At 34.6% G+C, this 45,867-nt stretch carries 40 protein-coding genes; 24 read left to right on the forward strand and 16 right to left on the reverse strand.

What is annotated here, in order from left to right; translation table 11 throughout:
* Positions 1-189: 189 nt before the first annotated feature.
* The 5 genes from FA045_RS18070 to FA045_RS18090 all read left to right on the forward strand — a co-directional run bounded on the left by FA045_RS18070 (position 190) and on the right by FA045_RS18090 (position 4,247).
* Positions 190-1,146: a transketolase family protein gene (locus tag FA045_RS18070; protein ID WP_136878488.1), complete on the forward strand. Its 957-nt coding sequence runs from the start codon at positions 190-192 to the stop codon at positions 1,144-1,146.
* 87 nt (positions 1,147-1,233) lie between these two features.
* On the forward strand, positions 1,234-1,785 hold the full coding sequence (locus FA045_RS18075; RefSeq protein ID WP_136878489.1) for an RNA polymerase sigma factor: 552 nt from the start codon (positions 1,234-1,236) through the stop codon (positions 1,783-1,785).
* Between the two features lie 40 nt (positions 1,786-1,825).
* Positions 1,826-2,452 carry a hypothetical protein gene (locus tag FA045_RS18080; RefSeq protein ID WP_136878490.1) on the forward strand — a complete coding sequence of 209 codons (627 nt, stop codon included), beginning with the start codon at positions 1,826-1,828 and terminating at the stop codon, positions 2,450-2,452.
* Between the two features lie 52 nt (positions 2,453-2,504).
* On the forward strand, positions 2,505-2,954 hold the full coding sequence (locus tag FA045_RS18085) for a hypothetical protein (RefSeq protein WP_136878491.1): 450 nt from the start codon (positions 2,505-2,507) through the stop codon (positions 2,952-2,954).
* A gap of 99 nt (positions 2,955-3,053) precedes the next feature.
* On the forward strand, positions 3,054-4,247 hold the full coding sequence (locus tag FA045_RS18090) for an aspartate aminotransferase family protein (RefSeq protein ID WP_136878492.1): 1,194 nt from the start codon (positions 3,054-3,056) through the stop codon (positions 4,245-4,247).
* Between the two features lie 202 nt (positions 4,248-4,449).
* Here FA045_RS18090 and FA045_RS18095 read toward each other — a convergent pair whose 3' ends face one another.
* The gene (locus FA045_RS18095; RefSeq protein WP_136878493.1) at positions 4,450-5,370 is read right to left on the reverse strand and encodes a DUF58 domain-containing protein; all 921 of its coding nucleotides are present in this window, start codon (positions 5,368-5,370) and stop codon (positions 4,450-4,452) included.
* A 452-nt stretch (positions 5,371-5,822) separates the two neighbouring features.
* Between FA045_RS18095 and FA045_RS18100 the strand changes: the two genes are divergently transcribed.
* From FA045_RS18100 to FA045_RS18145, 10 genes are all read left to right on the forward strand, one after another.
* Entirely contained in the window at positions 5,823-6,203 is a 381-nt protein-coding gene (locus FA045_RS18100) for a DoxX family protein (protein ID WP_136878494.1), read from the forward strand.
* A 147-nt stretch (positions 6,204-6,350) separates the two neighbouring features.
* The gene (locus FA045_RS18105; protein WP_136878495.1) at positions 6,351-8,444 is read left to right on the forward strand and encodes a tetratricopeptide repeat-containing sensor histidine kinase; all 2,094 of its coding nucleotides are present in this window, start codon (positions 6,351-6,353) and stop codon (positions 8,442-8,444) included.
* Positions 8,445-8,505: 61 nt separating this feature from the next.
* Positions 8,506-9,225 (forward strand): SDR family NAD(P)-dependent oxidoreductase, encoded by a 720-nt coding sequence (locus tag FA045_RS18110; RefSeq protein WP_136878496.1) that lies wholly within the window; start codon positions 8,506-8,508, stop codon positions 9,223-9,225.
* Positions 9,222-9,791, forward strand: coding sequence for a DUF1572 domain-containing protein (locus FA045_RS18115; protein ID WP_225871382.1), 570 nt, complete (start codon positions 9,222-9,224; stop codon positions 9,789-9,791). Before FA045_RS18110 ends, FA045_RS18115 begins: the two co-directional genes overlap by 4 nt.
* A gap of 77 nt (positions 9,792-9,868) precedes the next feature.
* Positions 9,869-11,770, forward strand: a complete 1,902-nt coding sequence (locus FA045_RS18120) for a 7TM diverse intracellular signaling domain-containing protein (RefSeq protein ID WP_136878497.1) — start codon at positions 9,869-9,871, stop codon at positions 11,768-11,770.
* Positions 11,771-12,067: 297 nt separating this feature from the next.
* Entirely contained in the window at positions 12,068-14,980 is a 2,913-nt protein-coding gene (locus FA045_RS18125; RefSeq protein WP_136878498.1) for a SusC/RagA family TonB-linked outer membrane protein, read from the forward strand.
* An 11-nt stretch (positions 14,981-14,991) separates the two neighbouring features.
* Entirely contained in the window at positions 14,992-16,416 is a 1,425-nt protein-coding gene (locus FA045_RS18130) for a RagB/SusD family nutrient uptake outer membrane protein (protein WP_136878499.1), read from the forward strand.
* Between the two features lie 290 nt (positions 16,417-16,706).
* The gene (locus tag FA045_RS18135) at positions 16,707-19,019 is read left to right on the forward strand and encodes a glycoside hydrolase family 3 N-terminal domain-containing protein (RefSeq protein ID WP_136878500.1); all 2,313 of its coding nucleotides are present in this window, start codon (positions 16,707-16,709) and stop codon (positions 19,017-19,019) included.
* Positions 19,020-19,027: 8 nt separating this feature from the next.
* Positions 19,028-20,482 carry a glycoside hydrolase family 30 protein gene (locus tag FA045_RS18140; protein ID WP_136878501.1) on the forward strand — a complete coding sequence of 485 codons (1,455 nt, stop codon included), beginning with the start codon at positions 19,028-19,030 and terminating at the stop codon, positions 20,480-20,482.
* Positions 20,483-20,630: 148 nt separating this feature from the next.
* Entirely contained in the window at positions 20,631-21,092 is a 462-nt protein-coding gene (locus FA045_RS18145; protein WP_136878502.1) for a hypothetical protein, read from the forward strand.
* On the opposite strand, the gene FA045_RS18150 is transcribed toward FA045_RS18145, so the two are convergent.
* Both FA045_RS18150 and panB read right to left on the reverse strand, forming a co-directional pair.
* A complete protein-coding gene (locus tag FA045_RS18150) occupies positions 21,093-21,791 on the reverse strand; it encodes an RluA family pseudouridine synthase (protein WP_136878503.1) in 699 nt (232 codons plus the stop codon).
* Between the two features lie 212 nt (positions 21,792-22,003).
* Positions 22,004-22,819 carry a 3-methyl-2-oxobutanoate hydroxymethyltransferase gene (gene panB / locus FA045_RS18155; RefSeq protein WP_136878504.1) on the reverse strand — a complete coding sequence of 272 codons (816 nt, stop codon included), beginning with the start codon at positions 22,817-22,819 and terminating at the stop codon, positions 22,004-22,006.
* A 343-nt stretch (positions 22,820-23,162) separates the two neighbouring features.
* Between panB and carA the strand changes: the two genes are divergently transcribed.
* The 8 genes from carA to FA045_RS18195 all read left to right on the forward strand — a co-directional run bounded on the left by carA (position 23,163) and on the right by FA045_RS18195 (position 30,900).
* Entirely contained in the window at positions 23,163-24,275 is a 1,113-nt protein-coding gene (gene carA / locus FA045_RS18160) for a glutamine-hydrolyzing carbamoyl-phosphate synthase small subunit (protein WP_136878505.1), read from the forward strand.
* Positions 24,276-24,579: 304 nt separating this feature from the next.
* Complete coding sequence (locus FA045_RS18165; protein ID WP_136878506.1) at positions 24,580-25,344, forward strand: ABC transporter ATP-binding protein; 765 nt, start codon at positions 24,580-24,582, stop codon at positions 25,342-25,344.
* Between the two features lie 63 nt (positions 25,345-25,407).
* Positions 25,408-26,547 carry an ABC transporter permease gene (locus FA045_RS18170; RefSeq protein ID WP_136878507.1) on the forward strand — a complete coding sequence of 380 codons (1,140 nt, stop codon included), beginning with the start codon at positions 25,408-25,410 and terminating at the stop codon, positions 26,545-26,547.
* A 437-nt stretch (positions 26,548-26,984) separates the two neighbouring features.
* Positions 26,985-27,542: an NADPH-dependent FMN reductase gene (locus FA045_RS18175; RefSeq protein WP_136878508.1), complete on the forward strand. Its 558-nt coding sequence runs from the start codon at positions 26,985-26,987 to the stop codon at positions 27,540-27,542.
* Between the two features lie 70 nt (positions 27,543-27,612).
* Positions 27,613-28,296, forward strand: a complete 684-nt coding sequence (aqpZ, locus tag FA045_RS18180) for an aquaporin Z (RefSeq protein WP_136878509.1) — start codon at positions 27,613-27,615, stop codon at positions 28,294-28,296.
* Positions 28,297-28,503: 207 nt separating this feature from the next.
* Complete coding sequence (gene eno / locus FA045_RS18185) at positions 28,504-29,799, forward strand: phosphopyruvate hydratase (RefSeq protein WP_136878510.1); 1,296 nt, start codon at positions 28,504-28,506, stop codon at positions 29,797-29,799.
* A gap of 239 nt (positions 29,800-30,038) precedes the next feature.
* Positions 30,039-30,338, forward strand: coding sequence for an FtsB family cell division protein (locus FA045_RS18190; protein ID WP_136878511.1), 300 nt, complete (start codon positions 30,039-30,041; stop codon positions 30,336-30,338).
* 58 nt (positions 30,339-30,396) lie between these two features.
* Positions 30,397-30,900 carry a hypothetical protein gene (locus FA045_RS18195; protein WP_136878512.1) on the forward strand — a complete coding sequence of 168 codons (504 nt, stop codon included), beginning with the start codon at positions 30,397-30,399 and terminating at the stop codon, positions 30,898-30,900.
* Here FA045_RS18195 and FA045_RS18200 read toward each other — a convergent pair whose 3' ends face one another.
* A complete protein-coding gene (locus FA045_RS18200; RefSeq protein ID WP_136878513.1) occupies positions 30,901-31,512 on the reverse strand; it encodes a trimeric intracellular cation channel family protein in 612 nt (203 codons plus the stop codon).
* The gene (locus FA045_RS18205) at positions 31,512-33,599 is read right to left on the reverse strand and encodes a hypothetical protein (protein WP_136878514.1); all 2,088 of its coding nucleotides are present in this window, start codon (positions 33,597-33,599) and stop codon (positions 31,512-31,514) included. Before FA045_RS18205 ends, FA045_RS18200 begins: the two co-directional genes overlap by 1 nt.
* Before the next feature lie 75 nt (positions 33,600-33,674).
* On the opposite strand from FA045_RS18205, the gene FA045_RS18210 reads away from it, so the two are divergent.
* The gene (locus tag FA045_RS18210) at positions 33,675-34,409 is read left to right on the forward strand and encodes a L,D-transpeptidase family protein (protein ID WP_136878515.1); all 735 of its coding nucleotides are present in this window, start codon (positions 33,675-33,677) and stop codon (positions 34,407-34,409) included.
* A gap of 71 nt (positions 34,410-34,480) precedes the next feature.
* On the opposite strand, the gene fabG is transcribed toward FA045_RS18210, so the two are convergent.
* From fabG to FA045_RS18265, 11 genes are all read right to left on the reverse strand, one after another.
* On the reverse strand, positions 34,481-35,224 hold the full coding sequence (gene fabG, locus FA045_RS18215; RefSeq protein ID WP_136878516.1) for a 3-oxoacyl-[acyl-carrier-protein] reductase: 744 nt from the start codon (positions 35,222-35,224) through the stop codon (positions 34,481-34,483).
* A 117-nt stretch (positions 35,225-35,341) separates the two neighbouring features.
* The gene (locus FA045_RS18220; RefSeq protein WP_225871383.1) at positions 35,342-35,641 is read right to left on the reverse strand and encodes a GIY-YIG nuclease family protein; all 300 of its coding nucleotides are present in this window, start codon (positions 35,639-35,641) and stop codon (positions 35,342-35,344) included.
* 183 nt (positions 35,642-35,824) lie between these two features.
* A complete protein-coding gene (locus FA045_RS18225; RefSeq protein WP_136878517.1) occupies positions 35,825-36,898 on the reverse strand; it encodes an agmatine deiminase family protein in 1,074 nt (357 codons plus the stop codon).
* Positions 36,899-36,999: 101 nt separating this feature from the next.
* Complete coding sequence (locus FA045_RS18230; protein ID WP_136878518.1) at positions 37,000-37,875, reverse strand: carbon-nitrogen hydrolase; 876 nt, start codon at positions 37,873-37,875, stop codon at positions 37,000-37,002.
* Between the two features lie 580 nt (positions 37,876-38,455).
* Positions 38,456-38,674, reverse strand: a complete 219-nt coding sequence (locus tag FA045_RS18235) for a cysteine-rich CWC family protein (RefSeq protein WP_136878519.1) — start codon at positions 38,672-38,674, stop codon at positions 38,456-38,458.
* 209 nt (positions 38,675-38,883) lie between these two features.
* Entirely contained in the window at positions 38,884-41,268 is a 2,385-nt protein-coding gene (locus FA045_RS18240; RefSeq protein ID WP_136878520.1) for a ribonucleoside-diphosphate reductase subunit alpha, read from the reverse strand.
* 297 nt (positions 41,269-41,565) lie between these two features.
* A complete protein-coding gene (locus tag FA045_RS18245) occupies positions 41,566-42,537 on the reverse strand; it encodes a ribonucleoside-diphosphate reductase small subunit (protein ID WP_136878521.1) in 972 nt (323 codons plus the stop codon).
* A gap of 410 nt (positions 42,538-42,947) precedes the next feature.
* Positions 42,948-43,334, reverse strand: a complete 387-nt coding sequence (locus tag FA045_RS18250; protein ID WP_136878522.1) for a septal ring lytic transglycosylase RlpA family protein — start codon at positions 43,332-43,334, stop codon at positions 42,948-42,950.
* A gap of 396 nt (positions 43,335-43,730) precedes the next feature.
* Positions 43,731-44,216, reverse strand: coding sequence for a methionine-R-sulfoxide reductase (locus tag FA045_RS18255; protein ID WP_136878523.1), 486 nt, complete (start codon positions 44,214-44,216; stop codon positions 43,731-43,733).
* A gap of 264 nt (positions 44,217-44,480) precedes the next feature.
* Entirely contained in the window at positions 44,481-45,353 is an 873-nt protein-coding gene (gene sucD / locus FA045_RS18260) for a succinate--CoA ligase subunit alpha (protein ID WP_136878524.1), read from the reverse strand.
* 245 nt (positions 45,354-45,598) lie between these two features.
* A partial coding sequence (locus tag FA045_RS18265) for a transposase (RefSeq protein WP_136877602.1) occupies positions 45,599-45,867 on the reverse strand: 269 nt, incomplete at its 5' end.

Consider the following 45,867-nt stretch of genomic DNA (forward strand, 5'->3'; position numbering starts at 1 on the left):
GACATGAGATTTGAGACTTCTGAAACTCCAATTTCATTATAATATTGTTAAAAAGAGATTTGACATATAGATATGAAGGAGGGAAAATTTCTAACCCCATCTCACATCTCATATCTCACATCTCATATCTCACAAAAATGAAAACCTGCGAAGCAAGCTTGAACGCAGATAATTTAAAATATACACATCGTGAAAAAATACACATATACAGAAAAAAAAGATACACGTTCGGGTTTTGGAGCAGGATTGCATGAAGCAGGTAAACGCAATGAAAACGTTGTTGCCCTTTGTGCCGATTTAGTAGGCTCGTTAAAAATGGATGCTTTCATCAAAGATTTCCCTGAACGATTTGTGCAGGTTGGTATTGCCGAAGCTAACATGATGGGCATTGCCGCTGGTTTAACCATTAGCGGAAAAATTCCATTTACAGGTACTTTTGCCAACTTTTCTACCGGTCGTGTTTACGATCAAATTCGCCAGTCGATTGCTTACTCTAACAAAAACGTTAAAATCTGTGCATCTCATGCTGGTTTAACACTAGGCGAAGATGGTGCAACACACCAGATTTTAGAAGATATTGGTCTGATGAAAATGTTACCGGGCATGGTAGTGATCAATCCTTGTGATTATAACCAGACCAAAGCGGCAACATTGGCCATTATGGATTACGAAGGCCCGGTTTATTTGCGTTTCGGCAGACCAGTAATTCCAGTATTTACACCTGAAGACCAGAAGTTTGAGATTGGAAAAGCTTGGATGGTAAACGAAGGAACTGATGTAACCATTATTGCAACCGGCCACATGGTTTGGAGAGCAATTGAAGCTGGTGAGCAATTGGCAGAATTAGGTATTGATGCAGAAATTATAAATATCCACACCATTAAACCTTTGGATGAAGAAGCTATTCTAAAATCTGTTAAGAAAACTGGTTGTGTGGTAACTTGCGAGGAGCATAACAAATTTGGCGGATTAGGCGAGAGTGTTGCCCGTTTACTAACTACCGAATATTTAGCGCCTCAGGAATTTGTGGCGGTTAACGACAGTTTCGGCGAAAGCGCAACGCCAGATCAGTTGATGACAAAATATAAACTTGATCCAGCTGATATTGTTGCAGCAGCTCAAAAAGTGATGAAAAGAAAAGTTTAAAATAGATTTGAGACGTTAGATATGAGATTTGAGACTTTATAGGTTCAATCTCATATCTCACATCTCAACACTCCTATCTAAAAATAAATGAAACAAGTTGAAGACGCAGAAATATTGCAAAAATTTAGTGTAGAAAAAACACGAAATGAAGCCTTCAATTTGCTTTTAAATAAATATCAACAAAAAATTTACTGGCACATCCGTAGAATAGTTATCGACCATGATGACACGGATGATCTAGTACAAGAAACCTTCGTTAAGGTTTGGAAAAATTTGGCCAATTTTCGTAGCGATTCGCAATTGTACACTTGGCTTTATCGCATTGCGACAAATGAATCAATCACTTTCTTAAACAAGAAAAAGCTCAAAAACAACATCTCATTAGATGATGTAGGTAGTGAACTTGCTGAAACTTTAGCTTCATCTTCTTATTTTGATGGAGATAAAATACAGCGCAAATTACAAGAAGCCATACTAACCTTGCCAGAAAAACAACGCATCATTTTTAACATGAAGTATTTTGATGATATGAAATACGATGAAATTTCTGAAGTTTTAGGCACAAGTGTTGGTGCTTTAAAAGCTTCATTTCATATCGCAGTAAAAAAAATTGAAAGTATTTTAATAAATCAAGATTAGCTATTAAACCTTTTGCTATAAAAAGCATCAATAATACGTGATGAATATAAAAGATGAACATATGGATTGGGAAAAGGAAGCATCGCACTTAGCGAGTTTGTCTCGTTCTACGCCATATAGCGTGCCAGATTATTATTTTGATGATTTGCAAGCTCGTATCAACCAGTCTGTTTTTGTAGCTGGCTTGATGCAAAAAGAAAAGCAAGGTTTTGCAGTACCACAAAACTATTTCGAGAATTTGAGCGAGCAAATTGAAAGCAAAATTGCAGTAGAAAATATTAAATTGTTAGTTAAAGAAGAAGGTTTTAAAACACCAGTAAACTATTTCGAAAAGTTAAACACTGCAATTTTAGATCAAACGATAAATGCTTCTTCAAAAACTAAAACTATTAGTTTATGGCGGTCTGATTTAGCAAAATATGCAGCAGCTGCATGTTTTGTAATTGCAACTGCAACAGGATTATATTTTAATCAAAAAAGTTCGGTTTTGCCTGCACTTACTGCAGATATGGCTAGCGAGCAAATGTTATATGATATTGACGAAAGTGTAATTATAGAACATTTGCAAGAAAATGAAAACCTGAATACTTCTTTGGCTTCTGACACTGAAATTGAAAATTATATTTTAGAAAATTACTCAGCGAGAGACTTATCTAATAATTTGTAATTGAATAAACTGTATTACAAATATTTATCATAAAAATACAAATCTAACAAGAATGAAAAACTTAATTTTAGCCTTATTTATTTTATTTCCAGCAATGGTATTTGCTCAGGGTTCACGCCCAGGCGATGATAAAATTGAAGCTGCAAAAATTGCTTTTTTTACTCAAAAACTCGATTTAACTACCAATGAAGCAAAGATTTTTTGGCCAATTTATAACGATTACCAAAAAGAATTATGGGCTTTAAGAAGAGATAGACACAAAAGTATGATCAGTTTTAGAAAAGTAACTGAAATTGATGATTTATCTGATAGCCAAGTACAAAACCTAATTGCTGGCGATTTCGATTTCAGACAAAAAGACCTCAATATTGAGAAAAAATATTATGCCAAATTTAAAGCCAGTGGTTTATCGATTAAACAAATTGGCAAATTTTATAGAGCCCAAGAAGCATTTAAAAAAGAATTGTTAAGCCGCTTTAGAGGTGGCCAGAATAAACAATAATTTAAATAAATTGATTAATTTTTGAAATCCCGTAGTTTATGAAGCTTACGGGATTTTTTGTAGGCATAAAACATCTTCAAAAATCCCTATTTTTGTACCATGTTAACACAACGCCAATTATTCCTTAAGCACAACGCCCAAACCTCTACTACCCCGCTACTTTTAGAATTTGTAAAAGCAAAAGGCATTTATATGTATGATGTTGAAGGCAAAAAATACATGGATTTAATTGCAGGTATTGGCGTTAGTAATGTTGGGCATTGTCATCCCACAGTTGTGGCGGCAGTACAAAAACAAGCCGAAACCTACATGCACTTAATGGTTTATGGCGAGTTTGTGCAAAGTCCACAGGTAGATTTTGCCAAAGCCTTAGCATCGGTTTTACCAGCAAATTTAAGTTGTACGTATTTGGTAAACTCGGGCAGCGAGGCTATTGAAGGCGCCATGAAATTGGCAAAGCGATATACCGGCAGAACGAAATTAATTGCTTGCAAAAACAGTTACCACGGCAGCACACAAGGCGCTTTAAGTTTAATGGGCAACGAAGAATTTAAGCAAGCCTATCGCCCATTATTGCCAGATGTACAATTTATAGAATTTAATTTACTTGCTGATTTAGCTAAAATAACTACAAAAACCGCAGCTGTTTTTATAGAAACCATACAAGGCGAAGCTGGCATCAGAATTCCAGATGAAAGTTATTTAAAAGCTTTACGAGCTAAATGTAACGAAACAGGAACTTTATTGGTTTTAGACGAAATACAATGTGGTTTCGGCAGAACTGGTAAAATGTTCGGTTTTGAGCATTTTGGTATTGTGCCCGATATTTTATTATTAGCAAAAGGCATTGGCGGTGGTATGCCAATTGGCGCATTCATCAGTTCAGAAGAAATCATGTCGGTATTTTCAGAAAACCCAATTTTAGGCCACATTACCACATTTGGCGGGCATCCGGTAAGTTGTGCAGCTGGTTTAGCTACCTTAAAAACCATAGTAGATGAAGATTTGGTAAAAGATGTAGCAGCCAAAGGTAAACTTTTTAAAAGTTTATTAAAACACCCAGCAATTAGAGAAGTAAGAGGCAAAGGATTAATGTTAGCTGCAGAATTTGAAAGTTACCCTATTTTAAAGCAAATTATTGACGGTTGTATTGAAGATGGAATTATAACCGACTGGTTTTTACACTGCAGCAACTCGATGCGTATTGCACCGCCGCTGATTATTACTGAAGATGAAATTAGAGCAGCTTGTGAAATTATATTAAAAAATATAAATGATGTGGCTGCTCATTAAAGTGTTAAAAAAAGATGTCATCCTGAGCGTAGTCGAAGGAAATCTTTTTGATAATGCTCGAAAAATTTAAATGGTCTTCGACTACGCTCAGACTGACAAAACAAACTAATCTTCTAGTGTTGAGCGATTTCTTCTTGATTTTATTTTTAAATGCAGTCATTAAGCATTACGATTGCCAGTCAAGCTGGCAATGACGAAAAAATCAACCCATTTTTTGCCTTTTAATTAAATAAGCCTGCAAAACATTATCAAAGCCTTCATTTATATCAGCATCAACCATATCTATTTTATATTGGGCACATTTTAGCGTTAGCAGTTTGCGGTATGCATTCATTTGCCCAATATAAGCAGTTGCAACTTTATTGGTATGGGCTTTTAAAACTACTCCTGTTTCCATATCAACAAATTCATAAGGTCGATTTTCAAATTTAAAATCTACCTCTTTGCTTTTATCGGTAACATTAAAAATAACCACTTCATGTTTATTAAACTTTAAATGTTGTAAAGCAGCAAACAAGGGAGCTAACTGATCATCATCATGTACAGTTTGCAGCATATCGCTAAATACAATAACTAACGATCTTTTGTGTATCAGCTCTGCTATTTGGTGCAAAGCCAAAGCCAAATTGGTTTTTACATTATTTTTTGATGCTTGCAAAACCTGATCTAACTGTGCAAATAAATATTTTTGGTGCGTATTGGTAGATTTTGCCGGTGTATTTAAAGTAACCTGATCAGTAAACAAACTTAACCCGAAAGCATCTCGTTGTTTTTTAAGCAAATACATTAAACAAGCCGAACTTTGTACTGCAAAAGTTAATTTATTGTATTTTTCATCCGGAAAATACATAGAAGATGAAGTATCAATTACAAATTGGCAACGTAAATTGGTTTCCTCCTCATAACGCTTGCTAAACAATTTATCGGTTTTGGCGAATAATTTCCAATCAATATTTTTAACACTATCGCCAGTATTGTACAATCTGTGTTCGGCAAATTCTACCGAAAAGCCATGGAACGGGCTTTTGTGTAAACCAGTAATAAAACCCTCTACTACCTGACGAGCCAAAATCTCTAAATTGGTACTTAACTGTAAATTTTCATACTGATTGCCATTTGCCATAACGTAAAGCTAACAAATTATTGGGTTTGCCTAAACTGAATTATATTTATTAGAAAAACAATACCAATGCTACTCGGCAATTTCAGCCCCGCCAAACACTGCAATCTTTTACCTTTAAAGCCATGCCAAGGCAAGGCTTTGGCAAAAGTATTTACGCTTTTGTCGGGTTTATTTTACTCAGGTTTGTGCAACTATTAGAGTATAGCAAAGCGCAAAAAAACAAAATCATCAATGTTTAAGCGTTTATAAGGGTATCAAATCCTACTCAAAACTTATTTCAAACTCCTTTATAAGGCTGCTTAAAAGGTGTTTAAACTCTAGCAAATTTTAATTCTGTTTTATTGTTAAGCCAAATTAAACTCAAATGCCCTTTCAATTTGTCTCTTTTAACCCTATAATCCATCAATTTTTAGTTAACTTTATTTTAAAATAATAAACTAAAAACAACTAAAATGAAAACCAAAATCACCTTCGTTTTAAGTCTAATATTTGGACTTTTCTTTATCAACGCTGGCTTAAACAAGTTTTTTAACTATATGCCAATGCCCGAAAATATGCCAGAAAGCTTGGTTAAAGCAATGACAGCAATGATGGAAATTAGTTGGCTTATGCCGTTAGTTGCAATTGCAGAAATTTTAGGTGGATTGTTAATTATCTTTCCAAAAACAAGAGCTTTGGGTGCATTAATTGTTTTTCCGGTAATGATTGGAATAATTTTAACCAACACGGTAACCAATATAAGTGGATTTCCAATTGCTGCTGTCTGTGCATTAATTTTATTTTGGATTATGTATGAGAATAGAGCCAAGTATTATCCTTTATTAAAAGAATAATTTTTAAATCAAATTTCGTAATTCGGCAAGCGGCTTAAACAAGCAAACAAACACTCCTAAAAGGAATATTTTTTGTTTGTTTGAACAAATATAATGCTAACTTTAGGTTATTGTACGCTATACTCATCCCTAAAGTAACGCTCGCACATGCCAAAAGCAATTACTAAAATAAAAGTACATTTATTCTTCTTTACTTTACTCTTAGGTAATTTTTCAGCAATTGGCCAAACAACCAAAGTAGATGAATTACTTGGGCAATTAAACAAAAACAATACGGACAGCGTACAAATCTCTATCATGAGAAAGCTTTCTATAGCCTATTCTGCGGTAGATCCGATAAAGAAATTTTATTACTCAAATCAATATAGATTATTAGCCGAAAAAAATGGGATAGATTCTGTTGTTGCTAGTGCCTTTTTAGATATGGGCATTTCGCATGGCATAAGAAGTAATTTAGACAGTGCATTACACTATTTTAATTTAGGTTTAAAAAAATCTCAAGAAACTAATTACACCAATGGCATTGCCAGAAGTTATGCAAATATTGGTTATGCTTTTGATCGTTTAGAAAGAAAAAAAGAAGCGGTAAAAAGTTATGAAGCTTCATTAAAACTCTATCGAAACCTAAATCATAAAAAAGGGATTAGTCAAAATATCATCAACTTAGGTTCAATTTATTTTGACCTTGGAGAGTACAAAACTGCACATAATTATTTTAAGCAAGTTTTAGAAACCGTTAAAGAAAACCCAAAAGATGAAATCGGATTAGGAAATGCTCTATTTTCTTTAGGCAACTCTAATCTTAAATTAGGCAATATCAAACCATCACTAACATTTTATCAAAAGAGCTTAGCTTTAAGAGAAAAAATTGGTGATTTAAGCGGCATCGCACTGAGCAATTGGGGTATTGGCCAAATCTTTTTAAAAAAAGAAGAATATCAAAAAGCAATAAAACAGCTTAATGTTGCGCTAAAAGCTAATCAAACTTTAAAAAATCCTTATCAAGAGTGCGTAATTTTAATGACGCTCTCTGAAACTTATTTGGCACTTAAAGATTACAAAAAAGCAGAAAGCATTGGCGAATTGGCTTTAACAAGAGCAAATGATAGTAACGCTAAAGGTTTAACCTCTAAAGCATTAAAATTGTTAGTAGAAATTTCTACCGCACAAAATAAATTTGAAGAGGCTTTAAAACTTCAGTCAGATTATATTAAAGTTAAGGATAGTTTAGACCATAACCATACCAAAGAGAGTGTAATTATTAATGATTTAAATCGTGTTAACTCAGACAATAAAAATTTAGTACGTGACAATAAAAATATCGTCGAAAAAAATGCCGACTATGTAATTGCTATTTCCATTATTACTGCTTTATTAATTATTGTAGCAGTTTTATTGATACTTTATTATGAGCGAAATGAAGAGAAAAAAACAAATAACATTTTATTAAAAAAGCAAAAACAAGAAATTGCAGAGGTAAATGAAGAGTTAAGTGCTTTAAATGAAGAGTTAATTACTCAAATGAACATCGTTTCTTCTCAAAACATAGAATTAGAGAAGCTAAATACCGTGAAAAATAAGTTCTTTTCTATCGTATCTCACGATTTGAGAAGCCCATTGTATAATCTTAAATCACTTTTTGAACTTTATCGTCAAGGAGAGTTAAATGCACAAGAATTAAATGATTTATTGCTGAAGTTAGAAGAGACCATTTACAATACTTCAGGATTTTTAGACAACTTATTAGAATGGTCTAAAAATCAATTAGATGGAATAAATATCAAACCGAGCAATTTTTCACTTCATCAGCTAGTAACTGAGAATTTAAATTTAGCCGAATCTCAATTTAAATCTAAATCTTTAATTATAGAAAACAACATTAATAATCATATCGTTCTTTTTGCAGATCCAAACATGATCAATATTGTGATTAGAAATTTGCTTGCCAATGCCATTAAATTTTGCAATGTAGGAGATAAAATTACCTTTAACGCGGAGGTTAATGAGCCAAATGTTGTATTCACCATTACCGATACAGGCACTGGAATTGCTAAAGAAAGAATAGATAAACTTTTTAAACTATCTCATCAAACAAGTACAGGAACATCTGGCGAAAGAGGTTACCAATTAGGTTTAGTTTTGTGTAAAGACATGATTTCGCAAAATAGTGGTAAAATATGGCTAGAAAGTGAATTGGGTGTAGGCACTAAATTTTACCTTAGCCTACCTAAAGCAAAGTAATTCACCTTACCTTCATTTAACATTATTGCTTTTTAAATCTGCTAAAACATTAAATTTGAAGATGGGTAAAATATTAATCGTTACTGGTGGAAGTAAAGGTATTGGAAAGGGAATTATTGAGGCATATTTGGCAGAAGATTACCAAATATTTTCTATTTCTAGAAGTGAAAATCATAACCTACTAAACGTTAATCAATTTAAATATGATTTGAGTAAAACTGATGGAATTAAAAATCTATTAATAGAATTATTTAAAAATATCAAATCCAACGAAGTTGAAAAAATAACATTGATAAACAATGCTGGAACGGTAGGGCAAATTGCCAAAATAGAAGACATTAATGAAATAGAAAATACCCTTAAACTAAATACCATTGCCCCACTTATTATAAATTCAACATTTTTAGCCTTAACCCAAAATTGGAAAGCCAAAAAGCACATCATCAATATTTCATCTGGTGCAGCCTATAAGCCTTATAGCGGATGGACAGTTTATTGCGCATCTAAAGCTGCTATAGATATGATGACCAAAACTATTGCTTTAGAACAAGATGAAGTTGAAAATGGAGCAAAAATTATTGCCATTTATCCTGGTGTTGTTGATACCGAAATGCAGGCAGAAATTCGCAAAAGCGATAAAGCCAACTTTACCTCAATAGATCGGTTTTTAGATTTAAAAACAAATAATGCTTTAGCTAATGCAACAACTGTTGGAAAACAAATATTTGATTTAGACCAAAGTAACATTGCCAACGGATCATTAGTTAGAGTTAAAGAATGATGGAAAAAGATTATTTAGCAAGCATTAAAAAACAGTTTGAATATTATAAAATGCTTGGCGATCAAACTTTTGCTCAATTAAATGATGAGCAATTGTTTAATCAAATTAACGAAGAAAGTAACAGTGTTGCCACTATTGTAAAACACATGTGGGGCAATATGTTATCAAGGTGGACAGGTTTTTTAACCACAGATGGAGAAAAAAATTGGCGCCAGAGAGATGCAGAATTTGAAAACGATATAACTTCAAGACAAGAACTATTAACCAAATGGAATGAGGGTTGGCAATGCTTATTCGAGGCAATTGATAGTTTAAAAAATGAAGATTTAACAAAAGAAATTTACATCAGAAATCAAGGTCATACGGTTATCGAAGCCATTAATAGGCAATTGGCACATTATCCATACCATGTTGGCCAAATTGTTTTTTTGGGTAAAATTTTTTGTAGCACACAGTGGAAATCACTATCTATCCCAAAGGGGAATTCGAAGAGTTTTAATGATGATAAATTTGCTCAAGCTAAACACAAGCAGCATTTTACCGATGAGTTTTTAAAGCCAGATTAAGTAAAAATGAGACGCTAAATTTTTTCTCATAACTGTGTCTAATCAGTTTCTGCTATATTTGTAGCTCATCTCAAAGAATGGTTAGGCTAAAATCTGTTTTAAATAAAGTAATTCTCATTGCTATTTTTTTGCTCTCTTTCTCAAATTCATGGGCTCAAAAATTTGTTCATATTAACGATAGCATTAGTCAGCATATTTTTAATTTTGCCGAGGTAGAAATTTTAAAAGATGAGCAAAACAAGCTAACTTTTAACCAAATTAAAAGTAAAGCTTTCGAAGAAAAGTTTAGTCCGAGCAATAAAAGCACCCCGCAAACTATTTCACTAAACACAAATTATTGGGCTAAAATTAAAATCAAACACAATAATAAATCTAGCAACCGGTTTTTACTAGAATTTTTTGATCAGACAATTGATCATATAACAGTTTACATGCCACAAAGTGATGGCACTTATGTGGTTAAAGAACTAGGCGATCAACTTAACTTCGCGGAGCGAACCCTAACTCACAAAAATTTTGAAGTTTACATTCCAAATGACAACAATTTAACACAGACATACTATTTCAAAATTCGTTCGTCGCAAATATCAGATGTAATTATCGTTTTAAGATCGGTAAATTGGTTCATTTCTTATGCCTTAGATGAATATTTCTATTTCGGTATTTTTTACGGAATGATATTAGTTTTTAGCTTTTACAACCTGATAATGTTTGTGGCCATGCGCCAAAAACAATACCTTTTTTATGTATTGTATAATTTAAGTGTAGGCCTTTTCGAAATGAGTAGCGATGGCATTGCCTATCAATATTTGTGGCCTAATGCGCCAATATGGAATCAGATTGCTTATGCCTTTTTTCTTTATGGAACTAGCATATTCGCCTTATTATTTACTAAAGAATTGTTATTTGTAAAAGCAAAGGCTCCAAAACTTAATCAATTAATTATTGGCTTAATTATAGTTAGAACCCTATTTTTCATTTATTGCTTAATTTTTGATCAAAATTTATTCAATTATAAGTTCTTAGAGTTTATTCCTTTATCGGTAGCATTTTTTACTGGGATCTATATTTTTAAACAAGGTTACCAACCAGCTCGTTTTTTTGTAGTAGGCTATAGCTTTTTATTTTTTGGCTTTGTTTTAAAGCTACTAATTATGCTAGGCATAAGCTGGTTAAATTTTGGTGCACTTTCTTACTATAGCTTAAGTATTTGTTTTGTATTAGAAATGGTATTTCTCTCTTTTGCCATTGGAGATAAAGTAAGCATACTTAAAAAAAAGAAAGAAAAAGCACAGCGGCAAATGATACAGCAAATGGCCGTTAATGGCAAACTTAAAGATAACCTTAATCAAGAATTAGAACGTCAGGTTAATGAGCGAACAAAGGAAGTTTTTCATAAATCGATAATTATTGAAGCTAAAAACGAAGAGTTGCTATTTGCTAATGAACAACTGCAACAACAGGCAGAAGAAATTTCGAGAATGAATGTGTTGTTGGCACAAGATAATCAAGAATTACAAATTAACGTTGAAAAAGTAACCAGAGACAGGGTAATGTCTGCTGATGTTGATTTTGAAGAATTTAGCAAAATATATCCTGATAAGGAAAGCTGTAATGAATTTTTAGCAGAGCTAAAATGGAAAAACGGTTATGTGTGTAAAAAATGCAAAAATACCCATTTTTACAATGGACATGTTGCTTACAGTAGACGCTGTAGCAAATGCGCCTATGAAGAATCTGTTACAAGCTATACTGTTTTTCATAATACGCGTATTCCAATAAATAAAGCATTTTACATGGTTTTTCTAATCTATTCTACCAAAGGAAAAATCTCATCTCATAAACTTGCTGAAATATTAAATATCAGACAAAGCACGTGCTGGACCTACGGTAGCCGGATCAAAACAATTATGGAAGAACGAAAATCGGTGTTAAAAAAAGCTAATAAAAATGGTTGGAGCTTACTTGTTTTAGATTAATTAGTATTTCACTCTGTCATTTCTTTGTTATTTATCTTTTAATATGCAAATTCATTTCAAGGGTATTTAAGCGTATCAGGTTATACACATACAAAGCTTAAATAAAATGGTTACGTACTGTAAATCAGTACTAAAACACTTCTATAAATTAGGGTATCAAACCGTATCGAAATGATAATAACATCCTTATTATCAGTAAGTTATGGTGAATTTTTTATTCTAATTGTTTGCATTTAACCTTAAAATGACCTTAACTTTAACACCAACTAATTATAAATAGTAACTAACCAAAAGATTATGACAAAAAAATTTACACTATTTATTGTACTTATTTTTTGTAGCATAGGTTATACCCTAGCACAAGAAATTACAATAACTGGTCAGGTAAAAGATCAGAAAGGCTTACCAATTCCTGGTGCATCAGTAAAAGTTAAGGGCACCCAAAATGGGGCATCAACAGAAAATAACGGAACTTACCAATTAAAAGCACAAGCAAACGCAGTATTAATATTCTCGTTTATTGGCTTTAAAACCATTGAAGAAAATGTAAACTCAAGAACATCGGCCAATGTAATTTTATCAGAAGATAACAATCAACTAAATGAAGTTATTGTAATTGGCTATGGTACAACAACTAAGAAAGATTTAACTACCTCGGTTGTATCAGTTTCTTCAAAAGATTTAGAAAACCAACCAATTACTAATCCATTGCAAGCCATACAAGGTCGTGCGGCTGGTGTTCAAGTAAGTTCGCAATCGGGTAAACCTGGTGCAGGCATTTCTATAAGTATTAGAGGTAATACCTCAATTACAGCCTCAAACAGCCCTTTATATGTAATTGACGGGGTTACATCAAGAGATGCCAGCTTCTTAAATGCTAACGATATTGAAACAATGACTATTTTAAAAGATGCATCTGCTGCTGCAATTTATGGCTCTAGCGGTGCAAATGGTGTAGTTTTAATTACCACTAAAAAAGGTTCGGCTGGTAAATTGCAAGTTGCCTTTAATGCATTTTCTGGATTTTCTAACTTTTGGCAGAAACAAGATGTATTGTCTAGAGATCAATACGTTACTTTAATGACAGAGTTAGGCTACACCAGCTTTGGTGGTAATAACCAAACCGACTGGCAAGATGAAACCTTTAGAACCGGAACACAAAACCAATATCAAGTTTCTTTATCGGGTGGTGTAAAAGGCGGTCAGTATTATTTCTCAACTGGTTACCAACAAGATAAAGGTGTTGTAGCACCAGCTAAACTTGATCGTATAACCGCTAACTTTAATGGTTCTCAAAACATCACCCCATGGTTAAAGTTAACTGGTAATGCGGTATTAACATCAAGTAACTCTATAGATGTTGGCGACAACAGTAGTGTTTCTCGCGGTGGCGTTATATTAGGTGCCTTAACAACACCTCCTACTATTGGCATTTTCGAGCCAAACGGACAATATACTACCATACCTAATGCTGGTGGATGGGACAATCCTTTAGCCTTGGCATTTGGATCGAACAATAGAAATAGAAATTTTAGATTTATTGGTGCTTTTGGTGCTCAAGTTAATTTCACCAAAGATTTGTATTTCAAATCTACCATCAGTACAAACTCTAATCAGAATTTCTATCGTTATTATACAGATAACTTCTTAACAACTTATGGTCGTCAAGAACGTGGTGTTTATCGTGATAACAGCGTAAACGAAAGTGTTTGGTTAAATGAAAATATATTAAACTATACCAAAAACTTTGGCAAAAACTTATTTACAGCCACTGGAGGATACACTTTACAATCATCAGATTGGCAATACAACAATAATGAATTAACTCGTTTTTATGATACCTCTGGAAACCCGATTGCGCCGTCGGTTGCATTAACTATACCGCAACGAGCACAATGGAGTAAACAATCTTATTTGGCCCGTATTTCTTACTCATACGATAATAAATACTTATTTAGCTCTAATTTTAGAGCAGATGGTTCATCGAGATTTGCTAAAGAAAACCGTTTTGGTTATTTCCCTTCAGTTTCTGCAGGATGGAGAATTTCTGCCGAGAATTTTATGAAAGACAGCGAAAGCATCAACGATTTAAAAATTCGTGGTAGCTGGGGTAAAGTTGGTAACGACGAAGGTATTGGAGACTATGCTTACATGAAGTTATATAGTGTAAATGCGCAAGGCGAATACAACCTTCAAAACCCTGCAAACAATGCTTTATCTTGGGAAAAAACAACACAAACTAACATCGGTTTAGATTTAACCATGTTTAACAATAGGGTAACTTTTACAGCAGATGCCTATCTTAAAAAAACAAATGATTTATTAATCAATGTTCAATTGCCGCCATCATCTGGTTTTGGTAGCCAAGCATATAATGTTGGTGCTATGGAAAACAAAGGTTTAGAGTTTGTATTGTCTACTAAAAACTTCGATCGCGAAAAGTTTCAGTGGAACACGGATTTAAACTTTTCTATCAATAGAAATAAAGTAACAGATTTGGGTACTACCACTCAATCGTTAAACTTTGCAGGCATTTACGAACGCGATGATGCTGTTCGTGTGGTTAAAGACAGACCATTGGGAAGCTTTTACGGTTATGTTTTTACAGGTGTAAACCCTACAAATGGCGCTGCACAATATGCAGACATAAACGGAAACGGTGTTACAGGTTCTGCAGATCCAGGTGATAGAACTTTTATTGGTTCGGCTCAACCTAAATTTATTTATGGTATTACTAACAATTTTACCTACAAAAACTGGAATTTGAATATCTTTTTTCAAGGTGTGCAAGGCAGCCAATTATTTAACGCCTCTAGAATTGATTTAGAAGGCATGTTTGATGCTAAAAACCAATCTGCAGCAGTATTAGACAGATGGACTTCACCAGGCCAAATTACCAATGTACCTAAAGCTTTAAGAGCCAGTTCAGAAAACTCTTTAACTTCTAGCCGCTTTGTAGAAAATGCATCTTATTTGCGTTTAAAAACTGCTACGCTAGCTTATAGCTTTGGTACTGCCACACTTGAAAAATTAAAAATGAGCAAAATAACTTTATTTGCTAGTGGCTATAATTTATTAACATTTACAAAATACTCAGGCTTAGATCCAGAAGTAAATGTAAACTCTGCAAATGGCCCTTCTATGGGGGTAGATTATGGTACTTATCCGCAATCGAGAAGTATTTTATTTGGTGTTAATGTTGGATTTTAAGAATTAAGAAAATGAAATTAAATATATATTCGTTAGTAGCAGCCGCCACAATTGCACTTACTTTGCAAAGCGGTTGCAAAAAAGATTTTCTAGATAAACAGCCCTTTAATCAGGTTACTGGTGATGTTGCCTTTACAACTGCAGCAGGAGCTGAAAAATTAATGGCCGGTGCTTATGGTGGCATGTATAATGATTACCACATCTGGGATTACATGGTAAATGGTGATGTTACATCTGACAATGCTTATGCAGGTGGAGATAACCCTGCAAACATTCAAATAGATCTGTTTACAGCAAATTCTACAAACGGTAATGTGGGTCGTGATTGGGGCGGACTGTATTCAAACATCAAAAATGCAAATGAAGTTTTAGAAAACGTTCCTAACATTCAAGATCAGGCATTAGATGCCAATGGCAGAAGAAACCAAATTTTAGGAGAAGCATCTACTTTAAGAGCTTATTTCTACTTCCATTTGGTTCGTTTATGGGGTGGTGTTCCTTTAATTTTAAAATCGCCAACCAACTTAGAAGAAATGCAAAAACCTCGTTCTACTGTTGATGAAGTGTATGCTCAAATAATTAAAGATTTAGAATATGCTTTACCAAACGTACGTACTTCGGCACCAAATAAAGGTATCATTACTAAAGGCATCGTAAATGCACTATTAGCAAAAGTTTATGCTGCTAAACCTAATCCAGATTGGGCAAAAGTACAACAATATGCTGATGCAACTATTGCTGGTGGTTATAGTTTAGTGGGCACATTTGATCATTTATTTGATGGCGCACATAAAAACAACAGCGAATCTATTTGGGAAATGCAGTATGATGGTTGGGGTGGTCCGAGCGGCCGCGGAAATTGGATGACTGGCGTAATTGTTGGCACAGGTTGGAAACGTTTTTGTACACCAACAAACGATTTAATTGCCGCATTTGATACCGAAGGCGATATTATTCGTAAAAACTCTAGCGTTAATTTTAGAAATGTAAGTACTGAAGGATGGTCTGATGATTATTGGAGTAAAGCTAATTATCCCTTCATAAATAAATACCGTAATGATGATTTGGCAAATTCATACATTTTGCGTTTGGCTGATATTAAGCTATTAAAAGCAGAAGCTTTGAATGAAGCTAGCACATCGGGCTGGTCTGCAGCTAAAACCATTGTAGATGAAATTCGTTTACGTGTTAACCTAGGTGGAACTCCGGCAAATAACCAAGCCGCTATGCGTTTGGCTATAGAAAATGAGCGTAGGTTAGAACTAGCTTTTGAAGGTCACCGTTGGTTCGATTTGCTAAGAACCAATAGAGCAGTTGTAGTTATGAATGCTCAAAAGAATGGTAGTGGCGCTAACTTAAATTATAATGTTACAGCCGCGAAATTACTTTTCCCAATTCCGCAGGCAGAATTAGACCGAAACCCTAATTTAAAATAACTTTATAGTGCAGTATAATATAGTTTCACTGTTTTTATACTGCACTTTTCTACTACATACCCTAAAAATTTATAAAAAATTTTTAGGGTTATAAATCGATCAAATACTGCTTTTAATACAACATAGAGGCATATTTAAAAAATAATTTACTCTAAAATTTTATTGTTTTTCGAGAATTTCATTAAAAATAAATTTTGATTTCAACAATCAAATTTGATTAAGTTTACCATCACCAAATATAGCCTCTTCAATTTTTTAAGACTTATACATATTCATTCACTACGCTAATTATGAACTTTAAAAACTATAGCTTAACGCTATTATTGTTGCTTAGTAGTTTTCAAATTTTTGCACAACCCAAACCAAAACAAACTGCTTTAGAATTAAAAGTTAACGCCTTAATGGCAAAAATGACCTTAGAAGAAAAAGTAGGTCAGATGGCTCAAATTACTTTAGATGTAATTGGAAACGGCAAAGATCGTTTTAGTAGCGATGAACCTTTTACACTAGATGAGCAGGCCATGCAAAAAGCATTGGTTCAATACAAACTAGGTTCTGTTTTAAACGCATCAAATAACAGAGCTAGAACTCCGCAGCATTGGTTAGAAGTAATCACAAAAATTCAAAAAGTTGCAATGAGCAACAAAAATGCTATACCTGTTATTTATGGTATAGATGCCATACATGGCGAAACTTACACTGCTGGTGCAACTATGTTTCCGCAGCAAATTGGCCAAGCAGCAACATTTAATAGAGAATTGGTTTATAAAGGAGCTGAAATTACTGCTTATGAAACTCGTGCTAGTTCTATTCCTTGGGCATTTTCGCCACTGTTAGATTTAGGTGCCGATCCTCGTTTTCCTCGCCAATGGGAAAGTTTTGGCGAAGATCCTTATCTAATTACTGAATTAGGTAAACAAATGGTTTATGGTTTTCAAGGCAAAGACAATAACATTGCCAACCCAACCAAAGTTGCCGCATCGATAAAACACTTTTTAGGCTATCAGGTTCCAGTTTCTGGTAAAGACAGAACACCTGCGATTATATCAGACCAAGCGCTTAGAGAATACCATTTACCACCATTTAAAGCAGCAATTGAAGCTGGAGCACGTACAATTATGATCAATTCTGGCTTAATTAACGGCGTACCTGTTCATGCAAACTATAAAATCCTTACTAAATTACTAAAAGAAGAATTAGGATTTAAGGGCTTAGTAGTAACCGATTGGGGAGATATTGAGAATTTGCATAAAAGAGATCGTGTAGCAAAAGACAATAAAGAAGCCGTAATGATGGCCATTAATGCTGGTATAGATATGTCTATGGTTGCTTACCAATACGAACCTTTTTGCGATGATTTAATTGCACTTGTAAAGGAAGGGAAAGTTAAACAAAGTAGAATTGATGATGCTGTTAGAAGAATTTTAACAGTTAAATATGAATTAGATTTATTTAACAATCCCACTACAGATATTAAAGATTATCCAAAATTTGGAAGTGTTGAGTTTGAGCAAGCTTCTCAACAAGCTGCTACTGAATCTATTACCTTGTTAAAAAATAACGATAATGTTTTACCGCTTAAAAAATCGACTAAAATATTAGTAACAGGACCAAATGCAAACTCGATGCGTACCTTAAATGGCGCTTGGACTTACTCTTGGCAAGGTGAAAAAGTGGAAGATTTTGCAGCAAAATACAATACCATTTTAGAAGCCTTAGAAAACAAAATTGGTAAGCAAAATGTAACCTATTTACCCGGTGTAAGCTATAAAATGGATGGCAAATATTATGAAGAATATGCCGACCAATTAGAAGAAACCATCGCGGCAGCAAAAAACGCTGATGTTGTGGTGCTTTGCCTAGGCGAAAATTCTTATACAGAAACACCAGGCAATTTAAGCGACCTATATTTATCTGATTTACAAACAGAATTAGCTCAAAAACTAGCTGCAACTGGCAAAACTATCATTTTGGTATTAAATGAAGGCAGACCACGCATTATTAGCAAATTTGAGCAAAAGATGGCTGCTATTGTACAAACCTATTTACCTGGTAATTTTGGTGGTAACGCATTGGCGGATATTTTATATGGCGATGTTAATCCATCAGGAAAACTCCCTTACACTTATCCTCAATTTCCAAATGCTTTGTTTACCTATTACCACAAACCATCAGAATCTAGAGAAACTACAGAAGGAATTTACAATTACAACGCCGATTACAATCCGCAGTATGTATTTGGTCATGGTTTAAGCTACACCACTTTTAATTATAGTGATATTAAATTAAGCACCTCTACCTTAAAAAAGGGGCAAACTTTAACTATTAGTGTTAATGTAAGCAATACCGGTAAAGTAACTGGTAAAGAAAGCGTGTTGTTATTTATAACAGATTTAGTAGCTAGTGATATTAGTCCAGATGTAAAACGTTTAAAAGGATTTGATAAAATTGAGCTTAAAGCAGGCGAAACCAAAACAATAACTTTTAAAATTACACCAGATGATATTGCTTTTGTTAACTCTGAATTGAAAAAAATTACTGAACCTGGTGAGTTTGAAATTCTATTAGGAAACAAAAAAATTAAATTCAATTACACCCTTTAACCAACGATATGAGATTTTCAACAATCATACTTTTTTCGTGCCTCATTTCTTTAGGTTCGTGTGCATGTAAAAAAAGCACAAAAAACGCAAAAGTAGAAGATGGAGCAACAACACCTCCAGTTACAAATCCTGTAGCAAGTGATGTAAGTTTTTGGCTAACCAAAGGAGATAAATCAGCGCTGCTACAAAAGCAAAACGTAGCACTAAATTTTACTGCTACCAATAATTCTTATTCAAGTATTGAGATAGATGAAGCTCAAGTATTTCAAAGTATAGATGGTTTTGGATATACTTTAACTGGCGGAAGTGCAACATTAATAAATAGTTTAGGAGCAACAGAAAAAGATGCTTTAATTAAAGAATTGTTTGGCACAGAAGAAAATGCAATTGGTGTTAGTTATTTGAGGTTAAGCGTAGGTGCGTCTGATTTGAGTGCAAATGTTTTCACCTATAATGAGCGTCCAAACGGACAAACAGATGTAAATCAAGATCATTTTAGCATTGCTTCAGAAATGACTGATTTGGTACCTATCCTTAAAAAGATTTTGGCGATTAATCCCAATATTAAAATTATGGGCTCACCATGGACAGCACCTACTTGGATGAAAACTAATAATGCCTATAAAGGCGGAAGTTTAAAGCCCGAATATTATGCTGCTTATGCAAAATATTTTGTAAAATACATACAAGCTATGAAAGCTCAGGGTATTACTATAGATGCAATTACCATTCAAAATGAACCTTTGCACCCTGGCAATAACCCAAGCATGTATATGGAAGCCAAAGACCAAGCAATTTTTATTAAAACTGCATTAGGCCCAGCTTTTGAAGCAGCTAACATTACTACTAAAATTATCATTTACGATCATAATGCAGATAGACCAGACTATCCGATGGAAATTTTAGCCGATGCAGCCGCTAGCAAATATGTTGATGGTTCGGCATTTCATTTATACGGAGGTCAAATTTCTGCATTAAGTACCGTTCGTAATGCATACCCAAACAAAAATATTTATTTTACTGAGCAATGGGTGGGCGGACCAGGTAATTTTGCCGAAGATTTGAAATGGCATATATCTACTTTAATTGTTGGGGCTACTAGAAATTGGAGCAAAAATGTTTTAGAATGGAATTTAGCTGCCGACCCTAACTATAACCCACATACGCCTGATGGCGGCTGTACTAGCTGTTTAGGAGCCATAACAATAGCCCCAGCAGTTTCTAGAAATGTTGCTTATTATGTAATTGCGCATGCATCAAAATTTGTAAGGCCAGGTTCAGTTAGAATTGGTTCTACCTTAAACAGCGTATTAAGCAATGTTGCTTTTAAAACTCCAGATGGCAAAAAAGCATTGGTTGTGATGAATACAAGTTCAAATGATCAAACTTTTAACATCAAACACAATGGCAAAATAGTAACTACCATGTTGCCTGCAGGCGCCGCTGGCACCTTTGTTTGGTAAAGATTTTCATTACACATTTAATGATTGATTTAGTTAATCCCGATTATTGTCGGGATTTTCTATTTTATGGGCATACTAAAATCAATAAATTATGATATCTTGCGCAAAAGCTAACTAAACTTTCCCCTATTGTTTTGTTAAATTACTTATGAAAAAAATCATCCTACCTTTAGTTCTTGTTACACTAATATTTACCGCCTGCCAAAGCGAAAGTAATCAAGAAAGCATTGACTCAACCTTAACTTCGGAGAAAGTTAATATTAGCGAAACTTACTGTTACAGTTTTATTAAAAATAACGATACAGCAAAGCTAAACTTTATTAATACGAACGGAATTACTACTGGCGAATTGAGTTACCATTTATACCAAAAAGATAAAAATAAAGGTATTATAGAAGGTGAAATGAAAGGTGATACCTTAATTGTGGATTATACTTTTGATTCTGAAGGTTCAGAATCTGTTCGTGAAGTTGTTTTTTTAAAAAGGAACAATCAGTTAATTGAAGGGTTTGGCGATGTGGAAGAAAAAGATGGAAAAACTGTTTTTAAAGATAAATCTAAACTGATTTTTGGTAATTCTATTGTTTTTAAAAAAGTTGATTGCCAATAATTAATCTTCTACATTAAAATTTTCAAACCTTTCCCAAAAGCCATCAACAGGTAATGGTGCAAATATTTTAACGGGTTCTTTTTGCACAGGGTGGATAAACTCTAACTGCCTAGCATGTAAACAAATGCTTCCTTTTCTGCTACCGCGAGGATATCCATATTTATTATCGCCAACTATTGGGCAATCCATTGTAGAAAGCTGAACTCTAATTTGATGTGAGCGACCAGTTATTGGGTTGACCTGTAAGAGCTGAAAACCGCCAAGTTCGCCTATTAATTTATAATTTAGCTCAGACCTTTGGCTACCTGCAACTTCTTTATTATAAGCAGCAACTACATTTTTCTGAGGATTTTTAATCAAATAATGAACCAAATTACCTGCTAATCGAGCAGGTTTATTTCTTACTACTGCAAAATAGGTTTTTCGAACCTCACGATTTTTGAAAACCGCATTCATTCGTTCTAAAGCTTTGCTTGTTTTAGCAAATAAAATTACGCCACTAACTGGCCTATCTAAGCGATGTACTACACCTAAAAATGCACCATTTGGTTTGTTATACTTGGCAGCGATATATTTCTTCACCATCTCATCCAACGGTTCATCACCTGTTTCATCAACCTGTACAATATCCCCAGAGCGTTTGTTAATCGCAATTAAGTGGTTGTCTTCGTATAAAATATCTGCTTCGGTTATTGGCATTCGTAGTATTTAGTATCAAGTATCAAGACTTGAGTTATGTAAAAAGCTTTTGTTATTTAAACCCGATTGGAGTGTAAATCCTTTTTGTTGCATCATCCTTCGACAGGCTCAGGATGACATTGACAAAAAGATTGTAACGGAAAGCGGGGCTGATGTATCCGAGAAGCACTACTACTGCTTTTCAAATCAAGTCAAAACGCCCAACTCCCAACTTAATATTGTTCTTTCTCGTTCGGAAAATCTTTTGCTTTTACATCTTTAATATAAGATTGTGCAGCGCCTAAAATTCCTTCGTATAAATCTAAATATTGGCGTAAAAAGCGTGGTCTAAAACCTTTGGTTAAGCCAATCATATCATTAACAACTAAAACTTGTCCATCGCAATCTGGTCCGGCACCAATTCCTATTGTTGGTATATGTAAGCTTTCGCTCACTTCTTTGGCTAATTTAGCCGGAATTTTCTCTAACACAACTGCAAAACAACCTGCATCTTGTAAAGCTAAAATATCTGTTTTCAGCTTATTTGCTTCTTCCTCGTCTTTAGCTCTTACTGTATAGGTTCCAAATTTATAAATAGATTGTGGCGTTAAACCCAAATGCCCCATTACAGGTATGCCAGCAGTAATAATTCGCTGTATAGATTCAACAACCTCAACCCCACCTTCTAACTTTACACCATGAGCACCAGATTCTTTCATAATTCTGATTGCAGAATTTAAAGCTTCCTTAGAATTGCCTTGGTACGAACCGAAAGGCAAATCTACCACCACAAATGCTCTGGTAGCACCGCGAACAACGCCTTGTGCATGGTAAATCATTTGGTCTAAGGTAATTGGCAAAGTAGTTTCGTGACCAGCCATTACATTAGATGCAGAATCGCCTACCAATAAAACATCTAATCCGGCATCATCTAAAATGGTAGCCATCGAATAATCGTAAGCGGTTAACATGGCAATTTTTTCACCACGTTGTTTCATTTCTTGTAAAATGTGGGTAGTTATCCGCTTAATTTCTTTGTTTACAGACATGTTGTTTGTTTTGTATTGCAAAATTAGGTTTTATTATTGTAAACCAAACAAAGCCAACATAACAAAGATGAAAGATAAACACAGCTGTCGCAATTAAGATTTTACAAGTAAAGTTTTAATGTCCATGTGTATATCTCCATTTGCTATACTTTTTTAAAAAAAATCTTGAAAAAGCCGTTCAAAAAGCTACCTTTGTATCCTGAAATGAATGAGTTCAATCAGACTTCTTTTTTAGCTTACAAAAACGGCAAAACCGTTACGAAATTCCATTCTTTTATACCTCACCCCAACCCTCTCCTAAAGGAGAAGGAGTATTTTAAATTATATTCTTATTGTATTTCAAATGACTAACTACACAAAGTTACCCGCTATTTTGTTATTGGCCGATGGCACTGTTTTTTACGGTAAAGCTGCCGGAAAAATTGGTACAACAACTGGTGAAATTTGTTTTAATACTGGCATGACAGGCTATCAGGAGGTTTTCACAGACCCTTCTTATTTTGGTCAGATTATGGTAACCACCAATGCACACATTGGCAATTATGGTATGCATAAAGAAGAAATAGAATCGGGATCGATAAAAATTGCTGGTTTAGTTTGCAAAAACTATAATATTATTTACAGTAGAAAAGAAGCATCAGAATCTATTCAAGATAATTTCCAAAACGAAAATATTGTTGGCATTGCTGAAATCGATACCAGAGCATTGGTACGCCACATTAGAAATAAAGGTGCTATGAATGCCATTATTTCTTCAGAAATAACTGATTTACAAGAGTTAAAAAAGAAATTAGCTGATGTACCAGATATGGATGGCTTAGAACTTTCTTCTCATGTAAGTACTAACGAGCCATATTATTATGGTAATCCTGAAGCTAAATATAAAATTGCTGCTTTAGATTTGGGCATCAAGAAAAACATTTTGCGCAACTTTGATGATAGAGATATTTATGTAAAGGTTTACCCGGCTAAAACTACATTTGCCGAAATGAACGATTGGGGAGCTAATGGATATTTTATCTCTAACGGCCCTGGTGATCCTTCTGCTATGGGTTATGCTATCGACACAGTTAAATCTATTTTGGAGGCAGATAAGCCATTATTCGGAATTTGTTTAGGCCACCAATTATTGGCAGAAGCTAATGGAATTGGCACGATGAAAATGTTTAACGGTCACCGTGGTTTAAATCACCCTGTTAAAAACATCATAAAAAACCACTGCGAAGTAACTTCACAAAATCATGGTTTTGGTGTAATACCAGATGAGGTTAGAAAATCTGATAAAGTGGAAATTACCCACGTAAACTTAAATGATGATTCTATTGAAGGAATTAGAGTGAAAGGTAAAAAAGCTTTCTCGGTACAATACCATCCAGAGTCTTCTCCTGGCCCACATGATTCTCGTTACTTATTTGATGACTTTGTTGATTTAATTAAAGGCGATTTAGTTTGGTAGATAAAGGTTGAGGGTTGGAAGGCAGAAGGTTTAAGGCCTAAACTGCAAAAACCTAACATTATATAAAAAGGATGTTTGTTAAATGCAGACATCCTTTTTGGTTTGATTACATTTTTGCTCTTTGATCTTGAAAATCCTTTAATCCTGTAAATCCTGCTCCAGACAATTATCAACTCATCCCTATCAAACATCATTTTATCGACATTTTACTGCCAATTAGCTAAAATTCATCAACTATTCATATAAAGCTTCTTACTTTAGCATTATAGAAACAACCTCAGCTTAACGCTATCAAATAAAAATAATGGAAAAAAGAAATGCCATCATTAGTGTAAAAGATCTTGTAAAAAACTACGATGATTTTAAAGCAGTACAAGGTTTAACCTTTGATGTTTACGAAAATGAAATTTTTGGTTTATTAGGCCCCAATGGAGCTGGCAAAACAACTACCTTAGAAATTATAGAAACACTTCGTCAAAAAACATCAGGAGAAGTTATTGTTGATGGTTATTCAGTCGATAAAGACCCCAGTTCAATTAAACGAATTATTGGCGTTCAGTTACAAGCAGCTGGTTATTATCCAAACTTAAATTTAGTAGAACTTTTAGAACTGTTTTCGGGCTTGTACGGCGTAAATGTAAATCCGATGGATATGTTGGCCAAGGTTAACTTACAAGACAAAGCAAAAGCAAAATATAAAGCTTTATCTGGTGGACAAAAACAGCGTTTCTCTATAGCAACTACGCTAATCAATTCACCTAAAATTATTTTCTTAGATGAACCAACCACAGGTTTAGATCCGCAAGCCCGTAGAAACCTATGGGATTTAATTTCGGAAATCCGTAAGCAAGGTACAACAGTGGTAATTACAACACATTATATGGATGAAGCTGAGCAATTGTGCGATAGGGTAGCTTTTGTAGAAAGAGGACAAATTATTGCCCTAGATACACCAGATCAATTGATAGATAACTTGATAGCAAGTGGTTTTGAACGCAAAAAAGAGGTTAAAAAAGCAAATCTGGAGGATGTATTTATCAATCTAACCGGCCAAGAGTGGCGTGAATAAACCCCTAAATCCCCGCCGCGGCGGGGACTTCAAAATCAACTAATACCAAACAAAAAAAGCATTATGATTAATAACGATAGACCATCTAATCAAAATACTAGCTCCACTTTAGGGGTTGGGGGTTATAGTCACACAAAAGCCACCTTAGCATTAGCAAAAGCAAGTTTTCGCTCTATCATGCGCAGCCCATCGGCGGTGGTTTTTACCTTAGCCTTTCCATTAATTTTTATTTTAGTTTTTGGCTTTTTAGGAGGCGGCGGCACTAAACTAGATATTGCTTTAGCACCAGGTTCTGACATACAAAACCCTGTAGTTGTTGCTTTAGAAAAAACAGGCTTAGTTAGATTAACCAAAAACGACGACCAAAAAAACATTGATAGCAAGCTCGAAAAAGGCAATTACGATGCAGTTATTAAGGTAGAGAAAAACCCAAATGGTGTACCTGCTTATTTTACCAACGTAACTTATACCTCAGCTTCTTTAGATAAAGGCAATATTTTAAAATCTATTTTAAACGAAATCTCCTACAATTTAAACTCACAAAATTTAAAACCAACAGTTACAGAAATTAGAGCAAGTACCGTAACCGGACGTTTATATCGCACCATCGATTTTATTTTACCAGGTCAGTTAGGTTTCTCGTTGTTAAGCACTGGTGTTTTTGGTACTGCCTTTGTATTTTTTAGTCTGCGCCAAAACTTAGTCATCAAAAGATTTTTTGCTACACCTGTCAGAAGATCAAGTATCGTAATTGGCGAAGGTATTGCCCGTATCGGTTTCGCGTTGCTTGGTGCGCTATTCATCATTTTAATTGGTCATTTCTTTTTTCATTTTACGCTAATTCATGGCGCAATTACCGTAGCCAATATGCTCATTTTATCAACGCTTGGTGTGCTGGTTTTTATGGGGTTTGGTTTTGTGGTATCTGGTATTGCAAAAAGCGAAAGTACCATCCCTCCTATTTCTAACATCATCACTTTGCCGCAATTTTTACTCTCAGGTACATTTTTCTCTATAGATGCATTTCCAACTTGGTTGCAACCTATTAGCAGAGCCTTGCCTTTAACTTATTTAAATGATGCCATGCGTAAAGTTGCTTTTGAAGGTGCCGGACTTTGGGATGTAAAACAACAAATCTTCATTATGCTTATTTGGGGAATTGGAATTTACGCCGTTGCCGTAAAAACTTTTAAGTGGGAATAATTTAAGAATTTGAAGCGCAAGAACACTGCTTTTTACAAATTGTTTTCCTGTGTTTCGTTTGTACGCTTCGCTTCGTCGTTGCTCTCCTCGCTGCAGGGTACCACTTCACCCAGGGCTGTTTTTAAAGCCAATGCTATTAAAACCTGCCAAAAGCACAAAGCGTTAATCGCTAAACCCGGTGGCAGCGATATCCTTTCGCTTAAGTCCCCTTCGGGGATTTAGGGGAAACATTTAGCGTACAACGGGACTGCTGTTGCCATTATAACTGCTGTTGCTTTACATCATCTTTTAAAAACGGGGTTATTCTTATCCATTTGCGAGCAATAAAATCCCCAGCAACAATTAGTGCTCAATAGCTTTTTCGCAACACAATTAAACATTTTTTGTTATCATTACAACAATCAAATTTTAAAGTTAAAACCATAAACATTAAGCTTATGAAAAACATCTCAATTATTTCTTCAAGTGTAAGAAATGGCCGAAATAGTCACCGCGTAGCCCTTTATTTTAAGAATTACCTAGAAGAAAACGATATTGCTGATGTAAAAATCATCGATCTAAAAACACTCGATTTTCCGATTTTTGAAGAGCGCTTAAAATTCATTTCCGAACCTACCGAAGCTATGCTTTCCTTAGCAGACGACATCAAAAATGCTGATGGTATTATAGTTGTAACTCCCGAATACAATGGTGGATATCCGGCTAGTTTAAAAAATGTAATTGATTTATTGTATGCTGAGTGGAAACGCAAGCCAATTGGTATTGCCACTGTTTCTGCTGGTGCATTTGCAGGCTCGCAAGTAATTACTTCGCTACAATTTACCTTATGGAAAATTGGCGCTTTAGTAGTACCAGCTATGTTTCCTGTTGCAATGATTGATAAAACATTTGATGAAAATGGCAACCCAAGCGATAAGGAAGCAACAGATAAAAAAGCTAAAAGTTTTGTTGCTGAGCTCATTTGGTGGATAGAGGCTAAACAAAAGATGGAATAGACTAAAAGCTACCTTCATTTTAGTTTAGTTGAGCTACCGATAAACCTATCGAAAACTTAAACAAAATAAAATGAAAAAATTAGTAGCAGAATTTATTGGAACACTTTGGCTCGTACTTGGCGGCTGTGGGAGTGCAGTTTTAGCTTGTAATTATCCTGATGCGGGTATTGGCTTTATAGGTGTTTCTTTAGCCTTTGGTTTAACCGTTGTAACAATTGCTTATGCTTTTGGGCATATTTCTGGCGCACATTTAAACCCAGCGGTATCGGTTGGTGCTTGGGTAGCGGGGCGTTTAGAAACCAAAGATTTAGCACCTTACATTATCTCTCAAGTATTAGGAGGCGTTGCCGGAGCTGGTATTTTATATGTTATTGCAACTGGTAATGGCAGCAGCATTGGCGGTTTTGCAACCAATGGTTACGATGCATTATCGCCTGGCAAATATAGCATGTTAGCAGCTTTGGTAACCGAAGTGGTACTTACCTTTATCTTTTTATTGGTTATTTTAGGCTCAACAGATGAGCGTGCACCAAAGGGATTTGCAGGTTTAGCCATAGGTTTATGTTTAACTCTAATTCATTTAATTAGCATTCCGGTTACCAATACCTCGGTAAATCCAGCTCGTAGTACAAGTCAGGCACTTTTTGTAGGTGGCGATGCTGTTGGTCAACTATGGTTATTTTGGGTTGCGCCAATTGTAGGTGCAATTTTAGCAGGCATGGTTTATAAATTTTATTTCGACGCTAAAAACTAAAAATTAGCAACTTATATTAAACGCCATTTAGCTTAAAGTTAAATGGCGTTTTTTGTTTAATTAACTGATAATCTACATTTAAATTTAAAAAAAGATAAAAAAACAAGGGATGCGCATTAATATTTAAAAATTATTTTAACTTTGAAAAAGCCTTAACTAATTGTACTTTTTACACTAAGGCTAATTAATAATCAAAACCAAAATAAAATGAGTTTAATAATTGATGTCCATGCAAGACAAATCCTCGATTCGAGAGGTAATCCTACAATAGAAGTTGAAGTTATCACTGAGAATGGCCAAATGGGTCGTGCTGCCGTTCCGTCTGGAGCAAGTACTGGCCAACACGAGGCTGTAGAATTACGTGATGGCGACAAGAAAGTTTACATGGGTAAAGGCGTTTTGAAAGCCGTTGAAAATGTAAATACAGTTATTGCTAAAGCTTTGCAAGGTGTTGATGTTTTTGAACAAGTGTTGATCGATAAATTAATGATCGATTTAGATGGAACAGAAAACAAAGGAAAATTAGGTGCTAATGCAATTTTAGGTGTTTCTTTGGCAGTTGCTAAAGCTGCAGCAGCAGAAAGCAGACAACCTTTATACCGTTATGTTGGTGGTGTTAATGCCAATACTTTACCAATCCCGATGATGAATATCATTAACGGTGGTTCTCATTCTGATGCTCCTATTGCTTTTCAAGAATTTATGATTATGCCTGTTGGCGCTCCTTCTTTCTCTGAAGCTTTACGTTGGGGAACAGAGGTTTTCCATAACCTAAAAGCAATTTTACACGATAGAGGTTTATCTACAGCAGTAGGTGACGAAGGTGGTTTCGCTCCAACTTTTGATGGAACTGAAGACGCAATCGAAACCGTTTTAAAAGCGATTGAAAAAGCAGGTTACAAACCAGGTGCTGATATTTGTTTGGCTTTAGATTGCGCTGCATCTGAGTTTTATAAAGATGGCAAATATGATTATACTAAATTTGAAGGCGCAACTGGTGTTATTCGCTCAAGCGAAGAGCAAGCTCAATATTTAGCTGATCTTTCTGTTAAATACCCTATTATTTCTATTGAAGATGGTATGGATGAAAACGATTGGACTGGCTGGAAAAGTTTAACTGATAAAATTGGAGATAAAGTACAATTGGTTGGTGATGATTTATTTGTAACTAACGTAAAACGTTTACAAACAGGTATCGATACCCAAACTGCTAACTCTATTTTAATAAAAGTTAATCAAATTGGATCTTTAACTGAAACTATTAATGCAGTAAGTTTAGCTCAAAACTCTGGTTATACTTCGGTAATGAGCCACCGTTCTGGCGAAACTGAAGATACTACAATTGCTGATTTAGCTGTTGCATTAAACTGTGGTCAGATTAAAACTGGTTCGGCTTCTCGTTCTGATAGGATTGCAAAATACAATCAGTTATTACGTATTGAAGAAGAACTAGGTGAAGCAGCTCGTTTTATCGGCAAAAACTTTAAATACGCTAAAAAATAACCCCTAAATCCCCTAAAGGGGACTTCACCAAAATCCAAAAGCCCCTTTAGGGGTTTGGGGTGTTAATAAGTTAATAAACATATTTGCAAAACATCCGAAGATTTAAAACCTTCGGATGTTTTTATTTACATTTACGTCATTGCGAGGTACGAAGCAATCCTACAAAAATGTGTTTGTAAAAATTTTATTTAACGCTTTAAGATTGCTTCGTACCTCGCAATGAAGATTTTTAGAAAATTATGAAAAAATTACTTGAACTGATACGCAATAAATACTTTTTAACTGTTGTAGGTTTTGCAGTATGGATGATGTTTTTTGACAGAAACGATATGATATCTCAATATGAATATCGCTCGCAAGTAAACAAGCTACAACAAGAGAAAGACTTTTATACTAAAGAAATTGCTACAGTACAAAAAGACTTAAAGGAGTTAGATAGCAACTTAAACACCGTTGAAAAATTTGCTCGCGAGAAATATTTTATGAAGAGAGACAATGAAGATGTTTTTGTAATTGTAAATGGCGAACAAAAAAATTAATATTCAACTAAAAATTTATTTTAAGCTTCAGTTAGCATATATTAATCCTTAACATAAAATGAGAAAAGGACTACTATTTATCTTTTTAATTTTTATAGGTCTTAGCTCATTTTCTCAAGTTTTACCCAATTTCAAGCAGATTAAACTGAACAAACGAGTTCACTTTAAAGAAGCCGAACCAGCTGTAAATCTTACAATTGCTTATCTTTTTAATACTCCAATAGATAAAAAAAACAAAGCTAGAGCAGAGGCTGGGCAATTTTTATTAAAATGGATGAATGGTACACCAGATTACACTTTTTATTTAGAAGAGAAGGAAACAAGCTACTTTAATACCGATGCAGACTTGATGCTGATGTACATGGCAGGCTTAACAAAATTCAGCTTAGAAAATAGGGATCTTAAAGATCAAAAAATTAAGATACTCGGAGCACTTAATATTGTACTTCCCTATTTAAATAATCAAGAGGATAAAAAAACATGGGGCACCGATCTTTGGCAACTCAATGAGGCGCATCAAAAGAGCAAGTTGTCAACTTATTTATATCCTTCAAACAATTGATCAATAGCCAAACTTAGGTAAGGCTAATTTATATTTAACAACAACTATTCTTAGAGTAGTTATAAATGCAATCACCAATATTTTTGCAACATCTGCTTTTAGATTAAAATAAAGCAAAGCGAAGTATAAAATCCCACCTAAAATACAGGCGGTTGCATAAATCTCCTTCCTAAAAATCAGCGGAATTGTGTTTAACAAAGTATCTCTAATAATCCCTCCAAAACAACCAGTTATGGTACCTAAGGCTACACAAATACCTGGTTCTAAACCAAAAACAATGCCTTTCTGTACGCCTACTAAAGTAAATAAACCTAAACCGAGCGAATCGAAAAGAAATAGCGTTACCTTAAATTTTTTAATTTGGGTTTTAAAAAACATGGTTAACATAGAAGTAACTAAAATGAGTAAGCAGTAATTTACATTTCTCATCCATGCTACTGGTGTATCGCCTAACAACAAATCTCTAACCGTACCACCACCAATTGAAGTTACAAAAGCAATAATTAATACACCAAATGGATCTAAACGCTTCTGCATTGCCGCAAAAGTTCCAGAAATGGCAAAGGAAATAGTTCCTAATATTTCAATGGCATAAGTTGTTGTTATTTCCATTAGACTTCGCCGTTACGTTTTCTAAAAAACCATTCTGCAGTTAGCAATACTACTAAAAGCGCAAAAATCCATTGTAAACTTATCAATTCCTCATACTTTCTATCTTCGTAACTAATGGTTTTAGCTTGTCCACTTTTTTCAATTTCATAAGCTATGCTTAATAGATTAGCTGGCATTAGCATTTTGCCATTGCTTTGCTGCGCCATGGTGTTTAAAAGTTGATGATTTGCGGTTGTTTGCTGATATTCTGCAATTATTGCACTCACATAAAATGCGCCATTTGCTGAATACTCCTTATTACCCAAAACTGTTTTTGCAGCATACGTGTAATTACCTTGAGGTAAGTTACCAATAGTTAGACGATATGCTGTAGCTTGTTTAGAAAATGTGTAGTTAAATGTTTTACCACCCGCATATTTTAATTGCAATTTTACATCTGGCGTATTTACAGATTCGTAAGCATCATTATACAACGTTGCGTTTAAAATCACATCCTCGTTTTCATCATAGGTGCTCTTACTACTGTAAACCTTAAACTTTCTTTTATCGTCTTTTACAGAAAGATATTGTACTGTTTTGCTAATCAACTCATTAACCAAAGGGATATTTTGTTCGTTTTTTGCCTCTTCTAATTTCCACTTCCAAATCCCTTCACCTAATAAAAACCCTGTTTTTTTACTATTTTCATTTACAAAAAAGAGCATCGGATTTTGAGTATTTACCTTACCAATGCGTTGGTTAAGTACGGTAGTGTAATTGCCATTAATCCTAACATTACCAAATGGCATGAGCAAAGGATCATAATCGTTAAGTTGTTTTAAACTTTCTTCAGCTAAATTAAATGCCGTAAAGCTAGGCTCTGGGTATGCAAAAATTTCTTGCGTAGCGCTATTTCCTCCCCTACCTAAATTTAATATCTTTTGAACCTGATTTAAACTTGAAATATTAGTTTGTGCACCAACAATATACCATGTTGAAATATTTAAGTTGGTTAACTTAGTCATAAAAGTATTAGCAATACTTCCTTGATCTGGCAATTGATACAATATGGCTAAACTAAACAATTTAGGGTCTATAGTATTTAAATCTTCGGCCAATGCTAGCGTAACTTCGTAATTTTTGTTCTGCTCAATAGCTTGTTTAAAAGTGGCCAAATCTGGGTGTGGCACAGCTGATGCTAGTAAAACTTTCTGTTTACCATCAATTACTTCAATAAAAATAGTTTGCGTATTATTTTTTGTAGTGATTTCATTTTTAAGGGGCGAAATAGCAATGGTGTACTTTTGCACACCCACTTTAGTTGCTTTTAATTTTACCTCAACATCCTTTACAAAACTGCCTGCATCTATATTTAAATTCTGTTTTTTTATAATTATTCCATTTTCTGCTATGGTAAGTTGGGCAGTTTCTCCTTTACTTTCAAACGCTTGTATTTGTATATCTAACATAAACTCATTATCCAAATAAGCTAGGTTGTTATAATTGATATTTGCAATTAACACATCTCTTCGGGCAATGGTATCGCCCATGGCAATGGTATAAATTGGCACCTTAATTTTATTGAGTTCATATAAAGGATTTCCACCACGGTTAAAAATTCCATCACTTGCCATAATTACTGCACCAACATTTCGGTTTAGCAATTCATCATTTATTTTACTAACCAGTGCCGATGCATTACTCAGTTTTCCTTTACCAGAATAGTCTAACCCATCTTTTACACTATCGCTAAAACTATATGTTTTTACTTCATATTTTTCAGCAAGCTGATTGACCAAAGTATTTAAATCTTGCTGGTATTTTTGTTGATTAAAGCCGTTTGCGACAATCTCTTTAACAGAAATCGAATTATCATTTGCAATGACTATGATGGGCTTTTCTGGGTTATAACTTAATGTTTTAACAAGCGGAGCAAATATTAAATAGCCAATTAGCGTGACTACAAGAATTCTAAGCGCTGCTAAACTTAGCTTTAAATTTTTTGCTAAGCTTCTATTCGTGCCATACAACAACCAAGCATACGCACAACCCAATAAAAGGCAAGCTAAAAAAGTAAATATTGAAGTTGCTGAAAAAAAATTGCCCATAGCTTAAACGTAAAGATGCTAATTTTCTAAAAAATACATCGTAATTTGTTTATTAAATACCTAATTAACGTTGCAATGAAATATCTATATCTATTAAATCTATTTTTTATGGTTACCTCTTCATTTGCACAAAGCAATTTCAAACAAAATCAACTTAAATTTGAGCGGGTTAGCAATGCATTTAGCGAAAAAGGTAAAGCTTTACAAAAGGAATTAAACAAGGATGGCTTTACCAGCAATTACGAATTATTTATTGCCGCTTATAAAGCGGAAGGCAAAGTAGAAATTTGGTTAAAGGCCAATGGACAAAATCAGTTTAAACTATTTAAAACCTACGATTTTTGTGCACATTCTGGCAAGTTAGGGCCCAAGGTTATGGAAGGTGATTTACAAACACCAGAAGGTTTTTATAAAATTAATGTCTTTAATCCGATGAGTAAGTTCCATCTCTCTTTAGGGATTGATTACCCTAATGCATTAGACGAAGCTAGAACTGGCAAGAACAGAAAAATAGGTGGTGAAATTTACATACACGGAGATTGTGTAACGGTTGGTTGCATACCTTTAACTGATGATAAAATTAAGGAAGTTTACATTTTAGGAGTTGAGGCGATAAATTATGGTCAAAATCATATTCCTATTTACATTTTTCCTTTTAAAATGACTACAAAAAACATAGAGAAATATGCCGCAGAATATCCGCAGCATTTAAAATTTTGGCAAAATTTACAGCATGGTTATGCTTATTTCGAAAAGTATAAAACCTTGCCTGTAATTACCCATGTTAAGGGGAGTTATGTGGTAAAATAAGCCCCACCTAAATCCTCCCCAAAGGGGAGGACTTGCAAATTCATAATCCCCCTTTGGGGGTTAGGGGGATTTTACAGCATTCCGCCGCAAACAGATAAAGTTTGTCCGGTTACGTAAGCGCTCATGTCTGAAGCTAAGAACACGCAAACATTTGCAATATCTTCAGTTTCGCCAGCACGTTTTAATGGAATATCTTTTTCCCAGCCTGCAACAACTGCAGGGTCTAATACTTCGGTCATTTCTGTACGGATAAAGCCTGGAGCAACTACATTTGCACGGATGTTACGTGAGCCTAATTCTTTAGCAACCGATTTGGTAAAACCGATGATACCAGCTTTAGAAGCTGCATAATTTGCCTGACCAGCATTACCTGTAACACCAACAATAGAACTCATATTAATGAATACGCCTTTACGAGCTTTCATCATTATTTTAGAAGCAGCTTTGGTTACATTAAAAATAGATTTTAGGTTAACGTTCATCACATCATCCCAGTTCTCTTCGCTCATGCGCATTAACAAACCATCCTTGGTAATACCAGCATTGTTTACTACAATATCAATTGTTCCAAATTCTGCTACAATATCATTAATCAATTTTTCTGCTTCATCAAATTTTGAAGCATCAGAACGATAACCCTTTACTTTTGTACCAAAGCTTTGTAATTCTTGTTCTAAAGCTTCTCCTTTTTCTACCGATGACAGATAAGTAAAAGCTACGTTAGCACCTTGTTCTGCAAATTTTTCGGCTATTTTGCGACCTATTCCTTTTGATGCACCAGTAATTAGTGCTGTTTTTCCTTCTAGTAATTTCATTTTTTATACGTTTTGTCAGTCTGAGCTTGTCGAAGACTTGAAGCTAAGTTTATAAAATAATGCTGCCCTTCGACAAGCTTAGGGTGACATTCTTGGTTTTTTTAATTATCAAAGTTATTATTTCTTTTTAAGGTTAGATAATCTTTTTATCTCGTTCCAATCTTCATTAAAAAGTGCTTCCTTCTTTTTTCTACTCCAACCCTTTACCTGTTTTTCAAATTCTATTGCGTGTTCAATATAATCAAATCTTTGCCAATATCTTAAAGTTAATGGCCTTCTAAAATATTTATAAGATAGTGGATCGTCTCCATTTTCATGCTGTAATAATCTTACCTCTAGATCATTTGTAACTCCAGTATAATAGCTTTTATCAGAACATTCTAAAATGTAAACGAAGTAGTTGTGAATAGTTGCCATTTATTAATTTTGGCATTAAGTTAATAAACTTTGTCATCCTGAGCCTGGCGAAGGACATCTTTTTATTAATTTATCTACTGCTCGTCCTTCGACAAGCTCAGGATGACAATCGATTAAAAATTGTTATTTTCCTAATAATTTATTAATCCTTCAACAAGCTCAGGATGACATGAATCATAAAAACTATACCGCTGGTTCCTGCTGGCTCAAGCAATGAAAACTGCCTAAACCCCAAATAATATCAACAGAATTGATACCCACAACTGGTCTATCAGGAAAACACCCTTGAATAATGTCTAAAGCTTTTTGATCATTCACATCGTTAAAAATTGGCACAATAACCGCCGCATTAGCAATATAAAAGTTTGCATAAGACGCTGGTAAACGCGTATCTTCAAAAATAACTGGAGATGGCATTGGTAATTTCACAATGTTTAATGGTCTACCATCTGGCAAGGTCATTTTCTTTAATGCATCATAGTTTTCTTGCAGCAACAAATGATTTTCATCTAACGGATTACTTTCTAAAACCGTTAAAACGGTATCTTCATTTACAAAACGAGTAATATCATCAATATGACCATCAGTATCATCGCCAACAATGCCATCTCCTACCCATAAAATTTGTTCGGCACCGTAAAACTCTTTTAAATAAGTTTCAATCTGCTCTTTATTTAAATGCGGATTTCTGTTTTCGTTTAATAAACAAGCCGTGCTGGTTAAAATTGTTCCCGCTCCGTTAAATTCTACCGAACCACCTTCCATTACAATGTCTGGCGTAAACAAAGGCAAATTAAAATGTTTTGCTATTTTAGTCGGTATTACATCATCTAAATCGTAAGGTGGATATTTTCCTCCCCAAGCATTGTAACCCCAATCAACCACTGCTTTTTCATTTCCTTTAACTACAAAAGCAGGCCCATGATCGCGGCACCAAGCATCGTTACTTTCGTTAAAGTAAAATTCAATTTGGTTCAAATCAGCGTTTACTTTTTCTAATTCAGAAACTGCAAAAGCTTTCATTGCTCCATCCTTTACATTAATGCGCACTTTTTCGCCTGTAGCCACAATTTTAATAAACTCACAATAGGGTTTATAGATTGTTTCTAATTTACCTGGCCAACTTGCCTCTTTATGTGGCCAACTTAACCAAGTGGCTTCGTGTTTAGCCCATTCGGCTGGGAATTGAAAACCCTGCTTTTTTGGTGAATTTGCAAATTCTGGTTGCTCTGAAGTATTTATAACTGTAATTGACATTGTGTTTTTTTATAGAGATCCTTCGACAAGCTCAGGATGACAGTATTTAAGGAATTCCGCTTTAGTCTTTAGTCTTTTCTCCGCCTGCGGCGGATCAAAGCCTAATCCCCATCCAAATATCTCTTTGTAATTGGCTGATAAGAATCAATTCTTCTATCTCTTAAAAAAGGCCAGTGTTTACGGATATAATCACTTTGTTTTAAGTCAATATCCACTACTTCGGTTTCTTCTTGATCGTGAGATGCCAAGTACAATAATTTACCTTGTGCATTGGTTGCGAAACTACCTCCCCAAAATTTCATTCTTCCTTCTTGCTCAAAACCAACACGGTTTACGCTAATTACAGGTAAGCCATTGGCAACCGAATGCGAACGTTGTATCGTTTGCCAAGCATTGTATTGATCTTGGTTGGTTTCTTCATCTTGCGTAGTATCCCAGCCAATTGCTGTTGGATAAAACATAATATCAGCACCCATTAAAGCTGTAATTCTCGAAGCTTCTGGATACCATTGATCCCAACAAATTAAAATACCAATGGTGGCAAACTTGGTTTTAAACACTTTATAACCTAAATCGCCTGGCGTAAAATAGAATTTTTCATAATAAGCCGGGTCATCTGGAATATGCATTTTACGATATTTGCCCAAATAACTTCCGTCCGCATCTAAAACTGCTGTAGTATTGTGGTATAAACCTTCGGCACGCTTCTCAAATAAAGATGCAATAATTACCACACCTAATTCTTTGGCAACATCTTGCAAAGCATCTGTACTCGGACCAGGAATTTTCTCTGCTAAATCGAAGTTGTCATAATCCTCCACATCGCAAAAATATAGCGAAGTAAACAACTCTTGCAAACACACAATTTGTGCACCTTTTGCTGCTGCCGCTCTTACTTGTGTAATTGCTTTATCTAAATTTTCTTGTTTATCCTTAGTACAAGTCATTTGCACCAAGCCAACTTTTACTTTGCTCATATCTTAAAAATGATTGAATGATTGAATTAGAGAATAATTGAATTGAGTAGTCGCCAAAATTCAATCTTTCAAAATTCTATCATTCATAATTGGATGGCAAAGTTAGGCAAAAAGGTGGAAGGTTGAAAGGATAAAGACCAAAGTGAAGGAAGAGGATTTGAAAAGCAAATACAGTGATTAAGATTAATGTTAGTCTGGCTATTCGTTACAATCTTTTTTGTTATCGTCCTTTCGAACCGCAGGGAGAAATCTGTTTTGTCCGTACCACAAACTTACAGATACCTCAATCGTTCCTCATTTCGGTATGACGAGTATGATAAAAAAACAAAAAAGTATTTCCACTACTATCCAGTTTATTAAACTTGGGTTTGTACTACTATGAGGGGTTGCAATTTGCCAAGACCTACAACCGTAATAAATTAAACCCGATTGGATGAAAGCCACATTTTTTATGGGGCTGTAAGTAAAGCGGGACTGAAATTGCGATGGAAAACTTACGGCCATTTTCAGAAAAACAATGCTAGTTTAATTAAAAAACTGGCGAAGTCTTGCGACGCATTGGCTTTGGAGACTTCGTAAGCTAAACTAACGTATCTCGATATTCTTGCTGTAACTCGAACAAACATTTAGCGCATAAACAGCCATCATAAAGTTCAGAGATATGCTGAACTTCGTTAATGCTGAGCTGAACAACACTACATTGGCATTTGGCATAAGAGTTTGCCTTGCACTCAATAGCGGTTCCACAACGTTCGCAGGGAATGATTTCGTGTTTGCTATGGTTTGAATGTGATGACATATTTTTTTAGTCAATGGTTAATAGTTGAGAGCCTCTGTTATCCAAACTATTGACCATTAGCTATGGACTATCTTTCACAAAAATAGCAACAAAAAATAAGGTTCTGAACTTTATGTCCAGAACCTTACATTAAATATATATTTTGTCATTCCGAGGAACGAGGAATCTCATTTTTGAGATTCTTCACTGCGTTCAGAATGACAAATAGACTACCCAGAACAGCTAATGCAACCTTCTTCCATTGAACAAGTTGGTCCGTCTACAATTTCTTCTGCAACTTGATCTTGTGTCATTTCTGCCGGAATTACAGCTTCAATTGCTTTACCACCTTGATTTTCTACTGTGAATTTAACCGCTTGAGAAGCCGCTTGTGTACGTAAGTAGTACATACCAGTTTTCAATCCTTTTTTCCAAGCGTAGAAGTGCATTGAAGTTAGTTTTGAAGTATTTGGCGCATTGATAAATAAGTTTAACGATTGAGATTGGCAAATGTATGCACCTCTATCAGCAGACATGTCGATGATGTTTTTCATCTTGATCTCCCAAACTGTTTTGTACAATTCTTTGATATAATCTGGAATTTCAGCAATGTCTTGGATCGATCCGTTTGCTAAAATAATTCTGTCTTTCATTTGTGGTGTCCACAAACCTAGGGCAACTAAATCTTTTAATAAGTGTTTGTTTACTACCACAAACTCTCCACTTAATACTCTACGAGTGTAGATGTTTGAAGTATATGGCTCGAAACACTCATTGTTTCCTAAAATTTGAGAAGTAGAAGCAGTTGGCATTGGTGCAACCAATAATGAGTTGTACACACCAGTTTTCATTACGCGTTTACGTAAAGCACTCCAATCCCAACGGTTACTATCTGGTGTTACATTCCATAAATCGAACTGGAATTTACCTTTAGATAGTGGCGAACCTTTAAACGTTTCGTAAGGTCCATTTTGAACTGCTAAATCAGCCGAAGCTGTCATACCAGCAAAATAAATGGTTTCGAAAATTTCTTTGTTCAATTGTTTAGCAGCATCGCTCTCGAATGGTAAACGCAATAAAATAAATGCATCTGCCAAACCTTGTACACCTAAACCAACCGGGCGGTGGCGGAAGTTAGAGTTTTGTGCTTCGATTACTGGGTAATAATTGTAATCGATAATTTTATTCAAGTTCAAAGTAGCTTGGTAAGTTACTTCGTATAATTTTTGGTGATCGAACTCGCCATTAATTACAAAACGAGGTAAAGCCAATGAAGCTAAGTTACAAACCGCAACTTCGTCTTTAGAAGTATATTCGATAATCTCTGTACATAAGTTAGAAGACTTAATTGTACCTAAATTTTGTTGATTAGATTTGCTGTTTGCTGCATCTTTGTACAACAAATAAGGCGTACCAGTTTCAATTTGCGAATCTAAAATAGCAAACCAAAGTTCTTGTGCTTTAATTGTTTTACGAGCTCTTCCTTCTCTTTCGTAACGTGTATATAGTTCGTTAAATTCTTCGCTATGGCAATCAGCTAAACCCGGCGCTTCATCTGGCGAGAATAAACTCCAATCGCCATTTTCTTCAACACGTTGCATAAATAAATCGCAAACCCAAAGTGCATAGAATAAATCACGAGCACGCATCTCTTCTTTACCGTGGTTCTTACGTAAATCTAAGAAAGCGAAAATATCGGCATGCCATGGCTCTAAATAAATAGCAAAAGCACCTTTACGTTTACCTCCACCTTGATCTACGTAACGAGCAGTATCGTTAAACACTTTTAGCATTGGCACAATACCATTACTTGTGCCGTTTGTACCGCCAATGTAAGCTCCCGTAGCACGAATGTTGTGGATACTTAAACCAATACCACCAGCACTTTGTGAAATTTTAGCAGTTTGCTTTAAGGTATCGTAAATTCCTTCGATACTGTCATCTTGCATGGTTAACAAGAAACACGATGACATTTGAGGTTTTGGCGTTGCAGCGTTAAACAAGGTTGGTGTAGCGTGTGTAAACCAACGCTCGCTCATTAAGTTATATGTTTTTATAGCACTATCGATATCACCTTTGTGAATACCAACAGAAACACGCATAAACAAATGTTGCGGACGCTCTACAATTACACCATTAACTTTTAGTAAGTAAGATTTCTCTAATGTTTTAAAACCAAAATAATCGAAGCCAAAATCTCTATCATAAATAATTGTACTATCTAAAATGTCGGCATTGTCTTTTATAACTTGCCAAACATCTTCTGCAATTAACGATGATGGTTTTTCTGTTTTTGGGTCAACGTAAGTGTACAACATTTCCATCGTTTTTGAGAACGACTTTAATGTATTTTTATGCAAGTTAGATACCGCAATACGAGAGGCTAACAAAGCATAATCTGGATGTTTTGTAGTTAAAGAGGCTGCCGTTTCTGCTGCAAGATTATCAAGTTCTGAGGTTGTAACGCCATCAAACAAACCCTCAATTACCTTTTTGGCAACATCTATTGGATCTACTAATTCGGCATTAAAACCATAACACAACTTCTCGATACGAGCTGTTATCTTATCAAACTTTACCACTTCTTGGCGGCCATCTCTTTTTATTACAAACATATTTTAATCAGATTTTAGATTTGAGATGTGAGATTTGAGACAAATCAAACATGTTAAATCTTGTAATTCAATAATTATTTTTTATGGTTAAAACAGCTCCCTAACCTTCTGTTTTAGCCTATTATATTCTTCTTTTTAATTTTGAATGAGTGAGTTTTGAATGAATGAATACCTGCTAATTCTATCATTTCTAACCTTAGTATTTAATTTTGAATGAGTGAATTTTGAATGAGTGAATATTTGCAACCTGTCAAATTCTATCATTCAATCCTTCTATCATTCAATGATTTTACCTTTCTAAAAGTCTTCATCCAAAGAAAAAGCTTGCGCTTTATCTTCTGTAGAAGTCAAAACTCCACTTTTTTGGTAATCTCCAACTCTTTTTTCGAAGAAATTGGTTTTTCCTTGCAGCGAAATCATCTCCATAAAATCAAATGGGTTACTAGCTCCATATATTTTTGTATAACCTAATTCTCCAACCCATCTATCGGCTACAAACTCTATGTATTGTTGCATTAATTTTGCATTCATACCAATCAGGTTCACTGGTAAAGCATCCGTTACAAATTCTTTTTCAATTTCTACCGCATCGCGAATAATACCATGAACTTGCTCTTCTGATAGTTTATTCTCCAACATGCTATAAAGTAAACAAGCAAATTCGCAGTGCATACCTTCATCTCTTGAAATCAGCTCATTACTAAACGTTAAACCTGGCATTAACCCACGTTTTTTTAACCAAAAAATTGAGCAGAAACTACCGCTAAAGAAAATACCTTCTACCGCAGCAAAAGCAACCAAACGCTCAGCAAAATTCCCATTATCTATCCAACGCAAAGCCCATTCTGCTTTTCTTTTTACTGCCGGAACAGTATCAATAGCATGAAACAATCTGTCTTTTTCTTCTGGATCTTTGATGTAAGTATCAATTAACAAAGCGTAAGTTTCTGCATGTATGTTTTCCATCATAATTTGGAAACCATAAAAACAACGAGCTTCTGGTAACTGTACCTCACTCATAAAATTTACAGCTAAGTTTTCGTTTACAATACCATCGCTAGCAGAAAAGAAAGCTAAAATATGAGAAATGAAATGACGCTCACCACTATTTAAGTTATCCCAATGTTTTTGGTCATCAGACAAATCAATTTCTTCTGCTGTCCAAAAACTTGCTTCACTCTTTTTGTACATCTCCCAAATTTCTGGATACTTAATTGGCAAAAGCACAAATCTGTCTTTGTTTTCTCTTAATAATAACTCGTTCTCCATTAGCTCAAAATTTATAACGTTTAGAAATTGCTTTAATACTTACTTCAAACAGAAGTAAACCTTTACTCTTAATAGTTCTATAAAAATATAACCGCCAACAAAAACCTATTTAGTTTTCAGAATTATAAAAACGTTGAAAATTTCACCGCTTTTAATCAACTAAATATTAAGTACTTAAATAATATTTGGAGTGGTTTCTTTTAAAGAACTTTGTTTAACAAATATAGAAGTTGAGCGATTTTTTGCGCTTTAAAGTTGTTAACATGTTGTTGGGAGAAGCCTGTTTTTCAATCAGATTTTTGTCAGAAACAACTCAATAAAAAGCTAATTATTTCTTTTTAAGCACTTAGTAAAATAAAACGAGTGTTAATAATTTTAAAAAATGTGTTGTAACAGCAAATATTTTGAGATTATTTTGGTCGAGCGTAACTGATCTCTACCTTGGCATAACCCAACCTGTAAATACCTAAGGCTTTGGCTGCTGACTGTGATAAGTCTAACGAAAATTTCTTACTATGCGGACCTCGGTCGTTAACTTTTACCGTAACAGTTTTTCCAGAAACTAAATTTCTAACGGTAACCATAGTACCAAAAGGAAGTTTAAGGTGAGCGGCAGTAAATTTAGCTGCTCGGTATCTTTCGCCACTTGCGGTTTTTCTGCCTTCAAACTTTTTAGCGTAGTAGGTAGTGAAGATTGTTTTTACTACCGTATCAGGTTGTTTAGTTAAGTTTTCTTGTGCTATAGCTACAGAAAACCCAAAACCTAAAAAAAGTAAAATTGTTAACTTTATCCTCATATTATTTAGTAAGCGGATGGCAAATATACAAATTCCTTTTTTATTGAGAATTTGGTGAAATATTGTAGACGAATGAGTTTGATTTAGAAATCTGCAGGCTGTATCAAGATTGATATTAAAGATTGATTGGAAGAATAAAATTTTGTTCGATCGTCATTCCCGTGAAAACGGGAATCGTAATGCTATAGGAGGTTAATTCTTATCTCCCGTTAAACGCATTACGATGCCCAGTCAAGCTGAGCATGACGAAACTTCCAAAGATAACTCTTCTAAATTTTTAATCCTGAAATTCATCTGTTTAGCATCAAAGACCCTGAAATAAATTTAGGGTAAAGAAATACAAAAAAAATGCCTTAACTTTCGCTAAGGCATTCCAAAATCAAATTAATTGATTATTTATTTTTTTGTAGCTGGCACAAATGTCATTGAAATTGAGTTTACACAGTGACGCGTATTTTTAGCTGTTAAACCTTCTCCCACAAAAACGTGACCTAAGTGGGCATCGCATTTTGCACAAACAATCTCAGTTCTACTTCCATCTGCATCTCTGTGTTTTTTAACCGCACCTTTAATTTCATCATCAAAAGCTGGCCATCCACAATGTGCATCAAATTTGGTATCCGATTCGTAAAGTGGTGCATTACAACGTTTACAAATGTAAGTTCCTTTTTCAAAAAACTTATCGTATTTACCTGTACCTGCCCACTCAGTTCCTTTGCGAACTATTACATCTTCTTCTTCTTTGGTTAATTTATTGTATTCCATTTTTTTGGTCGTTTTTGAAGTGGTTTCTTTCTCTTGTTTTTTCTGTGCACATGCAACTAAACCTGTAGAAATCAACAGGCAAAGTGCCAAAAATGTTTTATTGATCATCGTTTTCATATCTCGTGTGTTTTGTAAGTAATATACGTTTTGTCGTTCGTTTTAGATTTTACTTACAAACAAAACAAATATAATTAATACCTGGTTAATCATTTTCATTTAAGCGTAAAGGTTTTGGTTAAGAAGGTTCATAGTTGATAGACCATGGAATGAACTAGACTATGAACCATCAGCTATTAACTATCACCCATCTCAAACCTCTTCTAAACAAAAAAAGCGCTTCACAAAAATGCGAAACGCTCTTAAAATATATTTGGTTAAAAATTACTTTTTCAATAAAGTAGCCATTGCAGCACCAATCTCAGCTGGGCTTTCAACAACAGTAATACCACACTCAGCCATAATTTTCATTTTAGCCGCAGCAGTATCATCAGCACCACCAACAATTGCACCAGCATGGCCCATTCTACGTCCCGGAGGCGCTGTTTGACCAGCAATGAAACCAACAACTGGTTTAGTACCATTTTCTTTAATCCACAAAGCAGCTTCAGCTTCCATACCACCACCAATTTCACCAATCATGATGATACCTTCAGTTTCTGGATCGTTCATTAACAACTCAACCGCTTCTTTAGTCGTTGTTCCAATAATCGGATCACCACCAATACCAATTGCAGTAGTAATACCTAAACCAGCTTTAACAACTTGGTCTACCGCCTCGTAAGTTAAAGTACCAGATTTAGAAACAACACCAACTGTACCTTTTTTAAAGATAAAACCTGGCATAATACCAATTTTAGCTTCATCAGCAGTAATAACACCTGGGCAATTTGGACCGATTAAACGGCAATCTCTTCCTTTTAGGTAAGATTTTACAGCAATCATGTCTTTAGTTGGAATACCTTCAGTAATACAAACAATTACTTTAATACCGCCTTCGGCAGCTTCCATAATTGCATCTGCAGCAAATGCAGGAGGTACAAATATAATAGATACATTAGCGCCAGCTTTATCAACCGCATCTTTAACTGTATTAAATACAGGTTTATCTAAATGTGTCTGACCGCCTTTACCAGGTGTTACCCCGCCAACAACGTTTGTACCGTAAGCTATCATTTGCTCAGCATGGTAAGTACCTTCGTTACCAGTAAAACCCTGAACAATTACTTTTGAATCTTTATTTACTAAAACACTCATTATATCTATTTTTTTGTTGCAAACTTAAGCTAATTGAAATAGATTGTCAAATACAAAAGGCATATAATTGTATAATTTGTGTTAGTAAAAGCAAAATGGAAGATGGAAGATGGAAAATGGAACCGATATGCTTTTAATTATTTTGAAAAACAGTGGTAGTAATTCTTCGGTAAATGTAGTCCCGCCATTGCTTCGGTATTTGTGCTTCGACAAGCTCAGCATGATTGTTATGATATATACAAGTATTATGCTGCCATTTTATAATTATTTTTGAAAGGCGTTTGATTTTTTACCACAGCTGCTACCCTAAGCACTATTTTATTTCGAACAGCATTTAGAACTGCCATGCTATGCTTGCCTTCATCCTTTTTTCTGTTGTAATAATTTTTGATTTCTGGATTGTATTGGATAGCAGATAATGCACATAGATGCAACAGTCTTTTTAGTTCCTTGTTGGCCATTCTATGAACCCTGGTTTTGCCTTTAATACTGATGCCACTACTATGTTCAAATG

The sequence above is a fragment of the Pedobacter cryotolerans genome, from assembly GCF_005116475.1.
GTDB lineage: Bacteria > Bacteroidota > Bacteroidia > Sphingobacteriales > Sphingobacteriaceae > Pedobacter > Pedobacter cryotolerans.

What these genes read in the sequence shown, in the direction of transcription:
- FA045_RS18075 (WP_136878489.1), top strand. Translation starts at nt 1,234, where the DNA reads ATGAAACAAGTTGAAGACGCAGAAATATTGCAAAAATTTAGTGTAGAA.
- FA045_RS18080 (WP_136878490.1), top strand. Translation starts at nt 1,826, where the DNA reads ATGAATATAAAAGATGAACATATGGATTGGGAAAAGGAAGCATCGCAC.
- FA045_RS18085 (WP_136878491.1), top strand. Translation starts at nt 2,505, where the DNA reads ATGAAAAACTTAATTTTAGCCTTATTTATTTTATTTCCAGCAATGGTA.
- FA045_RS18090 (WP_136878492.1), top strand. Translation starts at nt 3,054, where the DNA reads ATGTTAACACAACGCCAATTATTCCTTAAGCACAACGCCCAAACCTCT.
- FA045_RS18095 (WP_136878493.1), bottom strand. Translation starts at nt 5,370, where the DNA reads ATGGCAAATGGCAATCAGTATGAAAATTTACAGTTAAGTACCAATTTA.
- FA045_RS18100 (WP_136878494.1), top strand. Translation starts at nt 5,823, where the DNA reads ATGAAAACCAAAATCACCTTCGTTTTAAGTCTAATATTTGGACTTTTC.
- FA045_RS18105 (WP_136878495.1), top strand. Translation starts at nt 6,351, where the DNA reads ATGCCAAAAGCAATTACTAAAATAAAAGTACATTTATTCTTCTTTACT.
- FA045_RS18110 (WP_136878496.1), top strand. Translation starts at nt 8,506, where the DNA reads ATGGGTAAAATATTAATCGTTACTGGTGGAAGTAAAGGTATTGGAAAG.
- FA045_RS18115 (WP_225871382.1), top strand. Translation starts at nt 9,222, where the DNA reads ATGATGGAAAAAGATTATTTAGCAAGCATTAAAAAACAGTTTGAATAT.
- FA045_RS18120 (WP_136878497.1), top strand. Translation starts at nt 9,869, where the DNA reads ATGGTTAGGCTAAAATCTGTTTTAAATAAAGTAATTCTCATTGCTATT.
- FA045_RS18125 (WP_136878498.1), top strand. Translation starts at nt 12,068, where the DNA reads ATGACAAAAAAATTTACACTATTTATTGTACTTATTTTTTGTAGCATA.
- FA045_RS18130 (WP_136878499.1), top strand. Translation starts at nt 14,992, where the DNA reads ATGAAATTAAATATATATTCGTTAGTAGCAGCCGCCACAATTGCACTT.
- FA045_RS18135 (WP_136878500.1), top strand. Translation starts at nt 16,707, where the DNA reads ATGAACTTTAAAAACTATAGCTTAACGCTATTATTGTTGCTTAGTAGT.
- FA045_RS18140 (WP_136878501.1), top strand. Translation starts at nt 19,028, where the DNA reads ATGAGATTTTCAACAATCATACTTTTTTCGTGCCTCATTTCTTTAGGT.
- FA045_RS18145 (WP_136878502.1), top strand. Translation starts at nt 20,631, where the DNA reads ATGAAAAAAATCATCCTACCTTTAGTTCTTGTTACACTAATATTTACC.
- FA045_RS18150 (WP_136878503.1), bottom strand. Translation starts at nt 21,791, where the DNA reads ATGCCAATAACCGAAGCAGATATTTTATACGAAGACAACCACTTAATT.
- panB (WP_136878504.1), bottom strand. Translation starts at nt 22,819, where the DNA reads ATGTCTGTAAACAAAGAAATTAAGCGGATAACTACCCACATTTTACAA.
- carA (WP_136878505.1), top strand. Translation starts at nt 23,163, where the DNA reads ATGACTAACTACACAAAGTTACCCGCTATTTTGTTATTGGCCGATGGC.
- FA045_RS18165 (WP_136878506.1), top strand. Translation starts at nt 24,580, where the DNA reads ATGGAAAAAAGAAATGCCATCATTAGTGTAAAAGATCTTGTAAAAAAC.
- FA045_RS18170 (WP_136878507.1), top strand. Translation starts at nt 25,408, where the DNA reads ATGATTAATAACGATAGACCATCTAATCAAAATACTAGCTCCACTTTA.
- FA045_RS18175 (WP_136878508.1), top strand. Translation starts at nt 26,985, where the DNA reads ATGAAAAACATCTCAATTATTTCTTCAAGTGTAAGAAATGGCCGAAAT.
- aqpZ (WP_136878509.1), top strand. Translation starts at nt 27,613, where the DNA reads ATGAAAAAATTAGTAGCAGAATTTATTGGAACACTTTGGCTCGTACTT.
- eno (WP_136878510.1), top strand. Translation starts at nt 28,504, where the DNA reads ATGAGTTTAATAATTGATGTCCATGCAAGACAAATCCTCGATTCGAGA.
- FA045_RS18190 (WP_136878511.1), top strand. Translation starts at nt 30,039, where the DNA reads ATGAAAAAATTACTTGAACTGATACGCAATAAATACTTTTTAACTGTT.
- FA045_RS18195 (WP_136878512.1), top strand. Translation starts at nt 30,397, where the DNA reads ATGAGAAAAGGACTACTATTTATCTTTTTAATTTTTATAGGTCTTAGC.
- FA045_RS18200 (WP_136878513.1), bottom strand. Translation starts at nt 31,512, where the DNA reads ATGGAAATAACAACAACTTATGCCATTGAAATATTAGGAACTATTTCC.
- FA045_RS18205 (WP_136878514.1), bottom strand. Translation starts at nt 33,599, where the DNA reads ATGGGCAATTTTTTTTCAGCAACTTCAATATTTACTTTTTTAGCTTGC.
- FA045_RS18210 (WP_136878515.1), top strand. Translation starts at nt 33,675, where the DNA reads ATGAAATATCTATATCTATTAAATCTATTTTTTATGGTTACCTCTTCA.
- fabG (WP_136878516.1), bottom strand. Translation starts at nt 35,224, where the DNA reads ATGAAATTACTAGAAGGAAAAACAGCACTAATTACTGGTGCATCAAAA.
- FA045_RS18220 (WP_225871383.1), bottom strand. Translation starts at nt 35,641, where the DNA reads ATGGCAACTATTCACAACTACTTCGTTTACATTTTAGAATGTTCTGAT.
- FA045_RS18225 (WP_136878517.1), bottom strand. Translation starts at nt 36,898, where the DNA reads ATGTCAATTACAGTTATAAATACTTCAGAGCAACCAGAATTTGCAAAT.
- FA045_RS18230 (WP_136878518.1), bottom strand. Translation starts at nt 37,875, where the DNA reads ATGAGCAAAGTAAAAGTTGGCTTGGTGCAAATGACTTGTACTAAGGAT.
- FA045_RS18235 (WP_136878519.1), bottom strand. Translation starts at nt 38,674, where the DNA reads ATGTCATCACATTCAAACCATAGCAAACACGAAATCATTCCCTGCGAA.
- FA045_RS18240 (WP_136878520.1), bottom strand. Translation starts at nt 41,268, where the DNA reads ATGTTTGTAATAAAAAGAGATGGCCGCCAAGAAGTGGTAAAGTTTGAT.
- FA045_RS18245 (WP_136878521.1), bottom strand. Translation starts at nt 42,537, where the DNA reads ATGGAGAACGAGTTATTATTAAGAGAAAACAAAGACAGATTTGTGCTT.
- FA045_RS18250 (WP_136878522.1), bottom strand. Translation starts at nt 43,334, where the DNA reads ATGAGGATAAAGTTAACAATTTTACTTTTTTTAGGTTTTGGGTTTTCT.
- FA045_RS18255 (WP_136878523.1), bottom strand. Translation starts at nt 44,216, where the DNA reads ATGAAAACGATGATCAATAAAACATTTTTGGCACTTTGCCTGTTGATT.
- sucD (WP_136878524.1), bottom strand. Translation starts at nt 45,353, where the DNA reads ATGAGTGTTTTAGTAAATAAAGATTCAAAAGTAATTGTTCAGGGTTTT.